This window comes from Rhodococcus sp. SJ-3, assembly GCF_051918125.1.
GTDB lineage: Bacteria > Actinomycetota > Actinomycetes > Mycobacteriales > Mycobacteriaceae > Rhodococcus.
This window is the reverse complement of the sequence record NZ_CM123306.1, coordinates 5613981-5671651: the sequence shown is the minus strand read 5'-3', so window position 1 is coordinate 5671651 and position 57671 is coordinate 5613981. Positions and strand designations below refer to the sequence as shown.

Annotated in this window: 55 protein-coding genes and 1 riboswitch (2 of these 56 cut by a window edge); of the genes, 31 read left to right on the top strand and 24 right to left on the bottom strand. The window is 66.0% G+C overall.

Annotated features, from left to right (window positions below):
- Positions 1–1044 carry the 5' portion of a type I glutamate--ammonia ligase gene (gene glnA, locus ACTDXD_RS26345; RefSeq protein ID WP_440125080.1) on the bottom strand. It extends 393 nt beyond the left edge of the window, so the window shows 1044 of its 1437 coding nt (coding positions 1–1044); its start codon is at positions 1042–1044; its stop codon lies beyond the left edge, outside the window.
- A gap of 213 nt (positions 1045–1257) precedes the next feature.
- On the opposite strand from glnA, the gene ACTDXD_RS26340 reads away from it, so the two are divergent.
- Positions 1258–1734 carry an RDD family protein gene (locus tag ACTDXD_RS26340; RefSeq protein ID WP_440125079.1) on the top strand — a complete coding sequence of 159 codons (477 nt, stop codon included), beginning with the start codon at positions 1258–1260 and terminating at the stop codon, positions 1732–1734.
- Positions 1735–1805: 71 nt separating this feature from the next.
- Here ACTDXD_RS26340 and ACTDXD_RS26335 read toward each other — a convergent pair whose 3' ends face one another.
- The 5 genes from ACTDXD_RS26335 to ACTDXD_RS26315 all read right to left on the bottom strand — a co-directional run bounded on the left by ACTDXD_RS26335 (position 1806) and on the right by ACTDXD_RS26315 (position 8476).
- Positions 1806–2546, bottom strand: coding sequence for a DUF4191 domain-containing protein (locus ACTDXD_RS26335; protein WP_169686327.1), 741 nt, complete (start codon positions 2544–2546; stop codon positions 1806–1808).
- 60 nt (positions 2547–2606) lie between these two features.
- Positions 2607–3617 (bottom strand): lipoyl synthase, encoded by a 1011-nt coding sequence (lipA, locus tag ACTDXD_RS26330; protein ID WP_440125078.1) that lies wholly within the window; start codon positions 3615–3617, stop codon positions 2607–2609.
- Positions 3618–3671: 54 nt separating this feature from the next.
- Positions 3672–4451 (bottom strand): lipoyl(octanoyl) transferase LipB, encoded by a 780-nt coding sequence (gene lipB, locus ACTDXD_RS26325; protein ID WP_440125077.1) that lies wholly within the window; start codon positions 4449–4451, stop codon positions 3672–3674.
- A gap of 125 nt (positions 4452–4576) precedes the next feature.
- On the bottom strand, positions 4577–6655 hold the full coding sequence (gene sucB / locus ACTDXD_RS26320; RefSeq protein WP_440125076.1) for a 2-oxoglutarate dehydrogenase, E2 component, dihydrolipoamide succinyltransferase: 2079 nt from the start codon (positions 6653–6655) through the stop codon (positions 4577–4579).
- Between the two features lie 309 nt (positions 6656–6964).
- The gene (locus ACTDXD_RS26315) at positions 6965–8476 is read right to left on the bottom strand and encodes a leucyl aminopeptidase (protein WP_440125075.1); all 1512 of its coding nucleotides are present in this window, start codon (positions 8474–8476) and stop codon (positions 6965–6967) included.
- 129 nt (positions 8477–8605) lie between these two features.
- Here ACTDXD_RS26315 and gcvT point away from each other — a divergent pair, with 129 nt between their 5' ends.
- Positions 8606–9706: a glycine cleavage system aminomethyltransferase GcvT gene (gene gcvT, locus ACTDXD_RS26310; protein WP_440125074.1), complete on the top strand. Its 1101-nt coding sequence runs from the start codon at positions 8606–8608 to the stop codon at positions 9704–9706.
- A 32-nt stretch (positions 9707–9738) separates the two neighbouring features.
- Positions 9739–10845, top strand: coding sequence for a branched-chain amino acid aminotransferase (locus ACTDXD_RS26305; RefSeq protein WP_440125073.1), 1107 nt, complete (start codon positions 9739–9741; stop codon positions 10843–10845).
- 72 nt (positions 10846–10917) lie between these two features.
- Here the strand turns inward: ACTDXD_RS26305 and ACTDXD_RS26300 are convergent, their stop codons facing one another.
- Both ACTDXD_RS26300 and cobT read right to left on the bottom strand, forming a co-directional pair.
- A complete protein-coding gene (locus ACTDXD_RS26300) occupies positions 10918–11679 on the bottom strand; it encodes an adenosylcobinamide-GDP ribazoletransferase (RefSeq protein WP_440125072.1) in 762 nt (253 codons plus the stop codon).
- Complete coding sequence (gene cobT / locus ACTDXD_RS26295) at positions 11679–12749, bottom strand: nicotinate-nucleotide--dimethylbenzimidazole phosphoribosyltransferase (RefSeq protein ID WP_440127811.1); 1071 nt, start codon at positions 12747–12749, stop codon at positions 11679–11681. The genes ACTDXD_RS26300 and cobT overlap by 1 nt, the downstream gene beginning before the upstream one ends.
- A gap of 210 nt (positions 12750–12959) precedes the next feature.
- Between cobT and ACTDXD_RS26290 the strand changes: the two genes are divergently transcribed.
- Positions 12960–13235, top strand: coding sequence for a hypothetical protein (locus ACTDXD_RS26290; protein WP_440125071.1), 276 nt, complete (start codon positions 12960–12962; stop codon positions 13233–13235).
- A gap of 17 nt (positions 13236–13252) precedes the next feature.
- On the opposite strand, the gene ACTDXD_RS26285 is transcribed toward ACTDXD_RS26290, so the two are convergent.
- Positions 13253–13948 carry a DUF3043 domain-containing protein gene (locus ACTDXD_RS26285; RefSeq protein ID WP_440125070.1) on the bottom strand — a complete coding sequence of 232 codons (696 nt, stop codon included), beginning with the start codon at positions 13946–13948 and terminating at the stop codon, positions 13253–13255.
- A 155-nt stretch (positions 13949–14103) separates the two neighbouring features.
- On the opposite strand from ACTDXD_RS26285, the gene ACTDXD_RS26280 reads away from it, so the two are divergent.
- Together ACTDXD_RS26280 and ACTDXD_RS26275 are read left to right on the top strand one after the other, a co-directional pair.
- Complete coding sequence (locus tag ACTDXD_RS26280; protein WP_169686347.1) at positions 14104–14454, top strand: HesB/IscA family protein; 351 nt, start codon at positions 14104–14106, stop codon at positions 14452–14454.
- A 145-nt stretch (positions 14455–14599) separates the two neighbouring features.
- Positions 14600–15568 (top strand): carbohydrate kinase family protein, encoded by a 969-nt coding sequence (locus tag ACTDXD_RS26275; RefSeq protein WP_440125069.1) that lies wholly within the window; start codon positions 14600–14602, stop codon positions 15566–15568.
- Between the two features lie 86 nt (positions 15569–15654).
- Here ACTDXD_RS26275 and asnB read toward each other — a convergent pair whose 3' ends face one another.
- The gene (gene asnB / locus ACTDXD_RS26270; RefSeq protein ID WP_440125068.1) at positions 15655–17610 is read right to left on the bottom strand and encodes an asparagine synthase (glutamine-hydrolyzing); all 1956 of its coding nucleotides are present in this window, start codon (positions 17608–17610) and stop codon (positions 15655–15657) included.
- Positions 17611–17920: 310 nt separating this feature from the next.
- On the opposite strand from asnB, the gene ctaC reads away from it, so the two are divergent.
- The 3 genes from ctaC (at position 17921) to ACTDXD_RS26255 (ending at position 19851) form a co-directional block, all read left to right on the top strand.
- The gene (gene ctaC / locus ACTDXD_RS26265) at positions 17921–18976 is read left to right on the top strand and encodes an aa3-type cytochrome oxidase subunit II (protein WP_440125067.1); all 1056 of its coding nucleotides are present in this window, start codon (positions 17921–17923) and stop codon (positions 18974–18976) included.
- A 30-nt stretch (positions 18977–19006) separates the two neighbouring features.
- Complete coding sequence (locus ACTDXD_RS26260; RefSeq protein WP_169686355.1) at positions 19007–19423, top strand: cytochrome c oxidase subunit 4; 417 nt, start codon at positions 19007–19009, stop codon at positions 19421–19423.
- A 212-nt stretch (positions 19424–19635) separates the two neighbouring features.
- Entirely contained in the window at positions 19636–19851 is a 216-nt protein-coding gene (locus ACTDXD_RS26255; protein ID WP_440125066.1) for a hypothetical protein, read from the top strand.
- 323 nt (positions 19852–20174) lie between these two features.
- On the opposite strand, the gene qcrB is transcribed toward ACTDXD_RS26255, so the two are convergent.
- From qcrB to ctaE, 4 genes are all read right to left on the bottom strand, one after another.
- Positions 20175–21854 (bottom strand): cytochrome bc1 complex cytochrome b subunit, encoded by a 1680-nt coding sequence (qcrB, locus tag ACTDXD_RS26250; protein ID WP_440125065.1) that lies wholly within the window; start codon positions 21852–21854, stop codon positions 20175–20177.
- On the bottom strand, positions 21851–22978 hold the full coding sequence (qcrA, locus tag ACTDXD_RS26245; RefSeq protein ID WP_440125064.1) for a cytochrome bc1 complex Rieske iron-sulfur subunit: 1128 nt from the start codon (positions 22976–22978) through the stop codon (positions 21851–21853). The genes qcrB and qcrA overlap by 4 nt, the downstream gene beginning before the upstream one ends.
- Positions 22975–23811, bottom strand: a complete 837-nt coding sequence (gene qcrC / locus ACTDXD_RS26240) for a cytochrome bc1 complex diheme cytochrome c subunit (RefSeq protein WP_440127810.1) — start codon at positions 23809–23811, stop codon at positions 22975–22977. The genes qcrA and qcrC overlap by 4 nt, the downstream gene beginning before the upstream one ends.
- Before the next feature lie 104 nt (positions 23812–23915).
- Positions 23916–24530 carry an aa3-type cytochrome oxidase subunit III gene (ctaE, locus tag ACTDXD_RS26235; protein WP_169686362.1) on the bottom strand — a complete coding sequence of 205 codons (615 nt, stop codon included), beginning with the start codon at positions 24528–24530 and terminating at the stop codon, positions 23916–23918.
- Positions 24531–24668: 138 nt separating this feature from the next.
- Between ctaE and ACTDXD_RS26230 the strand changes: the two genes are divergently transcribed.
- Complete coding sequence (locus ACTDXD_RS26230) at positions 24669–25115, top strand: hypothetical protein (protein ID WP_440125063.1); 447 nt, start codon at positions 24669–24671, stop codon at positions 25113–25115.
- A 167-nt stretch (positions 25116–25282) separates the two neighbouring features.
- Positions 25283–26359 carry an anthranilate phosphoribosyltransferase gene (trpD, locus tag ACTDXD_RS26225; protein ID WP_440125062.1) on the top strand — a complete coding sequence of 359 codons (1077 nt, stop codon included), beginning with the start codon at positions 25283–25285 and terminating at the stop codon, positions 26357–26359.
- 78 nt (positions 26360–26437) lie between these two features.
- Here the strand turns inward: trpD and ACTDXD_RS26220 are convergent, their stop codons facing one another.
- Both ACTDXD_RS26220 and ACTDXD_RS26215 read right to left on the bottom strand, forming a co-directional pair.
- A complete protein-coding gene (locus ACTDXD_RS26220) occupies positions 26438–26713 on the bottom strand; it encodes an Lrp/AsnC family transcriptional regulator (protein ID WP_440125061.1) in 276 nt (91 codons plus the stop codon).
- Between the two features lie 50 nt (positions 26714–26763).
- Positions 26764–28512, bottom strand: a complete 1749-nt coding sequence (locus ACTDXD_RS26215) for a DEDD exonuclease domain-containing protein (RefSeq protein ID WP_440125060.1) — start codon at positions 28510–28512, stop codon at positions 26764–26766.
- 450 nt (positions 28513–28962) lie between these two features.
- Positions 28963–29126, top strand: a riboswitch (cyclic di-AMP (ydaO/yuaA leader).
- 15 nt (positions 29127–29141) lie between these two features.
- Here ACTDXD_RS26215 and ACTDXD_RS26210 point away from each other — a divergent pair.
- The 12 genes from ACTDXD_RS26210 (at position 29142) to ACTDXD_RS26155 (ending at position 40052) form a co-directional block, all read left to right on the top strand.
- Entirely contained in the window at positions 29142–29714 is a 573-nt protein-coding gene (locus ACTDXD_RS26210) for an NlpC/P60 family protein (protein ID WP_169686372.1), read from the top strand.
- A gap of 183 nt (positions 29715–29897) precedes the next feature.
- On the top strand, positions 29898–30944 hold the full coding sequence (locus ACTDXD_RS26205; protein ID WP_440125059.1) for a C40 family peptidase: 1047 nt from the start codon (positions 29898–29900) through the stop codon (positions 30942–30944).
- 92 nt (positions 30945–31036) lie between these two features.
- Positions 31037–32365 (top strand): hypothetical protein, encoded by a 1329-nt coding sequence (locus ACTDXD_RS26200; protein WP_440125058.1) that lies wholly within the window; start codon positions 31037–31039, stop codon positions 32363–32365.
- Positions 32366–32429: 64 nt separating this feature from the next.
- Positions 32430–33599: a glycosyltransferase family 4 protein gene (locus tag ACTDXD_RS26195; RefSeq protein ID WP_440125057.1), complete on the top strand. Its 1170-nt coding sequence runs from the start codon at positions 32430–32432 to the stop codon at positions 33597–33599.
- Between the two features lie 37 nt (positions 33600–33636).
- Entirely contained in the window at positions 33637–34032 is a 396-nt protein-coding gene (locus ACTDXD_RS26190; RefSeq protein ID WP_440125056.1) for a polyketide cyclase / dehydrase and lipid transport, read from the top strand.
- A gap of 123 nt (positions 34033–34155) precedes the next feature.
- A complete protein-coding gene (locus ACTDXD_RS26185) occupies positions 34156–34593 on the top strand; it encodes an SRPBCC family protein (RefSeq protein ID WP_169686382.1) in 438 nt (145 codons plus the stop codon).
- Positions 34590–35813, top strand: a complete 1224-nt coding sequence (locus ACTDXD_RS26180; protein ID WP_440127809.1) for an ArsA-related P-loop ATPase — start codon at positions 34590–34592, stop codon at positions 35811–35813. Before ACTDXD_RS26185 ends, ACTDXD_RS26180 begins: the two co-directional genes overlap by 4 nt.
- The gene (locus ACTDXD_RS26175) at positions 35810–36220 is read left to right on the top strand and encodes a hypothetical protein (RefSeq protein ID WP_440125055.1); all 411 of its coding nucleotides are present in this window, start codon (positions 35810–35812) and stop codon (positions 36218–36220) included. The genes ACTDXD_RS26180 and ACTDXD_RS26175 overlap by 4 nt, the downstream gene beginning before the upstream one ends.
- Positions 36221–36237: 17 nt before the next feature.
- Complete coding sequence (locus ACTDXD_RS26170) at positions 36238–37218, top strand: ROK family protein (protein WP_440125054.1); 981 nt, start codon at positions 36238–36240, stop codon at positions 37216–37218.
- A gap of 130 nt (positions 37219–37348) precedes the next feature.
- Entirely contained in the window at positions 37349–38098 is a 750-nt protein-coding gene (locus ACTDXD_RS26165; RefSeq protein WP_440125053.1) for a lysophospholipid acyltransferase family protein, read from the top strand.
- 30 nt (positions 38099–38128) lie between these two features.
- Positions 38129–38620: a polyadenylate-specific 3'-exoribonuclease AS gene (locus ACTDXD_RS26160; RefSeq protein ID WP_440125052.1), complete on the top strand. Its 492-nt coding sequence runs from the start codon at positions 38129–38131 to the stop codon at positions 38618–38620.
- Positions 38621–38666: 46 nt separating this feature from the next.
- On the top strand, positions 38667–40052 hold the full coding sequence (locus ACTDXD_RS26155) for a class II 3-deoxy-7-phosphoheptulonate synthase (protein WP_440125051.1): 1386 nt from the start codon (positions 38667–38669) through the stop codon (positions 40050–40052).
- A gap of 52 nt (positions 40053–40104) precedes the next feature.
- On the opposite strand, the gene pknB is transcribed toward ACTDXD_RS26155, so the two are convergent.
- The gene (pknB, locus tag ACTDXD_RS26150) at positions 40105–42150 is read right to left on the bottom strand and encodes a Stk1 family PASTA domain-containing Ser/Thr kinase (protein WP_440125050.1); all 2046 of its coding nucleotides are present in this window, start codon (positions 42148–42150) and stop codon (positions 40105–40107) included.
- 111 nt (positions 42151–42261) lie between these two features.
- On the opposite strand from pknB, the gene ACTDXD_RS26145 reads away from it, so the two are divergent.
- Positions 42262–42633 carry an Rv2175c family DNA-binding protein gene (locus ACTDXD_RS26145; RefSeq protein ID WP_440125049.1) on the top strand — a complete coding sequence of 124 codons (372 nt, stop codon included), beginning with the start codon at positions 42262–42264 and terminating at the stop codon, positions 42631–42633.
- Here the strand turns inward: ACTDXD_RS26145 and ACTDXD_RS26140 are convergent.
- The 4 genes from ACTDXD_RS26140 to ACTDXD_RS26125 form a co-directional block, all read right to left on the bottom strand.
- On the bottom strand, positions 42630–43625 hold the full coding sequence (locus tag ACTDXD_RS26140) for a phytoene/squalene synthase family protein (RefSeq protein WP_440125048.1): 996 nt from the start codon (positions 43623–43625) through the stop codon (positions 42630–42632). The two genes, ACTDXD_RS26145 and ACTDXD_RS26140, sit on opposite strands and share 4 nt — an antisense overlap.
- An 8-nt stretch (positions 43626–43633) precedes the next feature.
- Positions 43634–45199 carry an alpha-(1->6)-mannopyranosyltransferase A gene (locus ACTDXD_RS26135; protein WP_440125047.1) on the bottom strand — a complete coding sequence of 522 codons (1566 nt, stop codon included), beginning with the start codon at positions 45197–45199 and terminating at the stop codon, positions 43634–43636.
- A gap of 127 nt (positions 45200–45326) precedes the next feature.
- Positions 45327–46862, bottom strand: coding sequence for a phytoene desaturase family protein (gene crtI, locus ACTDXD_RS26130; protein WP_440125046.1), 1536 nt, complete (start codon positions 46860–46862; stop codon positions 45327–45329).
- Entirely contained in the window at positions 46862–47935 is a 1074-nt protein-coding gene (locus ACTDXD_RS26125; RefSeq protein ID WP_440125045.1) for a polyprenyl synthetase family protein, read from the bottom strand. Before ACTDXD_RS26125 ends, crtI begins: the two co-directional genes overlap by 1 nt.
- 242 nt (positions 47936–48177) lie before the next feature.
- Between ACTDXD_RS26125 and ACTDXD_RS26120 the strand changes: the two genes are divergently transcribed.
- Positions 48178–49098, top strand: coding sequence for a methylenetetrahydrofolate reductase (locus ACTDXD_RS26120; protein WP_440127808.1), 921 nt, complete (start codon positions 48178–48180; stop codon positions 49096–49098).
- 28 nt (positions 49099–49126) lie between these two features.
- Here the strand turns inward: ACTDXD_RS26120 and ACTDXD_RS26115 are convergent, their stop codons facing one another.
- From ACTDXD_RS26115 to ACTDXD_RS26105, 3 genes are all read right to left on the bottom strand, one after another.
- Entirely contained in the window at positions 49127–49762 is a 636-nt protein-coding gene (locus ACTDXD_RS26115; RefSeq protein ID WP_440127807.1) for an LppM family (lipo)protein, read from the bottom strand.
- 179 nt (positions 49763–49941) lie between these two features.
- Positions 49942–51549 (bottom strand): phytoene desaturase family protein, encoded by a 1608-nt coding sequence (locus ACTDXD_RS26110; RefSeq protein ID WP_440125044.1) that lies wholly within the window; start codon positions 51547–51549, stop codon positions 49942–49944.
- Positions 51546–52163 (bottom strand): GNAT family N-acetyltransferase, encoded by a 618-nt coding sequence (locus ACTDXD_RS26105; RefSeq protein WP_440125043.1) that lies wholly within the window; start codon positions 52161–52163, stop codon positions 51546–51548. The genes ACTDXD_RS26110 and ACTDXD_RS26105 overlap by 4 nt, the downstream gene beginning before the upstream one ends.
- A 251-nt stretch (positions 52164–52414) precedes the next feature.
- On the opposite strand from ACTDXD_RS26105, the gene ACTDXD_RS26100 reads away from it, so the two are divergent.
- The 6 genes from ACTDXD_RS26100 to ACTDXD_RS26075 form a co-directional block, all read left to right on the top strand.
- Positions 52415–52816, top strand: coding sequence for an SAV_6107 family HEPN domain-containing protein (locus ACTDXD_RS26100; protein WP_440125042.1), 402 nt, complete (start codon positions 52415–52417; stop codon positions 52814–52816).
- A gap of 176 nt (positions 52817–52992) precedes the next feature.
- The gene (locus tag ACTDXD_RS26095; protein ID WP_440125041.1) at positions 52993–53412 is read left to right on the top strand and encodes a DUF3040 domain-containing protein; all 420 of its coding nucleotides are present in this window, start codon (positions 52993–52995) and stop codon (positions 53410–53412) included.
- A gap of 438 nt (positions 53413–53850) precedes the next feature.
- Positions 53851–54282, top strand: a complete 432-nt coding sequence (mraZ, locus tag ACTDXD_RS26090) for a division/cell wall cluster transcriptional repressor MraZ (protein WP_440125040.1) — start codon at positions 53851–53853, stop codon at positions 54280–54282.
- Positions 54283–54522: 240 nt separating this feature from the next.
- Positions 54523–55533, top strand: coding sequence for a 16S rRNA (cytosine(1402)-N(4))-methyltransferase RsmH (rsmH, locus tag ACTDXD_RS26085; protein WP_440125039.1), 1011 nt, complete (start codon positions 54523–54525; stop codon positions 55531–55533).
- Positions 55534–55536: 3 nt separating this feature from the next.
- The gene (locus tag ACTDXD_RS26080) at positions 55537–56418 is read left to right on the top strand and encodes a hypothetical protein (protein ID WP_440125038.1); all 882 of its coding nucleotides are present in this window, start codon (positions 55537–55539) and stop codon (positions 56416–56418) included.
- Positions 56415–57671, top strand: partial view of a peptidoglycan D,D-transpeptidase FtsI family protein gene (locus tag ACTDXD_RS26075; protein ID WP_440125037.1) — the 5' portion only. It continues 654 nt past the right edge of the window; only the first 1257 of its 1911 coding nucleotides appear in the window; it begins with the start codon at positions 56415–56417; its stop codon lies off the right edge, out of view. Before ACTDXD_RS26080 ends, ACTDXD_RS26075 begins: the two co-directional genes overlap by 4 nt.

Here is a 57671-nt window from a genome sequence, read left to right as displayed (position 1 = left end):
CGAACGGTTGCGCTGGCTGTACACGAGGTTGATGGGGGCTTCGTAGCCCGGCACGAGGCGGTGGTAGGAGTTGATCGTCGGGTTCGTGAAGGCGAGCAGCGACGGTGCATGGTGCAGGATGCCGCCGATGTACCAGCGCGCGAGATCCGACAGGCCTGCGTAACCCGCCTCGTCGTGGAACAGGGGCTTCCCGTCCTTCCACAGCGACTGGTGGACGTGCATGCCCGACCCGTTGTCGCCGAAGAGCGGCTTCGGCATGAAGGTCGCGGTCTTGCCGTGCTGCCACGCGGTGTTCTTGACGATGTACTTGAACAGCTGCAGGTCATCGGCAGCCGACAGCAGCGTGTTGAACTTGTAGTTGATCTCCGCCTGGCCTCCGGTGCCGACCTCGTGGTGGCCGCGCTCGAGCTCGAAGCCCGCATTGGTCAGGTTGGTGGAGATGGCGTCGCGGAGGTCGACGTAGTGGTCGTAAGGAGCGACGGGGAAGTAGCCACCCTTTGCACGGACCTTGTAGCCGCGATTGGCGGAACCATCGGCGTTGTACTCGGCGCCGGTGTTCCAGCCACCCGAGATGGAGTCCACCTCGTAGAACGAGCCGTTCATCGCGGAGTCGTAGCGGACCGAGTCGAAAATGTAGAACTCGGCCTCGGCCCCGAAGAATGCGGTGTCGGCGATGCCGGTGCTGGCCAGGTACTCCTCGGCCTTCCGGGCAACGTTACGCGGGTCGCGGCTGTAGGACTCGCGGGTGAACGGGTCGTGGACGAAGAAGCTGATGTTCAGCGTCTTGGCTGCGCGGAAGGGGTCCAGGCGTGCAGTGGTCACGTCGGGAAGGAGCAACATGTCGGACTCGTGGATCGACTGAAATCCGCGGACGGACGATCCGTCGAATGCCAATCCGTCTTCGAAAACATCCTGGTTGAATGCCTTCGCCGGAATGGAGAAGTGCTGTTCGATGCCGGGCAGGTCAGTGAAGCGGACATCGACATATTCGACGTTTTCGTCCGCGATGAACTTGATGACCTCTTCGGCCGTGGTGAACGCCACGCTTGTGCTCCTTCAGTCGGTGCGCGCCATTTGGTGCTGGGCGCCTGCGTCGGATCAGACCGTATTGACCCGGTGTTGCCCGGTCGTCAAACCTATGTTTCGCCGGTGTTACACATCAGGTTGCCCTGGTGTGAGGACCGTAGAACGTGGTAGAGGTCACCGACGGGTGCACGGGTCTGCCCTGGTCCGCACGTACCAGACTATCCTGGACCCATGGCGCGGATGACGGGTAGTTGGCTATCGGGCCCCTCGGCGGCCCTTCCTCCGGGACAGGCTGGGGAACAGAAGTATCCCGGGGAGGGGCTCGGACTTCCTGAACACGGTCCGGGTTCGCTCGTCTCCTCTGCGAAACGCGTCCTCGCGCTTGCCATCGACTGGTTCTCGTCGATGGCGATCGCGATGGTGCTGGTGGGCGACAACCCGCTCGAGAGCCCATCGCTGTCGGCGTACACGCTTCTCATCTGGTGTGGCGTAGGCATCGTCACAGTGACGTTGTTCTCGTTCACGCCGGGGCAATTCATCGCCGGACTCCAGGTGGTGCGCGTGGATGCGCCCGTCCGCGTCGGGTTGATTCGCGCCCTTGCGCGACAGGTCCTGCTCGTCTTCATTGCTCCCGCTCTGGTCACCGACATCGACGGCAGAGGCTTGCAGGACCGCGCGACCGGCACCGCGCTCGTGCGTTCGCGCTGACCTCTTCCTAGAACGGCTGAGGGCCGTCGTCCCGAACGGGACGACGGCCCTCAGCCGTTCGACACTGTGGTTCAGCGGCGGCGCATAGTGCGCTGGACGCTCCGCATCTTCGCGCCCGCAGGCAGCGGACCCTTCGGCATCGCGGGACCACTCTTCTTGGTACTCAGCGCCGACAAACGGCCTTCGATCGCATCCATCCGTTTGGTATCGATGTTGCGCGGAAGCTTGTTCAACTGCTTCTGCAGCTGTGCAAGCGGAACCTGGCCTTCCTCGTTGCCGACGGTGAACTCGTAGATCGGAGTGTCGCCGATGAGGCGCGCAACGCGCTTCTTCTCCTGCGCCATCAGGGGCTTGATCCGGCCCGGGTTGCCTTCACCGACGAGGATGACCCCCGGACGGCCGATCACCCGATGCAGTGCGTCGAGCTGAGTGGTACCTGCCACGGCCTGTGAGACACGCCATGCACCCTGGAGATTGTCGAGTGCCCACGCCGCTGCGCCTGCTTGCCCGTCGGCCTTCTTGTAGACGGACTTCTGAACGCGACGGCCGAAGATGATGAACGCTGCGAGCACACCGACGAGGATGCCGATCGGCAGCAGGAACCACTCGATGCCGAAGATCAGCCCGATCACGAAGAATACGACGATCGATGCAACGAGTGCGCCGATCATCCACGGCAGAAGCGCCTTGTCTTCCTTGCGCTGGATCTGGAAGGCCTGCCACAGCTGTGTGCGACGCTCCTTCGATGCCTGCTTGCGAGCGGCTTTCGCCGCTGCCTTCGCTTCCTTGTCGGTCTTGCTGCCCTTCGCCATGCCTACCAGGATACTTTCCTCGCGGTGGACCGCTTGCCACCGCGGGTACCGTCCCGGTTTCTAGCTGCCGAAGCGGGCAAGAACCGAGCTGGCCTCCTGGCTTGCCGAGCCCTCCTGAGCCAGATGCGCCTGACCGGCAGGAAGTTCGCGACCGTGGTGGGCCATCGCCTGTGCGTACAGGCGGCCCGCGCGATACGACGACCGCACGAGCGGCCCCGCCATCACACCGGCGAAACCGATCTTCTCGGCGGTCTCCGAGTGAGCAACGAACTCCTCGGGCTTGACCCAGCGCTCGACGGGATGATGCCGCGGCGACGGGCGCAGGTACTGCGTGATCGTGATGATGTCGCAGCCTGCGCCGTGCAGGTCGTGCAGGGCCTCGGTGACCTCTTCCGGCGTCTCACCCATACCGAGAATCAGGTTGGATTTGGTGACGAGTCCGAACTCGCGCGCCGCAGTGATCACGTCGAGGGACCGTTGATAGCGGAATGCGGGACGGATCCGCTTGAAGATGCGCGGCACGGTCTCGACGTTGTGTGCGAGAACCTCGGGCCGCGACTCGAAGACTTCCTGCAGCAGTTCGGGCTTGCCGTTGAAGTCCGGAATCAGGTTCTCGACGCCGGTTCCGGGGTTGAGCTCGTGAATCTTCCGAACGGTCTCCGCGTACAGCCACGCGCCGCCATCCGGGAGATCATCGCGCGCGACGCCGGTGATCGTCGAGTAGCGCAATCCCATCGACTGCACCGACTCGGCGACGCGACGCGGCTCGTCACGGTCGAGGGCGGCAGGCTTGCCCGTATCGATCTGGCAGAAGTCGCAGCGACGGGTGCACTGCTCGCCACCGATGAGGAAGGTAGCTTCGCGGTCTTCCCAGCATTCGTAGATGTTGGGACAGCCGGCCTCCTCGCAGACCGTGTGCAGGCCTTCACTCCGCACGAGGCCTTTCAGCTCGGTGTACTCCGGACCCATCTTGGCTCGGGTCTTGATCCAATTGGGCTTACGTTCGATGGGCGTCTGCGCGTTCCGGGTCTCGATCCGCAGCAGCTTGCGTCCTTCTGGGGCGACAGTCACGCCATCGATGGTACGCCCGAGCACCTGGTGAAACTTCTTCCGGGTGTGGGCATGTCAGAACCGGTGAGTAGTGAACTCCGGTGTCGTCCGATTCGGTGCAGTAGCCGATACGGCCTGCTCGAAAGTGACCCGCTGGATAGTGCACTCGGTGACCGGAAGCTGGCCGTCGAGCGCGGCGACGACAGCGTCGGTCACTGCCGGAACGACCTCGTGGACTGTCACATCGCGGCCCAGCTCGCAGGTGAGAGAGGTAACTCCGGCGTCGCGGATGCCGCACGGGACGATCGAGTCGAAGGCGTCGAGCGCCGAATCGCAATTGAGGGCGAACCCGTGCATCGCGACACCGCGTTGCACCCGGATGCCGATAGCCGCGACCTTTCGTTCGGCGAGCCACCGCCCGTCGCGCAGTTCGGCGGGCAGCCACACACCGGAACGCCCCTCGACGCGTCCACACACCAGGCCCATGTCGGTGCACACCGTGATCAGTGCCTGCTCGATCCGCCGGACATAGCCGACAACGTCGATCGGCTCGGCGAGCCGGACGATCGGGTAACCGACCAGCTGACCGGGTCCGTGCCAGGTGATCTTCCCGCCGCGGTCGACGTCGATGACCGGAGTGCCGTCGGAGGGACGGTCGGAATCCTCGGTCCGCCTCCCCGCGGTGTACACGGGTGGGTGCTCGAGGAGTAGCAACGTGTCCGAACCGATGCCGTCTGCACGGTCGGCAGCGAGCTCGCGCTGACGCTCCCATGCTTCGAGGTAGCCGATCGATCCCAGCCGAGCAACAACGACCGGGGTGGACTCGAGTCGTGCCGAAGATGTGGCCTTGCTCATAGGTGCCGACACTACGCCTCGACACAGCGAACGACGCGGGGGTGCCGCCGAAAGACGACACCCCCGCGCCCGGTCACGCCGGTCCTGTAGCTACCGCTGCACTACCGGTTCACAGTGCTACCGGTTCACAGTCCGAGATCGGCCTCGAACGCGCCCTCCTCGAGACGGTGCTTGATCGTCTTGAGGAAACGTCCCGCATCGGCGCCGTCGACCAGCCGGTGGTCGTACGTGAGCGGCAGATAGCACATCGACCGTACACCGATCGACTCGTTGCCGGTCTCGTCCTCGACGACAACCGGACGCTTGACGATCGCACCCGTACCGAGCATGGCCGCCTGCGGCGGAACCAGGATGGGCGTGTCGAACAAGGCGCCCTGGCTACCGATATTCGTGATCGTGAACGTGCCACCGGAGAGTTCGTCGGGCTTGAGCCCACCGTTGCGCGAACGATCGGCGATATCCGCGATCGCGCGGGCGAGAGCACCCATCGACATGTCGCCTGCGTTGTGGATCACCGGGGAGAGCAGGCCCTGCTCGGTGTCCACTGCGATACCGAGGTGCTCGGCCGCGTGGTAAGTGATCTGCTTGTTCGCCTCGTCGTACGACGCGTTGATGTTCGGGTGCAGCCGCAGCGCTTCGACAACGGCCTTCGCGAAGAACGGCAGGTATGTCAGATTGACGCCCTCGCGCTCAGCGAACGCCTTCTTCGCCTGGGCGCGCAGCTGCGCGATCCGGGTGACGTCGACCTCGAAGGTCTGCGTGAGCTGTGCGGTGGACTGCAGTGACTCGCGGGTCTTCGTCGCAGTGATCTGGCGGATGCGATTGGCCTTCTGCGTGGTTCCACGCAGCTTCGCGAGCTCGGGACGCACACCCGGAGCAACTCCGGAGGATGCTGCGGCCGCGGGCTTTGCCGCAGGAGCGGGCGCCTTCTCGGACTCGGCGGCTGCGAGCACATCCTGCTTACGGATTCGTCCGCCGACGCCGGTGCCCTTCACCTTCGCCAGGTCGACATTGTGCTGTGAGGCGAGCTTGCGCACGAGAGGAGTGACGTACGGCGTTGACTCACCCGACGGCGCAGCAGTCTGCTCGGCCTTCGGTGCCTCGGCGGGAGGAGCAGCCTTCGGTGCAGGCGTCGCCGCCGGTGCGGGTGCTGCTTCCTCGGAGGGCGTGGCAGCAGGCTTCTCGGCTGCGGGCTTCTCGGCTGCGGGGGCCGGGGCGGCCGGTGCTGCTGCGGTCTGCTGCGCGGGGGCCTCGGAGCCGATGACAGCGAGTTGGCCGCCGACCTCGACGGTGTCGTCTTCCTGCGCGGAGATCTCGGTGAGGATTCCGGCGACGGGGGACGGGATCTCGGTGTCGACCTTGTCGGTGGAGACCTCGAGGAGGGGTTCGTCGACGGCGACTTCGTCGCCGATGGCCTTGAGCCAGCGGGTGACGGTGCCTTCGGTGACGGATTCGCCGAGTGCGGGCATGGTGACGGGGGTGCCCGAGCCGTTGCTGCTCGACGGGGCGGGGGCCTCGGCGGCGGGAGCGGCCTCTTCGGCGGGCGCGGCCTCGGCGGGCTTCTCGGCTGCGGGGGCCGGGGCGGCCGGTGCTGCTGCGGTCTCCTGCGCGGGGGCCTCGGAGCCGATGACAGCGAGTTGGCCGCCGACCTCGACGGTGTCGTCTTCCTGCGCGGAGATCTCGGTGAGGATTCCGGCGACGGGGGACGGGATCTCGGTGTCGACCTTGTCGGTGGAGACCTCGAGGAGGGGTTCGTCGACGGCGACTTCGTCGCCGATGGCCTTGAGCCAGCGGGTGACGGTGCCTTCGGTGACGGATTCGCCGAGTGCGGGCATGGTGACGGGGGTGCCCGAGCCGTTGCTGCTCGACGGGGCGGGGGCCTCGGCGGCGGGAGCGGCCTCTTCGGCGGGCGCGGCCTCGGCAGGTTCCTCGGCAGCGGGAGCTGGAGCGCTGCCCCCGGACTCACCGGCTTCGCCGATCTGTGCGAGCTCGCCGCCGATCTCGACCGTGTCGTCTTCCTGAGCGACGATCTTGATCAGCACGCCGGCAGCGGGGGACGGGATCTCGGTGTCGACCTTGTCCGTGGAGACTTCGAGCAGCGGCTCATCGACTTCGACCGTGTCTCCTTCCTGCTTGAGCCATCGCGTGACAGTTCCCTCGGTGACGCTCTCACCAAGCGCTGGCATCTGGACGGAGAAGGCCATGTCTGTTGACTCCTCGACGGTTGTGTTCGGGTGTGTTGAGTTGTACCGACTCGTGGGGGTCGACCATTGTGTGGTCGCGCTCCATTGTGCTCGAGGCCGGGGACTCGTGCGGTTGCTTCAGGTGTTCTCGTGGGCCGATACCGGAGGAGGCATGCCCGGAACCATCCTTGCACTCGCCGCTGTCTCATGTTCGACGAGGGGCGGAACTGCTCACAGCGCTTTCGCGATGTGTGCGGCCCCACGCGGCCGTCCCTCCCCGTTCGGAGGGCACGGCCGCGTCGAACTCACGACGGTGATGGGCGGCGGTCGTCATCCTTGTTCTGCGACGTCCTCGATCACCGCGAGCATCGTGCGTACCGGCACACCGGTACCACCCTTGCCGACGTAGCCGAACGGGCCGCCGGTGTTGAACGCGGGGCCGGCCACATCGATGTGCACCCACTGGACGCCTTCGGAGACGAACTCCTTCAGGAACAGCCCTGCGGTGAGCATGCCGCCCCAGCGATTCGGGCTCACGTTGGCGAGGTCGGCGACTCGCGACTCGAGATCCGAGCGCATGTACTGCGGCAGCGGCATCGCCCAGCCGTTCTCACCGACCTCCTGTGACAGCGCAGCGACCCGGTCGCGGAACTCCTCGGTGCCCATGACTCCGGGAGTGCGTGTGCCGAGCGCCACCATCTGCGCCCCGGTCAGTGTCGCGGTGTCGATCAGGTAGTCGGGTTCGTCTTCGCACGCGCGCACGATGGCGTCGGCGAGAATCAGACGCCCCTCGGCATCGGTGTTGATCACCTCGACGGTGGTGCCGCCGTACTGGGTCAGGACATCCCCGGGGCGCTGCGCGGTCGAGGACGGCATGTTCTCGGCCATCGGCACTGTGGCGGTAACGTCGGCGGCAACCCCCAGCTTCGCGGCGAGTACCACGGTCGCGACGACGGCTGCGGCGCCTGCCATGTCCGAAGTCATCGCTTCCATGCCGGCGGCCGGCTTGATCGAGATGCCGCCTGTGTCGAACGTGACGCCTTTGCCGACGAGCGCGATCTTCGGAGCCGCGCGCTTCTTGGAGGAGTACGAGAGGCGGACGAGCCTCGGGGGCCGCGACGACCCCTTGCCGACTCCCACGATGCCGCCGAAGCCCTTCTTCTCGAGAGCCTTCTCGTCGAGCACCTCGACCTTCAGTCCCGCTGCCTCGCCCAGAGCCTTCGCGCGCTCGGCGAACGACGCCGGATACAGGTGGCTGGGCGGAGTGTTGACGAACTCGCGAGCTGTCGCGACGGCTTCCGCGATCGCTGTGGACCGCGCCAGCGCTGCCTTGGCGGCACGGTCACGGGTGGAGGTGACGAGCAGCTCGATTCGGGTGGGCGGCTTCTTGTCGGCGCCCGGCGCCGACTTCTCGGAGCGGAACTCGGTGTAGGTGTACGCGCCGAGAGCAAAGCCCTCTGCGGCGGCACCGAGGTCGACGGCCGACAGAGTGGTGGCCACCGTGGTCACACCGGCCAGTGCACGGGATGCGGCACCCGCCGCGCGGCGCACCTGCTCGGCGTCGATGCCGTCGGCGGCGCCGAGCCCGACAGCCACGACACTCGCCACAGCGAGCCCGGCGGGCGCAGGTACGCGGGTGATCTCCTCGGCGCGGCCGGTGGCTCCGACGGCCTGCACTGCGTCGAGAATGCTCCCGAGCACGTCTTCGTCGATCACGCCGTCACCGAGAAGGACCTCGGGGTTTCCGTCGGACGAGGTGAGTCCGACGACGAGTACGTCGGCTCGCTTCGATACCGAGCCGGCGAGAACGAGTTCGGGCAACTCCGGGGTCGGTGCACTCACAGGGCAACTCCTAGGCAGACGGGGATGACAGACACGGTGGTCCCGAACGATGCTAGTGATCGCGTAGGAATGCCGCCGGTGTGGCCGGACGGAACCCGTCGTGCAGCAGGTCGACTAGCCTCATGTGACATGAGCGACCAGGAATTGCAGCGGGGACCCATCCACGCCGTTCACGTCGAACTCGGCGCGACGTTCGCGCCGTTCGGCGGTTGGGAAATGCCTGTCTCCTACGCGGGCACAGTGGCCGAGCACACCGCGGTCCGCGAGAGCGTAGGCCTGTTCGACGTCAGCCATCTCGGCAAGGTGTCGATCGAGGGGGCCGGAGCCGCAGAGTTCGTGAACTCGGCTCTGACCAACGACCTGACGAAGATCGGGCCGGGCAAGGCGCAGTACACCTTGTGCTGCACCGAATCCGGCGGTGTCGTCGACGATCTCATCGTCTACTACGTCTCGGACGAGGAGCTCTTCCTCGTGCCGAACGCCGCGAATACCGCAGCGGTCGTCGCGGAGCTCGCCGCGAAAGCACCGGACGGAATCACCGTCACCGATCAGCATCGCGACTACGCGGTCCTGGCGGTACAGGGACCGCAGTCCGCCGATATCCTGACCGAACTCGGACTGCCCACGGACATCTCATACATGGGGTTCCTCGATGCGGAGTGGAACGGCACAGCCGTGCGCGTGTGCCGCAGCGGGTACACCGGTGAGCGCGGATTCGAGGTCCTGCCGGTGTGGGATGGCGCCGAGGCCTTGTTCCGTGCGCTGGAAACCGCGGTGAAGGCCGCTGGAGGGCAGGTCGCCGGCCTCGGTGCCCGCGACACCCTGCGAACCGAGATGGGGTACCCCCTGCACGGCCACGAACTGTCGCTTGCGATCTCGCCGGTGCAGGCCCGCACCGGCTGGGCCGTCGGCTGGAAGAAGCCGGAATTCTGGGGTCGCGAAGCGTTGCTCGAAGAGAAGGAGGCGGGTCCGAAACGCCGCCTGTGGGGTATCAAGGCACTCGATCGCGGAGTGCTCCGGCAAGGCCAGACGGTCCTGAAGGACGGTGTGGCAGTGGGTGAGACCACCTCGGGAACGTTCTCGCCGACCCTCAAGATCGGAATCGCACTTGCCTTGCTCGACACGGGCACCGAGTTGGCGGCAGGCGACGAGGTGAGCGTCGACGTGCGTGGTCGTGCGCTCCGTGCCGAGGTGGTCTCGCCGCCGTTCGTCGAGGACCACACCAAGTAGGCGTCGGAGGCGATTGGTTAACATTGTCCTTCATGACAGGTGTCCTCGAATTCGCGCGCGTCCCGCATCCCTCACCGACTTCCGCGGAGCGGCGCCAGGAGATCCTGGCCGATCCCGGTTTCGGCCGGTACTTCACCGACCACATGGTCTCGATCACCTATACCGAGGGCACCGGCTGGCACGACGCGAAGGTGGAGCCCTACGGGGCCATTTCGCTGGATCCCGCCGCCATGGTGCTGCACTATGGCCAGTCGATTTTCGAGGGGCTCAAGGCGTACCGGCAGAGTGACGGCAGCATCGCATCGTTCCGCCTCGATGCCAACGCTGCCCGGTTCAATCGGTCGGCCGACCGCATCGCGATGCCACACCTGCCCGAGGAACTGTTCGCCCGGTCGATCACCGAACTGCTCGACGTCGATCATGAATGGGTCCCCGAGGCCGGAGGTGAAGCGTCGCTGTACCTTCGCCCATATATGTTCGCGACCGAGCCGGCACTCGGGGTTCGTCCGGCAGCCGAGTACAAGTACCTGCTCATCGCGTCGCCCGCAGGCGCGTACTTCCCGCGCGGTGTCAAACCGGTGAGCGTGTGGCTCTCGCGTGAGTACGTTCGCGCAGCACCGGGCGGTACAGGAGCCGCCAAGTTCGGGGGAAATTACGCGGCCTCGCTGGTCGCGCAGGCGCATGCCGCAGAGCAGGGTTGCGATCAGGTCGTCTGGCTCGACGCCATCGAACGGAAGTACGTCGAAGAGATGGGCGGCATGAACCTGTACTTCGTGTACGGGTCGGGCCCGGACGCGCGCCTGGTCACCCCGGAGTTGTCGGGGTCGCTACTTCCGGGTATCACCCGCGATTCGTTGCTCACGCTTGCGATCGATTCGGGCCTGTCGGTCGAGGAACAGCGCATCAGTACCGAGGAATGGCGCGAGAAGGCGGCCTCCGGCGAAATCACCGAGGTGTTCGCGTGCGGTACGGCTGCCGTGATCACACCGGTCGGCAGCGTCAAGGACCGCGACGGTGAGTTCAGCATCTCCGGTGGAGAGCCCGGACCGATCACGATGGCGTTGCGCGACACGCTGACCGGAATCCAGCGCGGCACGTTTGCCGATACACACGGCTGGATGACCACCCTGCGCGCATGAGTCAGACACATGAGTCAGACATGGGAAGGGGCGTGCCCGCCGAAGACGGGCACGCCCCTTCCCATGACGAAATCAGACGGTGCATGCGGCGACGACCGCGAGCAGAGCCACGCATCCTTCGGTCGTCGCACCGAGAACATCCCCGTTCAGGCCGCCGAATCGGGTAGCGCAGTGCTTCACGAACCACCACGCGAGCGCCAGCGCCACGCCTACTGTCACCGGGCCGAGCCACAGTGACCCCGGCATGCACACGACCGAAGCGGCCATCGCGATGAGGCTCCACGCTCCGATCGCCACCGGCCCCTGGGTATCGGCGACGAGCGCACCGAATCGGCTGCCCTCGGCGGCATGGAGTCCTCGTCTACACGCGGGCACGACCGCCACGCGGCCGAACGCGACGGCGAACCCGATCGCTGCCCACGAGTCTGCCTCGGCGAGGATGCCGATCGCCACGGCTTGCAGGGCGAGCACGACGATCAACGCAGTCACACCGAACGGTCCTGCGCCGCCGGACTTCATCACCTCCCGGGCGCGTTCGGGAGAGCCGTAACAACCCAGGCCGTCCGCGGTGTCGGCAAGGCCGTCGATGTGCATGCCCCGGGTCGCGACGGCCAGGAATCCGATACAGACGAATCCGACTATCCCCTCGCTCGCCCCAGCAGTGGAGGCCACCCACGCCACCGCCGTTGTCGCAGCGCCGAGGAACACCCCTGCGACCGGCGCCGCACCGATCGCTCGACCCGCAACTGCCCGATCGACTTCGTGCGGACCCTTTACGGGTGCGACTGTCAGCCACGACAGTGCCAGGGCGACACCGCCGAGTACACGGCGCATCAGCTGTCTGCAGGTTCGGCGGGGGAGGCGACGGCGTCACGGGTTGTCACGCCTGCTTCGGCGAAGGTCGCCATGTTCGCGAGGACGGAGACAGCACCCCGCAGGATGGGCAGCGCGGTGACGGCGCCGGATCCTTCGCCGAGTCTCATGTCGAACTCGACGATGGGCTCGAGTCGGAGATGACGGAGCGCGACGCTGTGCGAAGGTTCCGACGATCGATGTCCCGCAACCCACCAGCGGCGCGCACCGGGTGCGAGTTCTTCTGCGACCATCGCTGCCGCGGTGACGACCACGCCGTCGAGGACAACGGGCGTGCGGCGTACCGCCGCCTGTGCGAGGTACCCGGCCATGGCCGCGAGATCAGCACCGCCTGCGGTACGGAGCAGCGCGATCGGATTCTTCACGAAGGGCCGTGCCCGCCGCATCGCGTCTCGGATGGCGGAGACCTTGCGCATCCACCCGGCATCGTCGATTCCGGTTCCACGTCCCACCGCTGCGACCGGTTCGGTGGAGGTCAGTGTGGCGATCAAGACGGTCGCCGGAGTGGTGTTGCCGATACCCATGTCGCCGGCGATCAAGAGATCCGCGCCTTCGTCCACTTCACGATCGGCGATCGCGCGACCCGCAGCGATCGCGCGCATCGTCTCTTCGTGGGTCATTGCATCCTCGCGGTCGATGCAGCCGCTCGACCTCCGGATCTTGTAGGCGGAAACCTCGGGGGACGTGTCGCAATCCACCGCGATATCCACCACCCGGACGTGTGCGCCGGCATTGGCGGCCAGCACGTTCACCGCGGCGCCGCCTGCGAAGAGATTTGCGACCATCTGTGCAGTCACCTCGGGCGGATACGCCGAGACCCCGGTACGTGCGACTCCGTGGTCACCGGCGAAGACCACCACTCGTGGCTGCCGGAACTGATGGGGCGGGACCTCGCCCTGGCACGAGGACACCCAGCAGCCGAATTCCTCGAGCCGGCCGAGTGATCCGGCCGGTTTGGTGAGATCACGGTGCCGTGCCTCTGCCTGCAGGTAGGTTTCGCGGTCGGGGGCGACGATCGCGGGAAAGTCGATGTCGACGGAATCGGCCGTCTCGTCCGGCCCCGTCGTCTTGTCCGGTCCCGTCGTCTTGTCCGGCACTGGTGTGGAACCGCTGCTCACAGGTCACCTCTCACGTGGGTCTTCACCGGCTAGACGCTATCAACTGTGGAAATGGCAGAAAAACGACGCAAAATGTCGTTTCTGCCACTGTCGATGCGCGGTGCGGGTGCGAAGGATCGAACCATGGTGGAATTGGTCCTGATAGCGGTCGTGATGACGGTACTTTCAGGCGGCCTCGAAATCGCCCGGCGCGTGCACATTGCAGCTCCGCGCTGGATAACCCGAGCGTCGCTGCGCTACAACTACTTCCGTCCTGCTGATGCGACACGGCCGCGGTCTCGTGCGTCGGGTGACGGTGACGCCGATCTCGCGGCCGAAGTCCTGCCTGCCGTGCTGCAGTCGCGCGTCGCGCCGCACCGCTGCCATGCCCGTGATCACCGGCAGTCCTGTGACCATTGACAGAGCCGGGGGTCCGGTCAGATCGCGTCGCCGGGCTTGACCCGGGGGAGTGGCGCCCGCAACTTCCGGATCTGCGATGCGCGCACGAACGCGTACCAACCCAGGCCGAATCCACCGTCGGTGGAATCCGGGAATCGCGCTCGGGACTTCTTGTTGACCATCCGGCCGAGGTAGATGCCTTCGATGACCATCAGCAGCATCATCACGAACATTGCGAGGGTGACGTACTGCTGGATGACCGGACCCAGGAACATGGTCATGATGAGCACCAGTGCGAGGGGCATGAACAGACCGACGAGATTGCGCCGGCTGTCGACGATGTCGCGGACGTAGGCGCGTACCGGACCGCGGTCACGCGGTAGAAGGAACTTCTCCTCACCGGCCAGCATTCGATTCCGACGCTCGGATGCGTCGGCACGCCGCTGCGCGGACTCCGCTTTACGCTCGCCCTTCGATTTGGACTTCCGCGCTGCCTTGCGTCGCGCGCGTGCCTCCTTGGCCGTAAGGGGTGCCGGAGCCACCGGACCGCGACGCTTGCCTTCGGCATCGCGTCGTTTGGGAGTCGGGCGCCCCTTGCCTTCGGTGACCTTCGATGACCCTTCGGTCACCTTCGGGGACGCTGCCTGCGGCGCGTCCGCTTCGGCGGGCGTCGCGGGTACGGACACCTCAGGCTTGTCGGAGTCGTCGGAACCACCACGGCGTAGCAACTTCACCCTTCCAGGCTATATGGCTACTCGCGAGAACCGGAACGCCGCCCATCGGAGCACGGTCGAGACGCACCGAATGTGAGCAACTCCTGCATGAGGAATAGATTCCCGCGCGGTACCGTTGACACATCCGGGTTGAATTCGAACGACAGGGAGCGCCCATGACTGTCCAGCAAGAGACCGCCGCTCACGGCGTCATCATGACCGAGGCTGCCTCCGCGAAGGCGAAGGCTCTTCTCGACCAGGAGGGTCGCGACGATCTCGCGCTGCGCATCGCTGTGCAGCCGGGTGGTTGCGCCGGCCTTCGTTACCAGTTGTTCTTCGACGATCGGTCTCTCGACGGCGACCTCACCGTCGACTTCGGCGGCGTTGCTCTGGCCGTCGACCGGATGAGCGCCCCCTATGTCGAGGGTGCGTCCATCGACTTCGTCGACACGATCGAGAAGCAGGGCTTCACGATCGACAATCCGCAAGCCACCGGATCCTGCGCCTGCGGCGATTCGTTCAACTGAGCTCGACCGTCAGGACCCCGGCACGCGACCGTGCCGGGGTCCTGACGTATCCGCCGGGTACCGTGGGAACGCTGCGGCCGCTGCTCGATGGGCCGTATCGAATCTCCACTCCCAGATTTTCGACAACGCGGAAAGGCTCTTCCACGTGACCATTGCCGTCACCGGCTCCATCGCCACCGACCACCTCATGCGGTTCCCCGGACGATTCGCGGAGCAGCTGCTCGCGGATCAACTCGCGCACATCTCGCTGAGTTTTCTCGTCGACGACCTTGTCGTTCGTCGCGGTGGTGTGGGAGGCAACATCGCTTTCGCCATGGGCGTCCTCGGCGGAGCGCCGGTGCTGGTGGGCGCCGTCGGTGCCGATTTCGCCGAGTATCGGGGCTGGCTCGAGCAGCACGGGGTCAACTGTGATGCGGTCCACACGTCGGCGACGGCACACACGGCCCGATTCGTGTGCACCACAGACGAGGACATGGCGCAGATCGCCTCGTTCTACCCGGGTGCCATGTCCGAAGCGCGTGAGATCTCCCTCGCTGATGTCGTCGAGAAGCACGGCGTCGATCTCGTGCTGATCGGCGCGAACGACCCGGACGCGATGATCCGCCACACCGAGGAGTGCCGCCGGCTCGGCGTTCCGTTCGTCGCCGACCCGTCGCAGCAGCTCGCGCGGCTCGATGGCAAGCAGGCAGAGGCGCTCATCGACGGCGCCGAGTACCTGTTCACGAACGAATACGAGTGGGGTCTGCTCAAGCAGAAGACCGGGCTGACGGACGACGAGATCCGCGCCAAGGTCGGAATGCGCGTCACCACTCTCGGCGGCGATGGGGCTCGTATCGTCGACGCCGACGGGAACTGGGTCGAGGTCGGTGTGGTGCCTGAGCGTGCCAAGGTCGACCCCACCGGTGTCGGTGACGCATTCCGTGCAGGCTTCCTCCTCGGCCACCGTGCCGGGCTCGGTGTCGAGCGTGCGGCACAGCTCGGGTCGCTTGTCGCCGTGCACGTTCTCGAAACCACCGGTACCCAGGAATGGGTCTTCGACCGGGCCGACGCGCTGAAGCGCCTCGCCGATGCGTACGGCTCCACGGCGGCCGACGAGATCGCCGCGATCCTCTGAGGGAGTGCTCACCGTATGAACCGATGAACACGATGGCGTCCCTCCACGCGGAGGGACGCCATCGGCGTCGGGGACGTCCGTGAGGCCTAGAGTTCGACCGGATAGGTCGGTTCCTGGATCTGCGGCACGATCCGCTTCTCCACGAAGATTCCGTGCCAGATCATGAAGACCAGCAGCGTCCACAACCGCCGACTGTGATCGATGGGGCCTTCGCGATGCGCGTGCAGCATCTTGGTGATCGCGGCCTTGTCCAGGATGTGCTCGGTCTGGGATTCGGTGATCACCTCGTGAGCCCAGTCGAACAGCTCCGTGCCTGCGAGCCAGTGGCGCATCGGAACCGGGAAGCCGAGCTTGGCCCGATGAAGCACGTGCGGCGGGACGATGCCTTCGAGAGCTTGTCGTAGCGCGTACTTCGTCGTGTGCTCTGAAATCCCGCGTCGCTTCGCTCGCCCCGTTGTGATCTTCTGATCGAGCGGCACCTGAGACGCGACCCGGAACACCTCGGAGTCGAGGAACGGAACCCGCAATTCCAGCGAGTTCGCCATCGTCATCTTGTCGGCCTTGACGAGGATGTCGCCGCGCAGCCAGGTGAACAGATCCAGGTGCTGCATCCGCGCGACCGGGTCCCACCCGGCAGACTGGGCGTAGATCGGAGCAGTCACGTCCTGGTGCGTCCACTCCGGACGGAACTCACGCAGAACCGAGCGCAGCTGCGCGTCGTTGAAGCTGCGTGCATTGCCGTAGTACCGCTCCTCGAGGGTCATCGAACCCCGGTTGAGCAGGCTCTTGCCGCGAGTCCCCTCGGGGATACGGTCGGACAGTTTCCCCGCGGCGCGACGCAGCGGCGATGGCAGATACTCGAACGGCTTCAGAGACAGCGGCTCGCGGTAGATGGTGTAGCCGCCGAACAGCTCGTCGGCGCCCTCGCCCGAGAGCACCACCTTCACGTGCTTGCGGGCTTCCCGCGCGATGAACCACAAGGGCACCAGGGCGGGGTCCGCGACGGGGTCGTCCAGGTACCAGACGATCTCGGGGATCGCCGCGGCGAACTCGGCGGGAGAGACGACACGAACGATGTGCCGGGCCCCGATGGCCTCCGCGGATTCCGCCGCGACGTCCACCTCGGAGTATCCCTCGCGCTCGAAACCCGCGGTGAACGTGATCAGGTTCGGGTTGTGTCGCTTGGCCAGGGCTGCGATGGCCGTCGAGTCGATTCCGCCGGAGAGGAACGAGCCGACCGTCACGTCAGCGCGCATGTGCTTGGCGACCGAGTCTTCGAGGACTTCGGCTATCTCGCGATAGCGGTCCTTCTCGCGTCCGACCGCGAACGGGCGTACCGGGAAGGTCGGGGAGAAGTAGCGGGTCGTCTGCGGCTCGGAACCCGGTCGCACGCGGGCGTACGAGCCGGATTCGAGACGCGTGATGCGGCGGTGCAGGGTCTCGGGTTCCGGCACGTACTGCAACACCGTGTAGTGCTCGATCGCGCGCTCGTCGAGTTCGGTGTCGATACCGATGATGTCGGCGAGTTCGAGCAGGCTCTTCTTCTCACTGCCGAACGCGGTGCCTGCCGGGCCCGTTGCAAGGAAGAGAGGTTTGATGCCGAACGGGTCGCGTGCGAGGAAAAGTTCGCGGGTCTCGGTATCCCAGATCGCGAACCCGAACATGCCCCGCAGGCGGCGTACCGCGTCGGCGCCCCAATAGTGGTATGCCGCGACGATCGTTTCGCTGTCACCCTCGGTTGCGAACTTCGCACCGTGCTCCTCGGACAGTTCCTTGCGCAGCTCGAGGTAGTTGTAGATCTCGCCGTTGAAAGTCAGCGCGTACCGATCGGGCTGCTCCGGGGGGCCCCACCGCAGTGGCTGGTGTGAATGGGCGATGTCGATGATCGACAGCCGATTGAAGCCGAGGACGAGGTCGGCGTCGTGCCAGGTGCCGTGTTCGTCCGGTCCGCGGTGACGCAGGCAGTGCAGTGCGTCGCCTACGCGCGAGACGGCGTCATCGCTGGTGCCGTCGTTGGTCAGAAACCCGAGCAATCCGCACACGGAGTTCGGTACCTCGATTCCAATCGGGATGGGGTCGATCCCATGACGTTCACTTCACGCATGGACGCGGGAACTCTGAATCGGGATCCGACGTTGGTCACTGTGGAGTATGCCGCAGATCGCCGGTCGGGTTCATCATCGGGATCGCGCAAAACACGTCGTCACCCGCGACTGCATCCGGCCTGCCCATCCGACGCGACACGATCTTCGTGCCCCGAGGATGGATTGCGGTCGCCTTTGGTCTACGCTGCGTAGTAATTGGGTCTGCCCTTCGGGTGTGCCCTAACGGAATTGCGGCGATCAGGAAGGCGTGAACGTGGCGCAAGGTCGGATCCTTCGGCGGTTCGGGCTCGCAGCATCACTCGGCATTGCAGCCTTGGTGTTGACGGGGTGCTCGAGCGAAGAAGTTCTTCGTTTCGGCTGGCCGGAGGGTGTTACTCCCCAGGCCGAGCGTATGCGCGAGTTGTGGACGTGGTCGGTTCTCGCCGCCCTCGTCATGGGCATTCTCATGTGGGCCCTGATGTTCTGGACGATCTTCTTCCATCGGAAGAAGAAGAACTCGCCGGAGTTCCCGCGGCAGACGGCCTACAACGTCCCGCTCGAACTGCTCTACACCGCAGCGCCCTTCGTGGCGGTCTGTGTCCTCTTCTACTTCACGGTCGTGGTCCAGAACTACGTGCTGGAGAAGGAAGAGAATCCCAATGTCGTTGTTGACGTCACCGGGTTCCAGTGGAACTGGAAGTTCGGTTACCGCACTGTCGACATGGGTGGCTCCGTCTACGACGGTACGGATTACGAAGCCGAAGAAGCCACGGCATCCGAGCCGTTCGATCCGGCCGAGGCCGGCCACGACGCGGAACCGGGTCCCATCCACGGCGCTGGCGTCACGGATCTGTCGTACCTGAACTACGACAAGATCGAGACTGTCGGCACCACCGAGGAAATCCCTGTTCTGGTGCTCCCGACCGGCAACCGGATCGAGTTCAACCTCGCCTCCTCCGATGTCATCCATGCGTTCTGGGTTCCCGAGTTCCTGTTCAAGCGCGATGTGAACCCCAATCCGCTGAACAACAACTCCGACCCGGTGTTCCAGATCTCCGAGATCGAACGAGAGGGTGCATTCGTCGGTCGCTGCGCCGAGATGTGTGGTACCTACCACGCGATGATGAACTTCGAGGTGCGCGCGGTGTCCCCGGAGAAGTTCGCGGACTACATCGAGTTGCGTAAGCCGGTCGAGGATGGTGGCGAAGGTCTGACCAACGCCCAGGCGCTCGAAGCAATCGGAGAGTCGCCTGTCGCGATCACGACCCACCCGTTCAAGACCGACCGCACGGACCGCTCGGCGAGCGTCGCTGCGGGCGAGTGACACCTCTCATCGACAAGGACAAGTGCTGAAATGAATCTCGAAGCCAAGATCTTCGAACTCGTCACGGTGTTCTTCGTGCTCGTCGCCATCGTGTACGGCACCTTCACTGGGTTGTCGGACAAGGGCATCGAGTGGGCAGGTCTCACCGCGCTCGTGCTGTCCGCAGGGCTGACGCTCATCATCGGAACCTACTTCCGATTCGTCGCTCGTCGTCTCGACACGCGTCCCGAGGACTTCGAGGATGCGGAGATCAGCGACGGTGCAGGCGACCTGGGCTTCTTCAGCGCCGGTAGCTACTGGCCGATCCTGTTGGCCGCTGCCGCTGCGTTCGCTGCGATCTCCCTGGCGTTCTTCCAGGGCTGGCTGATCGTGGTCGCGGTCGTGCTGGTCATCGGAGCGTCCGCAGGCCTGGTGTTCGAGTACCACCTGGGCCCCGAGAAGCACTGATCTCTTCCTGAGCCGACAACGGCGGGCGCCGCACCCACGACGGGTGCGGCGCCCGCCGTCGTTCGTGTTCGCCCACGACGCCGTAAGTGCGGGACGAATCCTCGTCCGATTCGTCCTGCGTTCGCCGACAACGGCAAAGGGCACCGGAAGCGCGCGACGAGTGTCGACGGGCAACGAGGGTCTGGCGCATATCGACTCGCTGCCGTCCGCGTATGAGCGACGGGACAGGGCGCGCGGTCAGCTCCCGCGGCCCGAGAGAGCTGCGGGATGTCCTCGAACAGTTGGACGACGGCCTACACGCGCAACTGAGCTGGGTCGCCGGTACTTGCACAGCCGCGATCCGGCCGGCCACCGACGACCCGGGCATCTTCCGAGGCGAGCAGGCCCTCTCGTGCCACCCCGGGGTCGGGTCGGCTGCTCTCTTGTGATCGCGGAGGGGGCAGCACATGTCCCAGTCTGTCTGTTCGGAATCGCTCGAACCAGGAGAACCTCGAACCAGGAGAACACTGATCGCAGACACGCGCTCGTGGGAAGCGCCAGGGGCGCGACCCCGAGCGGTCGCGTTATCGGGCAATGCGGGTCAGAACGCGTCCTCCACCCGCCGTCGAAAGCAAGTCTCCCACTTGGCGCGGTCGACTGAAGTCACTGTAGCGGCGCACGCGGAATCGATGTGGCAGGTCCGGCAGACAAGCCAGAGGGCCCCGAACCGATCCGGTTCGGGGCCCTCTGGGGGGGTAGAGCAGGTGAAGTGTCAGTGCACGTCGCCGTCGCCGTCCTTGTCGGACAGCGCCTTGGATCCACTGCCATCGGCCTCGCTGTGGATACGGTCCTGGTATTCCTTCAGGATAGTACGCAGCTCTGCCTCGCTCTCGTGATGAGCCGCTTCGAGTGCAGCCGACTCGTCGGCCGGATCTGCGCTCCACCAGCTGCCAGCACCGGGCTTACCGGCACTTCCGAGGCGGTTCATCCGCTTGGGCACCGTAGCGCCCTGGTATTCGAGCGGAATCGGGTGGCCATGGTCGTCCACCGGGCCGAGCGGCTGGTGGATCTCGATGTACTCACCGTGCGGGAGGCGACGGACGATACCCGTCTCGATGCCGTGCTCGAGCACCTGACGGTCGCTGCGCTGCAGACCCAGGCAGAACCGGTAGGCGATGTAGTACGCGAGCGGAGGCAGGATCACCAGCCCGATCCGGCCCATCCACGTGGTGGCGTTGATGGAGATATCGAACTTGTACGCGATGATGTCGTTGATGCACATGATCGTGGCGACGGTGTAGAAGGCGAGAGCCATCGCACCGAGGCCGGTGCGCACCGGCACGTCACGCGGACGCTGCAGCAGGTTGTGGTGCGCGTCGTCCTTCGAGAACTTCTTCTCGATCCACGGGTAGACGATGAGGATCGTGAAGACGAGACCCATGAGCAGTGCGATCCAGAACGGCTGGGGGATCGTGTACCGGTCGAACAGGTACAGCTCCCATGCCGGCCAGATACGAGCGAGACCGTCCGTCCACATCATGTAGAAGTCGGGCTGGGAACCAGCGGAGACCTGAGACGGGTTGTACGGGCCGATATTCCAGACGGGGTTGATCTGCAGCAGGCCGGACATCAGCGCCAGCACCGCGAAGGTCATCGCGAAGAACGCGCCGGACTTGACCGCGAACACGGGGAGGATGCGCACACCCACCACGTTCTGTTCGGTTCGGCCGGGGCCGGGGAACTGCGTGTGCTTCTGGTACCAGACCAACGCAAGGTGTGCGGCGATCAGCGCCAGGATGATGCCCGGGATGAGGAGCACGTGCAGCACGTAGAAGCGCGGGATGATCAGCTCGCCGGGGAAGTCTCCGCCGAAGATCATCCAGTGCAGCCAGGTGCCGACGATCGGAACCGACAGCGTGATGCCGGAGAATGCGGCGCGAAGACCGGTACCGGAGAGCAGGTCGTCGGGCAGCGAGTATCCGAAGAAGCCCTCGAACATCGCAAGGATCAGCAGGAGCGAGCCGATGACCCAGTTCGCCTCACGCGGGCGGCGGAACGCGCCGGTGAAGAAGATGCGAAGCAGGTGGACGATGATCGACGCCGCGAACATCAGCGCTGCCCAGTGGTGGATCTGCCGGACGAACAGTCCGCCGCGGACCTCGAACGAGAGATTCAGTGTCGTCTCGTATGCGCGGGACATGCCGACACCGCGGAGCGGTGTGTAGACACCGTCGTAGGTGACGTGGGCCAGTGACGGGTCGAAGAACAGCGTCAGGAAAACACCTGAGATCAACAGGATGATGAAGCTGTACAGAGCGACTTCGCCGAGCAGGAACGACCAGTGGGTGGGAAACACCTTGTTGATCTGGCGGCGGATGCCGGCAGAAAGATGATACCGCGAGTCGAGGTTCTCGCCTGCTTTTGCAGCGTGTGATTGAGTTGCAGTACTCACGGGCGACGCTCCCAAAATGCCGGGCCGAGAGCTTCGATGAAGTCGCCGTTGGCGACGAGGAAGCCCTCTTCATTCACTGTAATAGGAAGCTGCGGAAGAGCGCGAGCAGCGGGACCGAAGATCGGCTTGCCGTACTCGAGTGCATCGAACTGCGACTGGTGGCACGGGCACAGAATCCGGTTGGTCTGCTGCTCGTACAGCGAGGTCGGGCATCCGAGGTGGGTGCAGATCTTCGAGAAGGCGAAGTAGTCGCCGTAGTTGAAGCTCTCCTGGCCCTTGCGCTTGATTGCACGCTCCGCGTCATCCGTCCGCAGACGGATGAGCATCACGGCGTTGCGGATCCCGCGAAGACCGTCGAGCAGCGCGTGGTCATCGCCGCGGTCGGCCTCACGGAACGGGAAGACCGTCTCCATGCCGCCCGCATCGAGGTCCTCGGGCCGCACCAGGACGATGTCCTGCGGCCGGCCGGTGTCGCGGCGCAGGTAGATTGTTTCGCCCTGGTAGCGGGGAGTCCAGCCGGACACCCAGAGCGACGAGTCGTCGCCCTCGGCCCACGGATTCTTGATCAGTCCGCCGAGCGGCATGATCAGCCCGACTCCCAGCGCGCCGCCACCGAAGATCGCGGTCCGCTTGACGAGCTTCCGGCGGGTGAACGTCGACGTCTCGAGCGAATCGGTCAGCTCGGCGACGATCGTCTTGCGATCGACCTCGGCGGACGGGCCGTCGTGACGATCCTGGATCGACACCTCTTCGGGGATGAACTTCTTGGTGAACTGGACCGCGCCGACACCGACTCCGAGGATCGACAGACCGAGGGTCAGGCCGAGCAGCGGGGTGTAGAGGTTGTACCAGCCGTACTGCGGGTCGTCGATGCTCTGGTATTCCCACGGCCAGAACAGGTAGACGCCGATGAAGGCAAGACCGGCGATGCCTGCGAGGATGAACCATGCGGCCACGTTGCGCTCTGCGCGCTTCTCGGCGCGGGTGCCCTCGACGGGCCACCGGTCCTTGCGAAACACGACATCGACACCGTCGAGGTTCGTGCCGAGTTCGACGAGATCGTCGCGGCTCATCTGATCGAGATTCTCGATCGAATGCTTGTTCGGCGTGTCGCCGCTACTCATGACCTTGCTCCGATCCACAGTGCGGCACCGACGACCGCGACGATGCCAACGGCGAACATCGTGGGACCTTCAGCGCCTGGCCCGAAGCCTCCGAGGCCGTATCCGCCCGGATTCTGAGTCTCGCTGGCGGACTTGATGTACGCGATGATGTCTTGCTTCTCCTCGACCGTCAGCTGGCGATCGGAGAACTTCGGCATGTTCTGCGGCCCGGTGAGCATCGCAGTATAGATCTGCTGCTCGTTGGCAGGATCGAGGTTGGGGGCGAACTTGCCGGACGAGAGGGCTCCACCGCGACCGGTGAAGTTGTGGCACGAAGCGCAGTTCTGGCGGAACAGTTCGCTACCGCGTCCGATGTCGTTGCCGCGCAGGGAGGACTGGGCGATTTCCCCGTTCTCGTCGCGGATCACCGTCGGGCCACCACCGTTGGCCTGGATGTAGGCACCGAGAGCATCGATCTGGCCGGCATCGAACTTCGGGTCCTTGCGCTTTGCCTGGGCCTCGTTGCGAGCGGCAGGCATACGGCCGGACGACACCTGGAAGTAGACCGCTGCCTCGCCAACGCCGATCAGCGTGGGGCCGCGATCCTCGATGCCCTGCAGGTTGACACCGTGGCAGGTCACGCAGGAGGTCTCGTATAGCTGCTGGCCCTCGCGGATCAATGCGCTCTGGTCGTCCTGAGCAGTGGCCACCTGTGGGTCGGGTGTCAGCGCAGAAGCAAGGAAGCCTGCGCTGAGGAGGCCGAGTGCGAGTACCAGGGCGCCGGTGACGCGGCGCCTGAGCTTGCGCTGACGGCGGGACGTGGCAGCCGAAGCTGCCGAGGATCGACCGGGCATGTCGTCACCCTCGGGTGCGAGAGGTGGGGATGAACTCATCTGTATCCCTTATATGTAAGTCGGGACTGACTGGACGTCAGGGGGCTGCCTAAGCGTTCAGCTGGCTAACGGATGAAATAGATCGTGGCAAACAGCGCGATCCACACGATGTCGACGAAGTGCCAGTAGTAGGACACGACGATGGCTGCGGTGGCCTGCGCGGGGGTGAACTTGCTGACCTTGGTGCGGAACAGCAGGAACACGAATGCGATGAGTCCACCGATCACGTGCAGGCCGTGGAAGCCGGTGGTCATGTAGAACACCGAGCCGTACACGCTGCCAGCAATGGTGGTGCCGTGCTGGACCAGGGTGATGTATTCGTAGCCCTGGCCGAGTACGAAGAACGTGCCCATGCCGAGAGTGATGATGTACCACCGGCGGAGGCCGAATACGTCGCCGCGCTCTGCTGCGAACACACCGAGCTGGCAGGTGAAGGACGATGCGATCAGCACCGCCGTGATCGGCACTGCCAGCCACAGGTTCAAATGGGTGGGCGGCGGAGGCCACATGCCCTCCGGAGCCTGTGCCCGCGCCACGAAATACATGGCGAAGAGCCCTGCGAAAAACATGAGCTCACTGGACAACCACACGATGGTGCCGACGCTGACCAGGTTGGGCCGGTTCAACGAGTGCACGCGCTGTGTGATTGCAGATCCTGAAGTCCCTACTGCGCTCGTCACGCTGGCTAGTATGACCCGTCGTAGTACGTGTTGGGCAATCGGGGCCGAAATCGGCGCGTCTTTGCTGCTCTCGGGGGGAGAAATGCCGAGATCCGGGCCCGGATGGGTTGCAGGGGTGACGGATGTGAAGGTGGCGGCATGAGTGAACAACCGGGTGTGCTGGGAAGAATTCGACGACTCCTTGCGCGCCGTGTCCCCGAGCGTCTCGATATCACCCGACCGGATCTCGCGGTCGTCGTCGAGTCGTTCGACGACTCGGAGGCCTGCTCCACCGCACTGAATCGTGGCGCGCAGGACGCGCCGCGTTGGGCCGAATCCGACGACGCAGTGCTGCGGCATCATCTGGAACTGCCCGCGACGGCCGTCGAGGAGGCACTCGCACTGGCCGGCCAGGACGGCTACGTCGCCGCTGCGCCGCCCTCCGCGGTACCTTTCGAGGACGGAGTGACCCGAGTCTCCCTGATCCTGCAGCGGGTTCAGCTCCTCGACGCGATGCATTGCGCTCAAGAGAAGTCGCGGATGGCCTCGCTGGCGCAACGGCTCGGTGGCGATGCCCGCGGATGGGACGCTCTTCAGCCCGAATGACGCAGCCTTCGATCGCGTCAGCCCGAATGACGCAGCCTTCGATCGCGCGGGAAGCGCCGCGGTAGGAATCCCGGTTGTTCACGGCCGGGAGGACGTCAATAAGCTCTCCGAGCGGAGGGCACAACAGTGCTCCGGTAGCGAGTCGGATGTGGTGAAGGGTGGGTGCGATGAACGCGAGGCAGGCGGCGGACGAGGTGGTTGCCAGCTGGCCCGCAGTACTCGGATCTCTGACCGCAGGTCGTGATCTGACGCGACCCGAGGCCGTCTGGGCCATGGACGAGATCTTCTCCGACAACGCGACCCCCGCACAGATCGCGGCGTTCGGTGTCGCACTCAAGATGAAGGGCGAGACGTCCGACGAATTACGGGCGCTCGCCGACACGATGCTCGGTTACGCCAACCTGGTGCCGGTGGACGACGACACGGTTGACATCGTGGGAACGGGCGGCGACCGCGCCAACACAGTGAACATCTCGACGATGTCAGCGCTCGTGGTGGCAGGAGCGGGCGTCCGGGTGGTCAAGCACGGCAACCGCGCCGCCTCGTCCAAGAGCGGTGGCGCCGACGTACTCGAGGCACTCGGGGTCCATATCGATCTGGGTCCGGAACAGGTTGCGCGCTCGCTCGACGAAGCGGGCATCGGATTCTGCTTCGCGCCGGTGTACCACCCGGCGCTGCGGTTCGCGGCTGCACCACGCAAGCAGATCGGCATCCCGACTGTGTTCAACGTACTGGGCCCGCTCACCAACCCTGCGCGTCCCCGCGCTGGTCTGATCGGCTGCGCCTTCGAGTCGCTGGCTCCGACCATCGCGGGCGTGCTTGCACAGCGGGGCAATTCGGCGCTGGTCGTTCGCGGCGACGACGGTCTCGACGAGTTGACGACGTCGACGACGTCGACCGTGCACATTGTGCGCGACGGTGCCGTCGAGACCCAGACGCTCGATCCGACGCGGCTCGGGATCTCGCGGGTCCCGCTCGAAGCGCTCCGGGGCGGCGACGCCGCCGAGAATGCGGTGATCGCTCGGGCCTGCCTTGCCGGTGAGACCGGACCCGTGCGCGATGCGGTGCTTCTCAACGCCGCGGGCGCGATCGCTGCGTTCAGGGGCCTGGACGGTGGACTCGAGGATGCGCTCGCAGCAGGATTCGAGGTGGCTGCGACCTCGATCGACAGCGGTGCGGCTGCGCAGGTGCTCGAGAAATGGGCTGCCGTGACCACTCGGCTCGGGGTCGAGGGGGAGCGCTGACCGCGGCGACCTCGGTATGACGGTGGTGCCCGCGTGCTGACCGCGGGCACCGCTCGATCCGTCGCTGCTCGCGGACGGTCAGTTCCCGATGGAGAAGCCGGCCTCGATGTCGGCGCTCGAATAGGACTGGAACGCGATGTGTGTGACCGTCCTGCTCACGCCATCGACCTTGTTGATGCCCCGCGTGACCACCTCGGCGATCTGCTCGTGGTCGCGGACACGCACGATCGCTACGAGATCGACGTCCCCGGCGCACGAGTACACCGTGTCGACTCCGGCGAGGTCGGCTACCGCCCGAGCGGTCTCCGGTATGCGGTGGGCGTCGGCGTCGATCAGAACGATGGCGTTGATCATGGGGACTCCTTGTCTGTACTCCGGTGACGCAGGTCTTCTTCCGGTGACGATCAGCCTATGCGGTGCCCCGTCGGTTCCGGGACTGCCCCGGACGCCTCTCGTGCCAGCTCGGCCCATTCGCTCCACCGACCCGCACCCTCGACGGGTTCGGACCATCCGTGGGAGGTCCGCACGATGCGCACCCCGTCGGAATCCAGCCACCGCGCGACCAGGCCCAACTCTTCCGCGGCCGCACCGCGCAGCGGACCCGGACCGGGCAGTACCGTTTCCGCACCGGCTGCGATCGCTTCGACGACAGGCATGGGTCGTACGCCGCGTTCCGCGACGCCCGCCGACGCGAGCCGGCCGGAGCGCACCACTGCGAAATCCCAGCCGCCTTCGGCGCGCGGGCGGGCAGCGATCAGTTCGTCGATGGCTGCGAGTGCCGCGAGGCGCTGCGTGCGTCGTAGCGCACGGATCGCGTCGGCGGTGCGGTCGCGTAGCCGTGCCGCGTTCTCGAACAGTTCCTTGCCTGCCAACTCGTCGATGCGTTCGTGAGCTTGCGCGATCGAAGAGGCGTCATCGCCACGCAGGAGAGCACGTGCCCGCAGAACCTGAGCGGAGTACTCCTCGGGACTCTGCGGCCCGAAGGAGGCTGCCGAGCAGGCGCCTACGGCGTCGGGCCGGCAGCGGTCGCCGTGCCGCGCGGATCGGCCGATCCGGCGGGTGCATGTGCGCAGTCCGCTGAATTCGGCAAGGGTCGCCGCCACATCGGCGGCACCGTTCCGGACGGAGAACGGGCCGAGCGCGTCGGGCGAGGGCGTCCGCGAGATCGCCAGGCGTGGAAACGGTTCGTCGGTGAGTGTGATCCACCACCCACGGGTGGGGTATTTGGAACGTCGATTGTAGGGGGGCGTGTGGGCGGCGATGAGCCGGAGTTCGCGGACCCCGGCCTCTAGGCCGTGCGCACATTCGACGTGGTCGATGCGAGTCGTCAGTGCGACCATCTCGCGTAGACGCGGTCGGGTTTCCGAACCCGTGAAATAGCTGCGGACACGACGACGTAGATCCACGGCCGTGCCGATATAGAGTGCCTCGTCCGAGGGGCCACGGAACAGGTACACGCCCGGGCGGTGTGGCAGATGCGCGGCGAGGGTGCGTTTGGCACGCTGTTCCGCCGTGATGGCGGGGATGTAGTCGCGTAGTTCGGTGAGGCTGTGGACCCCCTGGTTGCCGACGCGCTCGATGAGGGCGTGAAGGACGTCGACGGTTGCGCGTGCGTCGTCCAGTGCGCGGTGTGTGGGCCGGGTCGAGACGCGGAACAGTTCGGCGAGTGCGGAGAGTTTCACCGAGGGTGCCTCGTCGCGCCCGAGGACCCGCCGGGCCAGTTTGACGGTGCAGACGACGGGGAACCGTGGCCAGGGCACATTGCACTGGGCGGCCGCGGCACGGAGGAAACCGGTGTCGAATCCGGCGTTGTGCGCTACGAGGACCGAACCGGCGGCGAATTCGAGGAACGCGGGAAGCACTTCCTCGATGCGCGGCGCCTGATAGACCATCGCGGTGGTGATACCGGTGAGGCGGACGATCTCGGGAGGGATCGACCGGCCTGGGTCGACGAGGGTCGCGAACTCGCCGAGGACCTCACCACTGCGCACCTTCACTGCGCCGATCTCGGTGATGGCGTCGTCGCCGGAGCGTCCACCGGTGGTCTCGAGATCGACCACTACGAAGGTGGTGTCGCGTAGGGGAGTGTCGAGTTCGTCGAAACTGAGTTGGACACCGTGGGCGGTGTCGGAGGCGGTAGGGGACGACGTCATGCGCATGAGGGTAGAAACCGCCTCCGACACCCGCGGAAACCCGACATTCCGGCACCGATGAGACGAGGATCACATGTCTCTCGGGAGGGTGGATCGGACCGGCGTCGGCGGGGTGCTGCCTTCGCGTCGGGAGGTCGCTGCCGCACTGCGTTCGCGTGGTCGCTTCGGGGACTGCGGGGAGGTTGGGCCGGCGCTCTGAGCTGGGATGAGTTACGGCGGTGTGCAGACTGCTCGCGTGGGCCGTCCGGATCGGACCGGCGCCTGAGGATAGTGACCCTCAGTGCCGTTATCGCGTTGTTATCAAAGCGGCCCAATCTATGTCCCAAACCGCTCGAACCGGACTTAATGCGCATTCTCGGCGAGTTCGGGTTGGCCTCGGTGATGCAGTTTCGTAACCTTCCTGAGACCAAGCGGAATAGTTCGTCCGGCCCACTCCCGAGGGCCGGAGCCGCTAGGTAACCGCCTAATCGGCCGCTCGAGCACGAGCGTCCGAGCCGGGGACCCACACGTGTTACTGGGGTGAATCCCCTCCGTCGCACTCGCGGCGAGGGGTAGGGCTGATCTTCCGGCCCGAATCCGTCAGCTAACTCGGTCGGCGGGTGAACGGAAGAATTGGAGAACAACCCCTCGTGGTCTCGCAGAACAACAAGCGTGCAGTGCGTCGCGCCCTCGTCGCCGGCGCCCTCGCGCTCGGTGCAATCACCGTCACCGCCGGTCCGGCGATGGCAGAGCCCGTCACCATTCCCGGTGTCGGCACTTTCGAACTTCCCGCAGGAGTGACCCTGCCGCCGGAGGTCACCAACCTCATTCCGCCTGCTCCCGAAGCCGCCCCCGCCGCACCCTTCACCGCGCCGTTCAGTTCGGTCGGTCAGCGGGCAGCCGACGCCGCGCTCAGCAAGGTCGGCTCTCCGTACGTCTACGGCGCCACCGGCCCGAACGCGTTCGACTGCTCGGGACTTGTGCAATGGGCGTACCAGCAGGTGGGGCTCAGCGTCCCGCGTACGAGCTACCAGCAGGCCACTGCCGGTCAAGCTGTGTCGGTCGGCGCGTTGCAGCCCGGCGACGTCGTCTCCTTCTACGGCGGCAGTCACACCGGTATCTACATCGGCAACGGCAACATCGTGCACGCCTCGACCTCGAGCCAGCCGGTGAAGGTCGCTCCGCTGGACTCGATGCCTGTGGACGGTGCTCGCCGTTTCTGATCGACGAGCAGTGCCTTGTGAGGGTGGATCGGTGGCTACCGGTCCACCCTCACTTCATCGACGGGTGCGGCCTCTGTGACGGGCACCGCGAATAACGAATTGCAATGCGCTACCCGCGGGTAGACACGAAGCTATACGGTTCCGTAACCTGATCGAGATCTTTGCGAAAGGAAGACAAGCGTCGTGTTCTCCGTTCCCGTCAGACGGGCCATTCGCACTGCCCTCGCCGCATGGGTACTTCTCCTCCTTGCTCTGACCTCCGCGCCTGCAGTGGCCGACCCCATCGGTGACAGTCCCACCGCCAAACTCGAGCATCTCGCCGACCTGTCACGTCGGTCCGAGCAGGCCACCGAAGCGCTGCACCACGCAGGGGTCGAATTGGATGGCCGGCTCGCGGAGCAGCGCGACCTCGATGCTCGTGCCGCCGCCGATCACGACGCACTCGCAGCAGCTCAGGCCGAAGTCGCCCGCTTCAAGCCCACTGTCGACAAGCTCGCCCAGGCCAACTATCGAGGTTCGCGTACCAATCGTCTCTTCGCCGTGATGGTCAGCGACTCGCCTCAGCAGTTGCTCGACCAGATGGTGATGCTCGACGTGCTCGGCGCGCAGACCGATCGCGAGATCGAAGGATTCCGCCGGGCCACCGACGCCGCAGTGGCCGCCGCGTCGGTCTCCCAGAAATCGGCCGAAGCTGCGCGTGTTGCGGCCGAACAGGCACAGACGTTGCGTGACGACCTCCAGCGCCAGGAAACCGAACTCGAGGTACAGATCGCCGCAGTTCTCGAGGCCTTCGACAACCTGAGCGACGAGGAGAAGTCGATCCTCGCAGGAACCCCGTTCCCGCCCGGTCTCGACGCCGACCGCATCATGCAGCACCTCATTCCCGGCAACGGCGCTGGAGCGCTTCGATCCGCACTCACCCGCATCGGCGACCCGTACGTGTGGGGAGCCACCGGACCCGACCAGTTCGACTGCTCCGGACTCGTGGTCTGGGCGTACCAGCAGGTCGGAAAGACCGTGCCGCGATCCAGTCAAGCTCAAGCTCAGGGCGGAACCCCGGTCTCGCGCGAGAACCTCCAGCCCGGCGACGTCATCATCTTCTACAACGACGCCTCCCACGTAGGCATTTATGCGGGAGACGGAAACATCGTGCATGCCTCCACGTTCGGGGTGCCGGTGAAGGTGCAGTCGATGGACAGCTTCCCGTTCCACAGCGCGCGGCGCTACTGACCGACTCCGGAGGATCCACCGACGGTCGGCACAGAGGATCCACCGACGGTCGGCACAGAGCGTGGCGGGAGACGCCGCATACACTTGCCGCCGTGCCCGCGCCGGAGACCCTGCCCCGAATCCGTCGTCGACTGCCGTGGGAGCGAATCGGGCTCGCCGCCCTCGCGGTCGCTGCCGTGACCGTCGGAGTGCTGTTCGTCGACCTCGAGTCACATGAGCAATCCGAGTACGGCGTCCGGGTGGAGTTGCAAGCGCTTCTCGATTCCTGGGCGGAAGCAGTACGTACCGGCGACCGCGCAGCACTCGCCGGGATCGTCGACACTGGTGCTGGTCCCGAATTGCTCGAGGCAGAGATCAGCCGCGCCCGGGCGCTTCGCGGTGTGCCCTTGGCCGAGTTCGGATACGAACTGGGTGCCGAGCCGACAGTTGAAGTTCCCGGCGAGGTGAGCAACCGGTTCGGAGACGACCCCGTACGGACGCTCACGGCATTGCTGCGCTACGAGATCGACGGCGTCGACGAGGCGCCGACTCGTAAGCCCGTCACACTGCTGGTGGTCTCTCGCGACGACGGATGGAAGATCGCATCCGACCGGCCGCTTCCCGATTCGGTGTCCACGACGTGGAGAGGCCCGTGGGATCACGGACCTCTCGACGTGACGACGACCGCGACGGCCGGTGGCAGGTCGATGATCCTCGCTCACCCCGACACGGCCGACCTCGCCGCTGACATCGCGGACGAACTGCCCTCCGCTGTGGACGCGGTCTCGAAGGTATGGGGGGCCGACTGGCCGAAACGATCGCTGATATGGGTTACCTCGAGTCGTGATGAGTTCACCGACCTGGTGGGCACTGCACACAACGGTGACGAGATCGCAGCGGTCGCGATCTCCGATGCTGTCGACACCCAGCACGACAGGGCAACCGGGCAACGCATCGTCTTCAGCCCGGCTGCAGGTAGTCGGCTCTCCCGACAGGGCCTGCGCGCGGTGCTCCGGCATGAGTTGACGCACATCGCGGCGCGGCCGCGAACTGTGGACGGATCACCGCTGTGGATCCTCGAGGGATACGCCGACTACATCGGCTACCGGTCCGACGACGGGGCGTCCGTGACCGGCGCAGATCTCCGCCGTATCGCCCCGAACCTCGCCGAGGATGTCGATCTCCATGGCGCACCGTCACAGATCCCCACGGACGACGACTTCGCTGATCCGGACCGATCCCGCACCGCCTACGAGACTGCGTGGAGTCTCGCGACATTCGTCGCCGAAGAGTACGGCCGAGATCAGCTGACCGCCCTGTACCGTGCACTCGCCGACGGCCCCGCAGGCGACGACCTGAGCCACGACTTCGCCGCCACTGTGGGAGCGAGTGTGGACGAGGTCGTCGACCGGTGGGGCGAGTGGCTCTCGGACCGACTCTGACACGCTCTCCCGTCGACCCGGCCCCCGTCCAGCAGGCGCAGGCTCCACGCCCTACGGTATAGACATGTCGCGAACGCTGCTGGTGACCAACGACTTTCCGCCCCGGCCTGGAGGCATCCAGTCGTATCTGCGGTTGTTCGCGGCGCAACTGCCCGCCGACGAGATCGTCGTGTATGCACCGCGTTGGCGCGGAGACAGTCACCTCCGCTACGACGCGGACCAGCCGTTCGAGGTCGTGCGGCATCCGACCACCCTGATGCTGCCGACTCCCGCGGTCGCGCGTCGCGCTTCTCGTCTGCTCGCCGACACAGGGTGCGACACGGTGTGGTTCGGCGCCGCCGCGCCGCTGGCATTGCTGGCTCCCGTGCTACGGCGCTCCGGCGCCGAACGGATCGTGGCGAGCACACACGGTCACGAAGTGGGTTGGTCGATGGTGCCCGGCGGCCGGCAGGCGCTGCGTCGGATCGGCAACGAGACCGACACCGTTACTTTCGTCAGCCGGTACACCCGAGGCCGGTTTGCGGCGGCGTTCGGTCCCCAGGCCGGCCTCGAACACCTGCCGTCGGGCGTCGACACCGAGGTGTTCCGGCCGGACCCCGCAGCGCGTGCCGAACTCCGCGACCGGTACGGACTCGGGGACAGGCCGACGGTGCTGTGCCTGTCGAGGCTGGTGCCGCGGAAAGGTCAGGACGTTCTGATTCGGGCACTGCCCGAAATCCGACGTCGCATCGACGGCGCCGTGCTTGTGATCGTCGGCGGAGGCCCGTACGAGAACACGCTGCGTGAGCTGGCGCGTAAGAACGGCGTCGAGGACCACGTCGTCATCACCGGCGGTGTGCCCGCCGCAGAGCTTGCAGCACATCACACGATCGCGGACGTGTTCGCGATGCCGTGTCGCACCCGCGGTGCCGGACTCGATGTGGAAGGTCTCGGGATCGTCTACCTCGAAGCTTCCGCCACAGGTGTCCCGGTGGTTGCGGGGAGGTCCGGCGGTGCTCCCGAGACGGTCCGGGACGGGGAGACCGGATTCGTCGTCGACGGCACCTCGGTGTCCGCTGTCGCGACCGCGATAACCGGTGTCCTTGCCGACCCCGACCGGGCAGCGGCGATGGGAGCTGCCGGTCGGCGGTGGGTGTCGACCCAGTGGCGCTGGGATGTTCTCGGTGCCAAGCTGCGGGAGCTGCTGAGCGGAGCGTCGCAACGACCGGGAATCACGCACCGAACCGCGGGGTGACGAACCGACCGGGTGCCGTGTATGTGAAGCTGTCCGCGTGAGCAGCATTCAGGTGTCGGATCAGAGCTTCATCGCGGCGGACCCCGTCCACATCGCTGCGGAGATCGCAGCGCCGGACCGCTGGCGGGTGTGGTGGCCGGACCTCGCGTTGACCGTCCGCGAGGACCGCGCCGAGCAGGGAATCCGATGGGCCGTGTCGGGTTCGCTGACCGGGACGATGGAAGTGTGGCTCGAGCCCTCACTCGACGGTGCGATCATCCACTACTTCCTGCACTGCGAACCGACCGGCATCGCCCCCGAACGGGTGACCGAACTCGACCTGCCGGCCATGAACCGGGAACGCAGGGTCGCGGGGAAGAAGATGACCTTCGAGGTCAAGGCTCGACTAGAAGCGGGACGCCCCGCCGGGGAGGCTCCCGGCGACCGGTCCTGAGCGGACCGATACCGTGTCGATACGGTATGTGGTAGACAACGGCGTCGGTATCGGCTCCTCCGAACATGGAGGCGGCCGCGCACCTTCAGTACACGGGACGGACTGAGAAGGAGTCTTCGTCGAATGGCCGAGAAGACCAAGAGGTCGATCACCATCGATGCACCGGCAGATCAGGTGATGGCTGTGATCGCGGACTTCGACGCCTACCCCACCTGGGTGGAGTCGGCCAAGACCGTCGAGGTCCTCGAGCGGAGGCCTGACGGTCGCGCGGAAACCGTCCGGTTCGTCCTCGACGCCGGGATCGTCAAGGACACCTATGTCCTGCGATACCGCTGGGCGCCGGACGGCCGCGCAGTCAGCTGGAAGCTCGAGAGCGGCGAGATCCAGAAGGCTCAATCGGGGAGCTACGTCCTCGGGGATGCCCCCGGCGGGGGCACAGTGGTCGACTACGAACTCACCGTCGACCTGACCATCCCGATGATCGGCCTGTTCAAGAGAAAGGCCGAGAAGGTGATCACGGATACCGCACTGAAAGAACTGAAGAAGCAGGTGGAAGGCTGAGCGCCGAGAGCGGGACGGCACCCGCCCGCGTACGGCTGTTCCTCGGTAAAGGAGGAGCGGGTAAGACCACTCTCGCAGCAGCAACGGCTCTGACCGATGCGCGCACCGACGGCTCCGTGCTCCTCGTCTCCATAGATCAGGCGCACTCGCTGGCCGATGTTCTCGCGGTCGATGCGGGGTCCGGTCTCACGTCCGTGACCGACGGTCTCGACATCCTCGAAATCGATTCACTCGGGTTGCTGGAGCAGCGCTACGCGACCCTGCATCGACTCGCATCCTTCACGGGGGGACACGAACACGCCGGACAGTTCGATCTACCGGCCCCCGAAGAACTCATCGGATTGCCCGCAGCGCAGGAGCTTCTCGCGCTCACCGAAGTGGCCCGCCTGGCCGCTGACGGACGATGGCGCACTGTGATCGTCGATGCACCCGCATCTGCCGACGCATTCCGCTTGATCGCATCGCCCCGCACGTTCGCCGACTACATGGATCGAATCTGGCCGCAACACAGTCGGATTGCCGCCGCGACCGGATCCGACCCCCGACTGATGCTGGTCGTGGCCCTCTACGACAGGATTCTGGGAGGACTCGGCGCACTACGCGACCTGCTCGACGATCGCACCCGAACAGGCGCGACACTTGTGACGACTCCCGACCGCGCAGGGTTCGCCGAATTGCGTCGGCTTCGTTCCTGGACTGCGATGGCCACCTTGCGGCTCGACGCCGTGATCGTCAACGGGCTCGTGCCTGACCTCGGCGACGACGGGCCCGCCGCCGAGTGGGTCGCAGCTGTGCGTGCGGCGCAGTCCGCCGTCGTGGACGAGATTCGTGCGCTGGTCACCGAGACTCCGGTCGTCGTGTACGAGCGACGGAGCGACGAACCGATAGGCTTGCGGGCGCTCGGCGAGATGACACAGCACCACCGCCACGACCGGGATCCGTCGCGGCTGGGGAGCGACGTCGAACCGGTCCGGATCGGTCACGACACGGGAACAGGGGTGGACGCGGTGTACACGATGCGAATGCACCTCCCGGTCGCCGACCCTTCGTCACTCACCCTCGGCCGGGTGGCCGACGACCTCGTCGTGGGTGCCGACGGAATTCGTCGCCGGCTGCGTCTGGCATCCGGTCTGCGTCGGTGCACCGTCTCCGAGGCAGAATTCGACGGGACCGATCTGCTGCTGCGATTCGTCCCTGATCCGGCGGTGTGGCCGAAGTGAGTTCGGATCACGACGACGTCCTGAGCGACCTGAGGATCCTCGCCGATACCGTCCTCGACCGTGTCGAGGCGCTGGTCGAGCAAGTGACTGCGCAAGACGGTGCGTCGCAGACGGACGCGGCGACGAACACCGATGCGGCCGAGGTGAGTGCACCCGCACCTTCTTCAGGAGGTTGTACTTGGTGCCCGCTTTGCGCGGTCGCCGCTCTCGTCCGGGGTGAGAACCACGAGTTGATCGCCAAGCTGGCATCGCAACTCGCTGCGCTGATCGCGATCATCCGCGAACTGGTAGCGCGTTTCCTGCCCCCTCCACCGACGGAGCCCGGCAGCGGTCCGGACGGTACACCGACTCCGGAGCCACCCGATCGAGGTGGTTTCGTACCCATCTCCGTCACTATCCGTCCCTGACAGCGGACACTGGCGATATGGCGCAACCCGAACGGCACACGGTCGGTATCGACGTGGGCGGCACAAGCATCCGTGCCGCCGTGGTCGATGCGTCCGGCGCGGTGATCGACTCTGCTCGGGCACCGACACCGGGTTCGGTGCCGGTGCTCGAGGACGCTCTGCACAGGGTCGTGCGGCTACTCGCCGACCGTAACGACGTCTCGGCCGTAGGGCTGGCAGTCGCCGGGTTCCTCAGCGCGGACTGCCGCACCGTACGATTCGCCCCACACCTCCCGTGGGTCGATGCCCCGATCGCAGAGAGGCTCACAGCACGCTTCGGTCTCCCGGTGATCCTCGAACACGACGGGAATGCGGCGGGCTGGGCCGAGTACAGGTTCGGTGCCGCCGCGGGCAGTCGCATCGCGGTGCTGGTAGCGCTGGGCACCGGTATCGGCGCCGCGTTGATGCTGGACGGCCGGATCTTCCGAGGCGCTCACGGGGTGGCTCCCGAACTCGGCCACCTGCAGGTGGTGCCGGGTGGCAGGCCCTGCCCCTGCGGTAAACGAGGGTGTTGGGAGCGATACTGCAGCGGCACCGCTCTGGTCGACATCGCAGTCGAGATGCTCGCCGCAGATCCGGGGCGTTCGCAACTGGTGGCCGGAACGACCGCGGATCCGGGGTCGCTGACCGGTCGCCGGATCGCCGGTGCTGCGCAGGACGGTGACCCCCTCGCACTGGCCGCCATGGCCGAGTTCGCCCGCTGGCTGGGGGTGGGGTTGTCGATCGTCGCCGATGTGTACGACCCGGAACTCATCGTTGTCGGCGGGGGAGTGTCGGGGTCGGCGTCGCTGTTCCTCGACGACGCGCGAGAGCACTACGCGGCGGCGTCTACCGGGGCCGGACACCGACCTCTCGCCCGGGTTCGCGCCGCGCAACTCGGGGACGCCGCAGGATTGATCGGTGCTGCTGACCTCGCGCGCCGAGCCATGGCGGACGGTCACGAAACCTCGCTGCTCTGAGATTCTCGTCACTTACTGCGCATTCGCGTGGAGCCGGGCACGTCCGCGGTGTGCGTGTGACCCTCGAATCGACGTAGAGTCGACCGGCGGGCTTGGTGAGCCCGCGTCGACGATCCCGGGAAGGTTTGCCATGTGGTACTGGCTGTTCAAGTACGTCCTGCTGGGCCCACTGCTTTGGCTTATGGGCAGGCCCAAGTTCGAAGGCGGCGAGAACATCCCGACGGGTGGTCCCGCCATTCTCGCCAGCAACCATCGCGCCGTGCTCGACTCGTTCTATCTGCCTTTACTGGCGAAACGACGTATCACCTTCCTTGCCAAGAGCGAGTACTTCACCGGAACGGGGCTCAAGGGACGATTCCAGCGCTGGTTCTTCTCCTCCGTCGGCCAGGTTCCGATCGACAGGACGGGTGCGGATGCCGCGCAGGACGCACTCAACGCCGGCGCCCGGGTTCTCGCGCAGGGCAAGCTACTCGGTATCTATCCGGAAGGCACTCGTTCGCCGGACGGACGTCTCTACAAGGGCAAGACCGGACTGGCGCGTCTCGCACTCGAGACAGGAGTACCTGTTATTCCCGTCGCGATGATCGGTACCGACAAGATGAACCCGATCGGCTCCAAGATGTGGAAGCCGGCCAAGATCACTGTCCGGGTCGGTGAGCCGATCGACTTCTCCCGGTTCGAGGGAATGGGCGGAAACCGTTTCGTCGAGCGCACTGTCACCGACGAAGTGATGTACTCCCTCATGCAGCTGTCCGGTCAGGAGTACGTCGACGTCTATGCCGCCTCGTTGAAGGACGTGTCTCCGAAGGCTACGGCGACACCGACCGACCCTGCCGTCACACCCGAGGCCGACCGCATGCCCGACACCCAGGCGGGGTGACGCACTGCGTCGCGGGCATAATGTGACGACGTGCGCTACTTCTACGACTGCGAGTTCATCGAGGATGGACGCACCATCGAACTCGTATCGATAGGTGTGGTCTGCGAGGACGGGCGCGAGTTCTACGCGGTGTCCACCGAGTTCGACCCGGAGCGTGCAGGCCCGTGGGTTCGTCGCAATGTTCTACCCAAGTTGCCGCCCGAGAACCACCCTGCCTGGAAGTCGCGGAGCCGCATCCGAGACGACCTCCTGAAATTCCTCGTGCCCCGTGTGGGTATTCGGCCCGAGTTGTGGGCGTGGATCGGTGCATACGACCATGTGGCGCTGGTCCAGCTGTGGGGGTCGATGCCGGAGCTGCCCGATGTACTGCCCCGTTTCACCCGTGAGCTGCGGCAGCATTGGGAACAACACGGGTCCCCGGTGCTCCCGCCGGTGCCCGACGACAACCACGATGCGCTGACGGATGCGCGTCACAATCTCGCGAAGTTCGACGCAATCGAGGTGGCCCGCCGGACGCGATGAGCCGGGTCTGTGTGACCGGCTGCGGTCGGGGCCATATCCTGGTGGAGTGAACTGGACCGTCGACGTACCGATCGACCGCTTGCCCGAACTTCCGCCGCTGCCGTCGGAACTGCGCGAAAAGCTCGATATCGCGTTGTCCAAGCCTGCGCTGCAGCAGCCGACATGGCCTGAAGACCAGGCCGCGGCAATGCGGACCGTCCTCGAGAGCGTCCCGCCGATCACCGTGCCCCGCGAGGTAGAGGAACTGCAGAATCAACTCGCGGCCGTCGCGAGGGGTGAGGCCTTCCTGCTGCAGGGCGGTGACTGCGCCGAGACGTTCATGGACAACACCGAACCGCACATCAAGGGCAACATCCGCACACTGCTGCAGATGGCTGTCGTCCTGACCTACGGTGCGTCGACCCCGGTCGTCAAGGTCGCGCGTATTGCCGGGCAGTACGCCAAGCCGCGCTCGTCCGACACCGACGCCCTCGGGTTGCCGTCGTACCGCGGCGACATGGTGAACTCCATCGTCGCCGACGCGGCTGTCCGCGGGCACGACCCGTCCCGTTTGGTCCGGGCGTACGCCAACGCAAGCGCCGCGATGAACCTGGTACGTGCAGTCACCTCCGGTGGCGAAGCAGACCTGCATCGCGTCCACGACTGGAATCGCGAGTTCGTCGCGTCGTCGCCGGCCGGAGCCCGCTACGAGGCACTGGCCTCCGAGATCGATCGTGGCCTGCGGTTCATGGACGCCTGCGGGGTCATCGACCCGAACCTGCGCGCCGCGACCATCTACGCGAGTCACGAAGCGCTCGTACTCGACTACGAGCGCGCGATGCTGCGCCTCGACACCACCGGAGACGAGCCCCGCCTGTACGACCTGTCGGCCCACTTCCTGTGGATCGGCGACCGGACCCGGCAACTCGACGGTGCCCACATCGCTTTCGCTGAGTTGCTTTCCAACCCGATCGGTCTGAAGGTCGGGCCCAGCACCACCCCCGAGATGGCCGCGGAGTACGTCGAACGCCTCGACCCCCACAACAAGCCCGGTCGCCTCACCTTGATCTCGCGGATGGGGCACTCGAAGGTCCGCGACCTGCTGCCCGGCATCATCGAGGCTGTCGAAGCCACCGGTCACAAGGTCATCTGGCAGTGCGACCCGATGCACGGCAACACCCACGAGTCGTCGACCGGGTACAAGACCCGCCATTTCGACCGGATCGTCGACGAGGTCCAAGGTTTCTTCGAAGTGCACCGTGCCCTCGGCAGTCACCCGGGCGGGATCCACATCGAACTGACCGGCGAAGACGTCACCGAATGCCTCGGCGGAGCACAGGACATCTCCGACGTCGACCTGCACGGACGGTACGAGACCGCGTGCGATCCGCGACTGAACACTCAGCAGTCCATCGAGTTGGCATTCCTCGTCGCCGAGATGCTGCGCGGTTGATCCGATAGGGGTCCGTCCGGCGGGCCCACAGAGGACCGTGGAGCAGAACGGATCAGGGCACGGCGGTCAGCACGACCGTAGTGCCCGGTTCGGTTCGGCTCCCGGCGCCGGGGCTCTGCCCGATCACCACGGATCGGTCTGAGTCGGCGAGCTGTCGCACTTCCACATCCAGTCCCAGCCGCGCCAGTTCGTCTCGTGAAGACCCGACCGAACGCCCCATCATCGACGGCACCTTCACCGCGTTCGACACGAGCAGTGTCACCGTGCCGCCCGCTCCGACCCGGTCACCCTCGGACGGATCGGTTCCGGATACCCGGCCCGCGTCGACATCGGGATCGAACACCTCTCGTTCGTCCTGGACTGTCAGGCCGACCTTCTCGAGTGCTGCGCGCGCGGCGTCGACCGTCCGGCCCTCCAGATCCGGAAGTTCCACTGGCGCGGCACCCTTGCTGATAATCACCTCGACCTTCGCGCCGACCGGGAGCACGGTGCCCGGGGCGGGATCGAGCGCCGCGACCGACCCCTCCGGGGCCGATGTGCTGAACGCCGTCCCGCCGTCGACCGGTTCGAACGTGCGCCGCCGCAGTTCGTCCTCGACCGTGTTCCGGTCGCCCCCTCCGGGGACTCCCGGTACCGTCGGTCGACCCAACGACACGAGCAGCGCGACGGTATCGCCGCGCGGAACCTGCGAACCCACCGCCGGATCGGTACCGAGCACCGTGTCGATCGGAACCGCGTCCGAGTACTCACCGCGGGTCACCACGGCCGCGCCTGCCGTCTCGACGGCTGCGGCGGCCGCGGCAGCATCCATGCCCTGTACCGCAGGAATGTCGATCATCCGCCCCGATCCGAGCCACCATCCGGCCAGGCCCATGAGCAGTGCGAGTACGACGATCCCGACGATCCAGCCGGTGGTGGTGCGTCGGGAGGCGCGTCGGTTTGCGCGGTAATCGACCTGCGTACCGTCGCCGGCTCCGGAGCCACCATCGTGACGTCCCTGGATTTCGTCTCGGGTGTGCTCTCGCGTGACGACCTTGGTGTGCTGCGGCTGGGCGTGGCCTTGCGGGATCGGCGAAGCCGCCGCCTGATGGACAACGGTCGGGGCCGCATCCGCGGTAGCCGCAGCCTGTGGCCTGATCGCGGTGGTCTCGGGAACCGCGTTCGGCGTGAGCGGCGACGGCGGCGCGGGGGCCGAGACAGCAGTCTTCGCGGTGATCGCGGATTTCCGGGGCGCCGGGACCCGGTAGCGAGGAAGATCGAGTGCGTCGCTGAGGTCGGTGAGGGCATCGGCCATCGCACCCGCATCGGCGTATCGTTCGTCCGGCTCACGCTCTGTCGCACGACGTACCAGCGTGTCGAATTCTTCCGGAACACCGTCGATCCATGTACCGGGATCGGGTACGTCCTTCTCGACACGCTGATACGCAACCGACAGTGACGTGTCGCCAGTGAAAGGGGTGCGTCCGGTCAGCATCTCGAAAATCAGTACACCGGTCGAGTACACGTCGCTGCGCGCGTCGGCATTACCGGTTGTGACCTGCTCCGGCGAGAGGTACGCGGCCGTACCCAAGATCACACTGCGCGATGTCGTATTCGCGGCCGCGACTGCACGGACAAGCCCGAAATCGGCGATCTTCACCTCGCCGTTCCGGGAGATGAGGATGTTCTCGGGCTTGACGTCGCGGTGCACGAGGCCGGCACGATGAGCCACCGCGAGCGCACCGAGCACGGGCGCTGCCACAGCAGCGGCGGCGTGCGGAGGCATGGGTCCGCGCTCGCGAAGTAGCTCGCGAAGTGTGCCTCCTTCGACGAGTTCCATGACGAGGAACACGTCGTCACCATCTTGTCCCTGGTCGTACACCGCGACGAGACCCGGATGGTTGAGTCGCGCCACCGACCGGGCCTCGAACTCGAACCGCGCGAGGAATTGGGGGTCGGCAGCGAACTGATGGTCCATGACCTTCACCGCGACCGGACGATCGAGACGTTGATCGGTCGCGCGGTACACGGTCGACATGCCACCGCGGGCAATCCGTGCTTCGATCAGATAGCGCCGGTCGAGGAGCTTGCCGACCACATGGTCGCCTCCAGCGGTCACCCGGTGTACCCCCGTGTCTCTGTGTCCCGATTTCGTCCCTGTCGATCGTAGTCATGGTGCCGGCAGGTGGTCGCGTACGTGCCCTCCATGCATCGGCGATACGGTGGAACGGTGAGCACTATTCCGTACTGCGACGACGTCCTCGACCGGACCGTTCCCGTCCTGCAGCTCGTCGACGTGGCCAAGCAACTCGACCTCGCCATTACACGCGTTCATCAGCTGTTGCGCGACCGCCAGCTGATCGCGTTCAAACGAGACCGCGTTCCGGTTGTCCCCGAGGTGTTCTTCGACGGCACCGGAGCGATCGCCAAGGGCCTTCCGGGACTCATCTCGGTGCTCCACGACGGGGGATTCACCGATACAGAGATTCTGGAATGGATGTTCCGGGAGGACGACACTCTCCCCGGCGGAAACGCCATCAACGCGTTGCACACCGATTCGATGAGGGAAGTGATCAGGCGGGCGCAGTCGTCGGCATTCTAGGACGATCGGCCTTCCTGCACACGGGGTGAGTGCTTCCAGGGTCGTCCCGCTATCGCGCCCGAAGCCGCCTGCATCACCGCGACGGACGTCCGCGTGCGGCGCGGGACCGCCACGCGTCGATCCAGGACCTGGTAACCGCTGTGCTCGACCTCGTCGAGGATTCGGCTGTACAGCACGAACGCGGTGCGGATTCCAGGCCGGACGCGGCGGGGAAGCAGGTCAAGGCCGGGTTCGGCCTCGCGGTAGCGGTCCCTGGTCAAGGCAACGGCGTGTGCGAGGGCGCGTCGTACCCGAGGATCGGGGCGACGGTGGCTTTTGCTCGCGCGGAGCAGGTCGTCGTCGACACCGAATGCCGCCCACAGATCGTTCGGCAGGTACACGCGATCGCGCTCGAGGTCCTCACCGACGTCACGGATGAAATTGGTGAGCTGGAACGCTTCGCCGAGCGCACTCGCATACGGCCCGGCCCTGTCGACGTCCTCGACGCCGAACACTGTGAGCAACTGCAGGCCGATCACCGCGGCCGACCCGTACATGTACTCGCGCAGCTCTGCCATGTCGCGATACCGGACACGGTGTTCGCTGGTACCTGGGATGTCCATGCGCATCGACCGGAGGAAGGCCTCGAAATACCTCACAGGGATGTCGTAGCGATCGATGGTGGCGGCGAGTGCCCGGACCACCAGGCCGGTCGGGTCGGGTATCCCAGGATTGCCCTCGAGGGCCTGATGTAGACGTGTGTCCGCGTCATCGACCCCGCGCACAGCCGCAGCCGGATCATCGACAGCGGTGACGTCGACTATGTCGTCGACGATGCGCGCGAAACCGTAGAGGGCGTGCACGGCTCGCCGCCGCTCCTTCGGCAGCAACCGCGCGGCGAGGTCGTAAGTGCGACCGTGCGCGGCGGTCAGCGACGCGCAGTACGCGAACGCTTCGTCGAGGTGGCCGGGTGCGAGCGGACCACGCTCGGTGCGCAGGCGTGGTGCAGGCACGCCCGTTCTCACCGCGTGGCCGTGCGCAGATGCAGTGGGTCGGGACTGCGCAACGAGAGCGCGGCGACGACTGCAGCGAACACAGCGAGTGCAACGTGTGCGATGTTGTACATCCCGATCGAGCCGTCCGGGTTGAAGATCAGCATCAGCCACGTCGACAATGCGACGAAGATCATCAGGGTGCGTGTCGACATCCTGAATGCTGCCGCCACGACAAGTGGCCACGAGTAGTACCAGGGCAACGCAGCCGGCGACAGAAGCGTCACGGCCGTGAGTGCGATGACGATGCCGAGGACGGCGTCGCGTTCGGAGCGGCGGAAGCGCCACCATGCGTAGACCAGGATGATGCCGAGAGCGATCATGCAGAGCATCCGGGTCACGTCGAGTACGGAACCCAGACGCCACGGTGTGAACCAGGTGATCGCATGGCCCATCATCGTCGGAAGCGAAAGCCAGTTGATGATCTTCGACGATCCGGACAGTGCTGTCAGCCACCCGATGCCGACTCCGGCGATCAGCGAGGTACCACCGAAGACGAAGACGAAGACCGCGACCCCGATGCCGACTGTCTTGACGAACGATTTGATGGGGGAGGGGGGTTCGCGGCCTTCTGCGAGCGCGCGGTCGCGTTCATGGATCATCCACACCCACACCAGGAAGGGCAGCGCGAGTCCAGCGGTGGCCTTGATGGCGGCGCCCAGCGATACCAGCGCGAAGCCACTGAGATGGCGTCCTTCGAGCACGAGCACGATCCCGGCAAGCATCAGTCCGACCATCAGCAACTCGTTGTGCACACCCCCGACGAGGTGTACGAGGACGAGCGGATTGAGGACCGCAAGCCACAACGCCACGGTGGGATTGCCGCCCATCCGGCGTGCGAGTCGGGGCACGCCCCAGGCCATCAGCACCAGACCGGGCAGCATGAGTAGACGCCACAGCCACGTGCCGGACACGACGTTGTCGCCGGTGATCGATGTGATGCCTGCTCCGAGCAGCAGATGGACCGGACCATACGGAGTGGTCGTCGTTGTCCAGACGTTACTGACGTTGTCGAGTAACAGGCCCGGGTTGACGACGGGGCCCTCCGAGTACGGATCGAAACCCTCGCGCAACATGGCGCCCTGGGCAAGATACGAGTAGGCGTCCCGGCTGAACATCGGGGTGGCGACCAGCAGTGGAACGGTCCACGTGGGCAGGACCTTCCAGAGGTCGCGGACCGATGCTCGGTCGGCAAGCACGGCACGCCCCAGCCGGACCCAAGCACCGATCATCAGCAGGACACCGATCCAGATGATGATCGTGGAGAGCAGATGACCGTGGCCGAATCGCAGCCACGAGAGGTACATGTCTTCGAGCAACGGATCGACACGGCGAACACTGCCCGCACCGAAGCTGCCGAAGGTCACGAAGGCCGCTCCGCAGGCTCCGAGGACCGCCGCATTGCCGGCGGGGCCACGAAGGAATTCGGCCGCACTACGACGACGTCCGGGCGGTTCCGGGGACGGGATTTCCGTTGCCGGTTCGATGGCCGACCGATCACCGGGATCGGCTTCGGAAGCGGCAGGGGACGACATGGGTACGATTCCTCCCCCGGAAGTCGCGTTGGTGCTGGGCGCAGCTGACAAGAACGATGACACAGTTTAGTGGAGCCGGAAACGGCGGCGCGTCCGCCTCGGTGACGGCGTGGCGCGGACCTCAGTGCTACTGCCGGCCGACACCGAGGCGCTCGGCAGCGAGCCGACCTGACAACAACACCGTAGGGACTCCCACACCCGGCACGGTTCCGGAACCCGCGAGAACGACATTGGGATGCCGCGGGTCCAGGTTGCGACGACGGAACGGGCCCGTCTGCCGGAACACGTGGGCACTTCCGAAGGGGCTACCCGCCGACATGCCCTTGGCTGCCCACGTCGCGGGTGTGTCGATGTGATCGACGTCGAATCCCGAGGTGATTCCCGCGTATCCGCGGGCGTCCAGGGTGGAGAGCAGTTCCTTGGAGTAAGGACCTGCGAGCGCGTCCCACGCCAACGGCGCGCTTTCGAGGTTGGGGCAGGGCGCGAGTACGGACAGTGGTTCGTGCTCGGCTCCGTTGCGGCGGAGCAACAAGTCCGGATCCGACAGTGCAGGCCGCGTGACGAGCAGCGATGGATCGGTCATCAGCCGTCCCCGCCCTCGGGGGGCGGTGATGTCGCGGAAGGTGCCGTCCCACCGCGCACCGAACTCGATGACGTGATGGTGCGCTGCCTGCCACGTCCTGCTGACGGCGGTGGGTACGGTGCCGTGCAGGACGACCGCTGACGGGGACGCGAGTGTCCTCCGGAACCGTGGGGGAGGCAGGAGCGCATCGACTACGGGCAGGTCGGGGGTCAGGACCGTAGCGTCACACGGATAGCAGCTGCCGTCCGCGGTATGCACGCTGCAGACGCGATCACCTGCGAACCGCAGTTCGGTGACGTCGGCTCCGAGATGCAATCTGCCCCCTGCGCGAACGAAGGCATCGGCCATCGCGCGGGCTACGGTACGCATCCCCCCGTCCACGGCGTAGACACCGAGTGAGGTGTCCATGTGCGGGATCGCGCCGTATATCGCCAGGGCGCGTGCCGGTGTCACTCCCGCATACAGTGCCTGGAAGGTGAACACCTTCCGCAACCGAGGATCGTGTATCCGGCGGTTCACCTGTTTACCGAGCCTGCCGAACCCGCCGAGCCGGACAAGTTTCACCAGGTCGTACAGGGCCCCCGGCGAGGAAACCAGGTCGAGCGGCGAATCGAAGTTCGCGTTCATGAACCGGTCGAATTCTGTGTCGAAGATGTCCGCGAGCCATCGCCGCAATGTCAGGTATCGGCGCGCCTCCTCAGCGCCGCACACCCTGGTGACCTCGGCGACCATCGAGTCCGGATCCGAGTGCACGTCGAGCGTGCTGCCATCGGCGAACCGGGCGTGATAGGCGGGGGAGAGCCGAGTGGTGTGCAGCGGCGGGTGCACGGTGGTCGGGTCGGCTCCGACGGCGGCGAGCGCGTCGTTGATCAGTTCGGGCATCGTCAGGACGGTCGCCCCGTTGTCGATCTCGTAGCCGGGGCCGGTGTGGACACCGACGCGGCCGCCCACCGCATCGCAGCGTTCGAGGACGGTCACATCGCGTCCGGCACCACGCAAGTGCAGGGCAGCGGACAGTCCCGCCAGGCCAGCGCCCACCACGACCACTCGCTGTGCGTCGGGAACGGTACGGACGGTCATCACGCCGCGCGCCGCGTCGCGGCCAAGGCCGCCTCCCGCAGGAGTGCTGCGCCCTCCTCGGTTGCCCCCGAGGACCCGAGGGTGGCGAACGCCCGCTCGGTGAGCGCGGTGATCTGCTGCTCTACCTTGTCGACAGCGCCGACCTCGACGAGCACGTTGCGTATGTGCTCGACCTGCTGATCGCTCAGATCGGTGCCGATCGACTCCCTCAGGGTCGCAGCGGCAATCGGATCGTCGGCGTCAGCGGCTTCCAGTGCCAGCGCATACAGCACGGTCCGTTTGCCCGAGCGCAGGTCGTCGCCGGACGGTTTTCCGGTGACCGCCGGGTCGCCGAAAACGCCGAGAAGGTCGTCGCGCAGCTGGAACGCAAGGCCGATATCGGTGCCGAAACGGCGGTACGCGTCGATCAACGACTCGTCGGCACCTGCCAGAACTGCGCCGAGATGCAGTGGGCGTTCGATCGTGTACGCGGCGGTCTTGAATCGGTTGACGCGGGCTGCGGCCTCGACCGACTCGTCCGCTGCGGCCTCACCCGCGATATCGAGGTACTGGCCACCGAGGACCTCGGTGCGCATGGCCGCCCAGACCGGGCCGAGCCGCGCTGCAGCCCCGCTGGGGAGTCCGGCCTCGCGGACCATGTCGTCCGCCCACACCAACGCCAGATCGCCGAGCAGGATCGCGACGGCCTGCCCGAACTCTGCCGGCGCCCCACGCCACGCGTTGTCGCGGTGCAGCCCGGCGAAGTCGACGTGCACGGTGGGAAAGCCGCGACGCGTGGTGGACGCATCGATGATGTCGTCGTGGACCAGCGCACCCGCCTGCACCAGCTCGAGTGCCGAGCACGCCCGTAACACCGCACCGGCGTGCGGTCCGGTCGGGTCCCCGCCTGCACCGAGCCACCCGGACCACGCGAACGACGGACGAATGCGCTTACCTCCGCGGAGAACGAACGACTCCAGCGCGGCGACCGCCTCTGGGTAACCTCCACCGACGGTCTCCACGATGGGGGCCTTGGAATCGAAGAACTGCCGCAGCGCGCCTTCGACGAGTTCGGGGAGCGGGACGGGGGGCACGGGTGCGGGTCCGGTGGACAGGGGATTCCTCCTGGTCGAATGCGTCGAGCGTCGCGCGACGGGTCACGCGACACCGACACCGAGCCTATCCGGCGCTCCTCGCCGTCGCCGGTGGCCGGTCGTTGGTCGGCGCACCCTATGCTGGACGCGTGGTAGTCGATTTCAGGGGGACCGGTGAGGGCGCGGTGGCCGACAGCGCCGAGCGAGTCGAGCAAGATGGTGATTCGCGTACGCCATCGATCGTGCATCGCCTCGGCGATCTGCGTGGCAGGCGGATTCCGTTCTCTGTCGAATTCTCCCCGCCGCGCGACGCGGACGCCGAGGCACGACTGTGGCGCGCCGTCCGGGTGTTCGAGCGGCTCGGCCCTGCGTTCGTCTCGATGACGTACGGTGCGGGAGGTTCCACGCGCGACCGAACAGTCCGCGTGACCGGCGAACTCGCGGAAGCGACGACGCTGCTGCCGGTGGCGCACCTGACCGCTGTCGGACACAGCGTCGACGAACTTCGGGCGATGGTCGGTGCGTATGCGGATCGCGGCATCACGAATATTCTGGCGCTGCGCGGCGACCCGCCCGGCAACCCGCTCGGTGAGTGGGAACAGCACCCCGAGGGGCTCGCACACGCCGACGAACTGGTGCGACTCGTACGCGACCTCGGTGACTTCCATGTCGGGGTGGCCTCGTTCCCCGAGGGGCATCATCGTTCACCCGACCTCGATCACGACACCCGGTTTCTGGTGAACAAGCTCCGCGCGGGTGCCGAATACTCCATTACCCAGATGTTCTTCGACGTGGAGCACTATCTGAGATTGCGCGACCGCGTCGCCGCGTTCGACACAGAGCAGGCCGCCAAGCCGATCATCCCCGAGATCATGCCGATCACCTCGCTGCGATCGGCGCGCCGTAGCTTGGAGTTGTCCGGATCGAAGCTCCCAGTGGCGCTCGAGGAGCGTCTCGTGCGGGCAGCCGGTGACGGGCCGGACGAGGACCGGGCAGCTGTGCGCGAGGTCGGCATCGATGTGGCCACCGAGATGTGCGAACGCCTCATCGCCGAGGGTGCTCCCTGTCTGCACTTCATCACGCTGAATTTCGCGCGGGCCACCAGTGAGGTGCTCACGCGCCTCGGCATCGAAATGCCTGCACCTGCGGCGCAACCGGCCTGACGGCCGTATCTTTGGGCGGTTGTGCTGGTCAGGACCGGCTTCGACCGTTCGATGACGGTCGTGTGGCAGAGGGATTGCGAGTGAACCAGGCCAATGCGCCGATCAGGAGCGTGACGGCCGTGGCGCCGCCGGCCACGATCCCGGCCCATCCCGCAAATCCGCGGGTGTTGGGGTCGGAGTAACGCACTTCTGCGCGCAGCGTGCTCACTTCACCTGCGGGGAGTTTCCACGAGACGATCGAATCGGACTCGCGGTCGCCGTTGGTGGTGGCCACACGCGCGGGAAAGGCGATGGTGAACTGGACGTCGGTGCCGCGTTCAGGGGCCGCTTCGAGATCGACCCGCCCGGTGAGCGACACGAGGTCGCCTGCACGCTGCAGGGAGAGTTGGAAGGATCCGGCGCTCTGATCCGACATGGTCGCGAGTTGCTGCACGTCGCCGAAGGTCAGGTCGCTGAAGAAGACCTGGCTGCCGACATATCCGTCCTGTGCGTACTCTTGAATGCGCACTTTTCCGGCCAGGGCCGAGGGAACGGTGAGTTCGGGGCCCTTGTCGTTCTCGTCGATCGGGATCGTCGCCGCGACGACCTGGCCGGAGACCCGATCATCGGACGAGATTCCCATGGACGTCTGGACACGAAGGCATCCGGTGAGAGCGGGAACCATCAGGATCAGAAGTGCGAAGGCGGCGATGACCCTGCGGGCGATGGCCTGGCGAGGGACGGCTGCGGGGCGAACGGATGTGGAGGACGGCGGCACAGGGATATGGTGCCAGGCCGACGTCGTGCGTTCTGACCATCGGGTCGGATCCGGCGCGTCGTCGGGTTCTCGCGTGGACCTCCGGATCACCGTGCGAGCCGGCCGAGTGTTCTGCGCAGCAGGCCGCCACCGCTGTCGGCGAGTGCGACGCGTGCGGCGCTGCGGCCGCTCGATCCCGACACGCCGCCTCCGGGATGCATCGATGCACCTGTGAGATACATCCCGGACGTACCCGGCACGCGGTAGCCGGACAGCTCGGGGACAGGACGCCAGAAGAACATCTGATCGAGTGCCATCTCCACGTGCATGACGTTGCCGCCGATCAGCCCCATTTCACGTTCGATGTCTTCGGGCGTCTGCGTGTGTATATGGCGGATACCCGCGGTGAAACCGGGGGCCCGGGTCTCCATCTCGGCGATGATCCGGTCGGTCTCGGCTGCGGCTTCCGACCGCCAGGTACGTCCATTGCCGAGCCGGTAGGCGTACCACTGTGACCACAGAGTGATCTGGTGTTCCCCGGACGGTGCGATCGACGGGTCGAGCGCGGAGAAGCTCATCGCCAGGACAGCGGGCGTCGGCGGCAACTCTCCTGCAAGCGCCGCGCCGTGCGCGAGACGAAGCTGAGCGCGGTCGTCGACGAGCAGTTGCAGACCGGTGGTGTCACCGCCGTCACCGGGTGCGCCGCGATAACGGGGAAGCGAATCGGTGCCGAGTCGGAGCACCATGCCTATGCCGGGACCGACGCGAATCCGTCGTCTCCACGCGCCGATCCGCGAGGCATCGAATCCACCCTGTTCGAGCATGTCGAGTGTGGTGAGAATGTGGCATCCGGCGATGACGGTTCGGGCGCTGATGATTCGCCCGGACTCTGTGCGGACCGTCCAGATCTCGCCGGACCGACGGATCTCTACCGCGGCGTCGCCGCACGTCACGGTGCCTCCGTCGGAGGCGAGCCTGGACGTCAGGGCCTGTGTGAGAGCACCACTGCCGCCGACAGGTCGTCCGGGCGGCAACGTGTGCATCAGTGCAGCGAATCCGACCATGGGTGCAGTGCCCGGCTCGGACATCGGTGGCCCGGACTGTGCACCGAACCAGGCAAGTGCGGCCTTGAGCGGTTCGTCGTCGAAGTATTCGTCGAGGAGGGCATCACCGGAGGTGAGGAATCGCCGTGACAGGTCGAGAGCACCCCCGCCGAGGTCGAGCCCACGGAACGACGGGACGAGATGACGGGCGGTCGGTGGCGCCGCGAACGATCTCATGACCGCAGCTGTGCGCGGACCCCACTCGCGCACGAAGCGGAGGTATGCCTCGGCGTCGCGTTCCCCGCAGGCCGCCTCGATCGATGCGCAGGTGTGATCGAGGTCGCGTCGGAAGACGATGCCGGGTCGGCCGCTCCCCGCCGGAGGCGGGGCGAATGCCCATGGATCGCAATCGATGTACCGCAGGCCGTGCGAAGCAAGATCGAGTTCCTCGAGAATGCCGGAGTGCCGGATCATGATGTGAGCCGACGACCCGCGGTCGACCGCGTATCCGGGGAATCGCTCCACGGTCGAGACTGCGCCGCCGATGACGGTGTCGCGCTCGACGACCTCGATCGACCAGCCTTCGCGTGCCAGGTAGCAGGCCGAGACGAGTGCGTTGTGCCCGGAACCGATGACGACGGCGTCGAGCACCGAACTACCTGTGACGGTCATCGCGGTGCCTTGGAGGGGGCCGCGTCGATCGGGAGCGCGCGACCGAGAACAGCGAAGGGGCGAGCGTCCCCGGTGAAGACGAACCGCCGGACCACATCGCGGAAGCCGAAACGCCGGTAGAGACGCCACGCGCGGTTGTCTTCTTCTGCGATCTCGGGTGTCGACAGCATGACCGCCTCCTCTGGGCGATCCAGGAGCAATCGTCGCAGGAGTGCCTCGCCGATGCGATGGCCCTGAGCGTCGGGCCGAACGTGCAGTTCGGTCAGTTCGAAGTAATCGCGGAGCAGCGCGTCGATCGAGTCCGGGGACATTCCCGAGTGCCGCATCCCGGCGCGTACCTGCTGGTGCCACCACTGATGGGGGTGCCCGTGGTAGCCGTAGGCGATCCCGACGAAAGTACTGGGGTCGCCCGGCATCATTGCGGCGACGGCGCGCCAGCCGTCGCGATCGGCGTGCTCCGACCACATCGGCGCGCGGTGGTGTTCGGTGCCTCGGGGATATCGCATGGCGGTGACGTAGACGGACAGGAGATCGGGCAGGTGGGTCCGGAACTCCGTGGGGGTGAGGTCGACGAGTACCGGCTTCGGGTCGTGCCGATTCGGGTCAGTGCTCATATGGGGACGGAGACCGCCTTCCCTTGACGACGTGTCGGTGGGTCCAGCTATATTGAATACGTCGAACCTATGTTCGATGCCGGTGATCCGAGGATGTTCGAGGGAAGCGAACATCCCCGGATCGTCCGGGCCGGAGCCGCACTGCGGCAGGGCAGGAAGGTGCACGAGCCATGGCAGCCCCGAACACCTCGAGATCAAGATCACATAGGTCCGCCGGGGGGCCTGCCCTCGCGGGTTGTGTGGGGCCGACCATGTCGGCCCGCGCTGCGTCGCTGTTGCGCAAGGCAGACGAACTCCTGTCCGGAGCTGCAGGTGCAGACGCGCCCGGCGAACGGTTCCGCTTGTCCTATCTCGCCGCATTGCGCGGCGCAGGCGCAGTGGTTGCAGCCGCGGAACTGAGGGCGGCTCAACGTCCCAAACGGAGGCCCGCGACCCGAAACGCCTGGGTGATGATGATGCGCGCTGATGAATCGTTCGCCGGCTGGGCAGATTTTTTCGCTGATCGATCAGCTGCGCGCGCCGCGGTCGAGGCCGGGGTGCAGCGGGTTGTCGATACGGAAGACGCATCGGCCTTCTTCGACGAGGTCGGACTTTTCCTGCACGACGTCGAGAGCTATTTGTCCGCTGAGAGCGGAACCGGGTCTCGCATGTGACCTCGGCCCCTGGCCGAACGGTACTTTTCGACCCGGGAGATCGAACCAACTTTCGTAGTTGGTGGTCCCGGAGGAAATGTGCTCGTATCATTGACTCAGGCGGCCGTGATGTCGGCGCCCCGCCGGATTCGTCCCACCGGGTCCGGCGGCCACCGTTTAGTGCCGGGGGAGGTACCGTGCCACTCTCCGAGCACGAGCAGCGCATGCTCGATCAGATCGAGAGCGCGCTCTATGCTGAGGATCCCAAGTTCGCCTCGACCGTTCGCGGAAAGCGACTGGGTATGGCGTCCAACAGGCGGCGGCTGCAGGCCGGCGCACTGTTCGTATTGGGTTTGTCGTTGCTTATCGCGGGAGTTGCCCTACCGGTCAAACCGGGTGGGTTCCCGATCATCAGCCTGCTCGGGTTTCTCGTGATGTTCGGTGCGGGAGTTCTCGTGCTGGTCGACGGACGGCATCGATCCGCATCGGGTGCCGCATCCAGCGGAGCGGATTCCGGAAAGCGCGGTAAGGCTTCCACTCGTGGTCGGAAGAAGTCTTCGGAGGGCTTCACCCACCGGATGGAGGAGCGGTTCCGGCGTCGCTTCGAACAAGAGTGATCTGACGCGCACACCGCGCACACATACAGGAAGGGCGCGACCCATGGGGGTCGCGCCCTTCCTGTATGTGTGGGGTGTTCCCTTGCCGGTGGGGCATACGAAACACCCGGCCGGTCTCATCAACCCCACTGCGCCCCACTGCAACGCAATCTGTCTGTTTCGGTGTCGCCCCCCACCAGGCGGACCTGCAATTTCCTGCGTTTCGATGTTCCCGGGCGCACGTCACAGGCGGGTGCGAGCGCGGTAACCGTCACAGGCGCGCACGGTGCCCCACCTCCGCCACGTCCGCTGACCAGGAATTTCAAGAACAACACGCCGATCGGACGCCTGTTAATCGGATATTCGTGGGGTGAAGTGGGGTACTGTGGGGCGCGGCGGGGAGCGAGAGAGTCCTCGTCGCACGACACAGAGTCCGTCCGGCAAGGCGGGAGGTTCCGGGTGTTTCTCGGCACCTACACGCCGAAGTTGGACGACAAGGGCAGGCTCACTCTGCCTGCGAAGTATCGAGATGAACTGGCGGGAGGGTTGATGATCACCAAAGGGCAGGATCACAGCCTGACCGTGTATCCACGCGATGAATTCACCGCGCTCGCGGAACGGGCGGCGGCAGCGTCTCGCAGCAACCCCAGCATGCGTGCCTACCTGCGAAACCTCGCGGCGAGCACGGATGAACAGCGTCCCGATTCGCAAGGCCGCATCACGTTGTCCATGTCGCATCGGACATACGCGGGGCTCACCAAGGACTGCGTTGTGATCGGTTCTGTCAACTATCTCGAGATCTGGAACGCCGAGTCGTGGGAGGCATACCTGGCCGAGCACGAGGAGGGTTTCTCCGAAGCAAGGGACGAGGTACTTCGCGACATATTGTGACGACTCTTCGGCTCTGCGCGGCGAGTGCCGTGAGGCCTCTGCCCGGGACCGACCCTGACGCACTTCCCCGGCGCCAGGTACGGAACGGAAGCCCTGACACACTTCCCCAGTGTCAGGTCTCCGGGATCGGACAGAGACCTCCTGGCATTCGCCGCCGCCGTATCCAGACCATCCGACCGACCACCAAAATCGAACGGCCCGCGTGGCCCGCATCGAACGAGCAGGATTTCGGAGGACCACATGGTGGACGGCGAGGATGACGCCGAAACGACCGACACTGATGGCTTCGGCCATGTTCCGGTACTGCTCGACCGCGCCATAGAGCTGCTGGGGCCGGCGATCGAGGCAGCAGGTCCCGGCGGGGCCGGGGCGGTGTACGTCGATGCGACTCTCGGGCTGGGTGGTCACTCCGCGCATTTCTTGCGCACCTTTCCCGGCCTGAGGCTGGTAGGGCTCGACCGGGATCCCGACGCCCTCGATATTGCGCGCGGACGTTTGGCCGAGTTCTCCGGCCGCACCGACTTCGTCCACACCCGCTACGACGGTATTGCCGACGCGCTCGAAGGGGTGGGCCTCGACCGAGTCGGGTCGGTGCACGCAATCCTGTTCGATCTCGGCGTGTCGTCGATGCAGCTCGATGAGGCCGAACGCGGATTTGCCTATTCGAAGGATGCGCCGCTGGACATGCGGATGGATCCCACCATCGGGATCACGGCCGCCGACGTGCTCAACACCTATGGCCACGGTGATCTCGCCCGAATCCTCAGTACCTACGGCGAGGAGCGATTCGCCGGGAAGATCGCGTCCGAGATCCTGCGATCTCGTGAGAAGTCGCCCTTCCGGAACAGTGGCGAGCTCGTCGAATTGCTGTACCGGACGATTCCCGCCGCATCGCGACGCACCGGCGGGCACCCCGCCAAGCGCACCTTCCAGGCCCTTCGAGTGGAGGTCAACGGCGAGCTCGATTCGTTGCGCAGCGCGATTCCGGAGGCACTCGATTCCCTCGCGATCGGGGGGCGAGTGGTGTTCATGTCCTACCAGTCCCTCGAAGACCGTGTCGTCAAGCAGGAGCTCGCACCGCGCTCGAAATCCCGCAGTCCTGAGGGGCTTCCGGTGGAGCTGCCCGGAATGGGCCCGGAACTTCGCATCCTCACACGGGGCGCAGAGCGCGCGTCCGACGACGAGATCGACAAGAATCCACGCTCGGCGCCCGTCCGGCTGCGTGCCGCGGAACGAATTGCCAGGAGGTAGAAGATGACCCTGCAGGTGCCATCCCCGCCCCGACCTCGGCAGGCTCGATCGACGGCAGCGCAGCGTGCCTACCAGCGCCGCAATCAGCGGGCTGCACAGCTGGTCTCCCCGGCCGAGACTCGCGGGCGCACCACCGGTGCGCGCCGTGTCGCGACACGCATTCCGTTCGTCGCGAGCATCATTGCGCTGCTCGCGGTCGGGATGATGGTGACCCTGCTTCTGACGACACGGGCTGCGGAGGACTCCTACGAGCTCGGTGCTGCCCGCGCGTACAACGAGAGTCTCCTTCAGCAGCGAGCAGTGCTGCAGCGTGACGTGGAAGCGGGTCTGACAGCTCCGGTACTCGCGCAGCATGCCGCAGAACTCGGCATGATCCCCGCGGGGCAGGCAACGAGGCTCGTTGTGGGCGAGGACGGCTCGGTGCAAGTCGTCGGTGAACCGGTGGCCGCGCAGGGTGCACCGCCGGCGCCGCTGAATGCCCCGGAGCCGCGGGGCGATGTGCAACCTCCGCTTGCAGGCAGCGCCGGGCGTGAGAATCCCCGTCCGTTGTCGCCGTCGGGCGAGCAGCCTGCACCTCGAGACGCTGTGGAATCGCCTGAAGCGGTGGACCCCGAAAGCCGGGCCGCGGCGGCAGCAGAGGCGCCGCGCGCCTCCGTGCCGGCAGCGCAGACCCCTGTCGGTGAGCCTGCGCCCGGCGCTCCCGCCGGTCCTGGGCCTGAGGCCGCCGCGGGCGCGGGAGGCCGGGAAGGTGGCGCCGCGCCGCAGCCCGAGAATGTCACGGTTCTTCCCGAAGAAGCGGAACAATCGGTGCCTGTGAGTGAACTGCCGCAACCCGAGGCTTCCCGGATTGGTGAGCCGTTGGGATCGGAGGCCGGACAACGGTGAGGAACGGCGCCACCCCTCGCCGTGCGGCTCGGCCGCGCGGTAGTGCTCCCAGGCGTCGGCCCGCATCGAGGGGTGCAGGATGGCGCCCGAGCCGCCGTCGCACCGACACCACGGCGTTCCAGTTCCGAAACAAACTCGGTCTCTGGGCGGTTTTCGCAATCCTCGGTCTCGCGGGCGCTCAACTGTTGTCGATCCAACTGTTCCAAGCGCCGACATTGTCTGCAGAGGCAGCAAGTCAGCGCACGACCCGACTCGTCGAACCCGCAACGCGCGGAACGATCAGCGACCGCAACGGTAATCCGCTCGCCTACACGATGGAAGCCAAAGCGATCACGTTCCAGCCTGTGCGCGTCCGGAAAGAACTGAGCGAGGCCCGGGCGAAGGACCCGTCACAGCCCGAGGTCGCCGAGTATCTCGAGGGAGTGGCCGACGCATTGCACGATGCGCTCGGAGCCGCTGCACCCAAGAAGGAGGTGCTCGAGAAACTCGAGAGTGACGAGACATTCGTCTATCTCGCTCGCGGGGTGGATCCCGGTGTGGCGGCAGCCATCGTCGACGAATACAGCATGGTGGGGCTGGAACGGCAGGACATCCGGCTGTATCCCGGCGGATCGCTCGCGGCGAACATCGTGGGTGCGACCGGGTGGGACGGGTACGGACTGATCGGCCTCGAGGCCTCCATGGACTCGGTCCTCGCCGGTACCGACGGATCGTCCACCTACGACCGCGGTTCGGACGGTGTGGTTATTCCGGGAAGTTGGCGCGACCAGCACCCCGCTGTGAACGGTTCGTCCGTCGAGCTCACGATCGACAACGACATCCAGTACCACGTGCAGCAGCAGGTGCAACGAGCGAAAGATCTGTCCGGTGCCGACAACGCGTCGGCGGTGGTGCTCGATGCGCACACCGGCGAGGTACTCGCGATGTCCAACGACAGCACGTTCGACCCCTCCATCGGTGTCGCCAACAATCCGCCTTCGGCAGAGCAAGGCAACCCGGCGGTCGCCTCACCGTTCGAACCCGGATCGGTGAACAAGATCATCACTGCTGCTGCGGCGATCGAGGACGGACTCACGACACCCGACGAGGTCCTGCAGGTCCCCGGCAGCATCGATATGTCGGGTGTCACGGTCAAGGACGCTTGGGACCACGGCGTCGTGCCGTACACCACCACGGGAATCTTCGGGAAGTCCTCCAATGTGGGCACACTCATGCTCGCAGAACGCATCGGTGAAGACAGGTTCGCCGAGATG

Bases quoted from the DNA above. Each gene is read 5' to 3' on its own strand.
- ACTDXD_RS26280 (WP_169686347.1), top strand. From the start codon at position 14,104: ATGACTGTCCAGCAAGAGACCGCCGCTCACGGCGTCATCATGACCGAG.
- ACTDXD_RS26110 (WP_440125044.1), bottom strand. From the start codon at position 51,549: ATGACCGTCACAGGTAGTTCGGTGCTCGACGCCGTCGTCATCGGTTCC.
- ACTDXD_RS26215 (WP_440125060.1), bottom strand. From the start codon at position 28,512: ATGACGTCGTCCCCTACCGCCTCCGACACCGCCCACGGTGTCCAACTC.
- sucB (WP_440125076.1), bottom strand. From the start codon at position 6,655: ATGGCCTTCTCCGTCCAGATGCCAGCGCTTGGTGAGAGCGTCACCGAG.
- crtI (WP_440125046.1), bottom strand. From the start codon at position 46,862: ATGACCGTCCGTACCGTTCCCGACGCACAGCGAGTGGTCGTGGTGGGC.
- ACTDXD_RS26105 (WP_440125043.1), bottom strand. From the start codon at position 52,163: ATGAGCACTGACCCGAATCGGCACGACCCGAAGCCGGTACTCGTCGAC.
- qcrC (WP_440127810.1), bottom strand. From the start codon at position 23,811: ATGCCCGGTCGATCCTCGGCAGCTTCGGCTGCCACGTCCCGCCGTCAG.
- ACTDXD_RS26135 (WP_440125047.1), bottom strand. From the start codon at position 45,199: ATGTCGTCCCCTGCCGCTTCCGAAGCCGATCCCGGTGATCGGTCGGCC.
- gcvT (WP_440125074.1), top strand. From the start codon at position 8,606: ATGAGCGACCAGGAATTGCAGCGGGGACCCATCCACGCCGTTCACGTC.
- ACTDXD_RS26255 (WP_440125066.1), top strand. From the start codon at position 19,636: ATGAGCGACGGGACAGGGCGCGCGGTCAGCTCCCGCGGCCCGAGAGAG.
- lipB (WP_440125077.1), bottom strand. From the start codon at position 4,451: ATGAGCAAGGCCACATCTTCGGCACGACTCGAGTCCACCCCGGTCGTT.
- ACTDXD_RS26195 (WP_440125057.1), top strand. From the start codon at position 32,430: ATGTCGCGAACGCTGCTGGTGACCAACGACTTTCCGCCCCGGCCTGGA.
- ACTDXD_RS26340 (WP_440125079.1), top strand. From the start codon at position 1,258: ATGGCGCGGATGACGGGTAGTTGGCTATCGGGCCCCTCGGCGGCCCTT.
- ACTDXD_RS26220 (WP_440125061.1), bottom strand. From the start codon at position 26,713: ATGATCAACGCCATCGTTCTGATCGACGCCGACGCCCACCGCATACCG.
- ACTDXD_RS26305 (WP_440125073.1), top strand. From the start codon at position 9,739: ATGACAGGTGTCCTCGAATTCGCGCGCGTCCCGCATCCCTCACCGACT.
- ACTDXD_RS26165 (WP_440125053.1), top strand. From the start codon at position 37,349: ATGTGGTACTGGCTGTTCAAGTACGTCCTGCTGGGCCCACTGCTTTGG.
- trpD (WP_440125062.1), top strand. From the start codon at position 25,283: ATGAACGCGAGGCAGGCGGCGGACGAGGTGGTTGCCAGCTGGCCCGCA.
- ACTDXD_RS26300 (WP_440125072.1), bottom strand. From the start codon at position 11,679: ATGCGCCGTGTACTCGGCGGTGTCGCCCTGGCACTGTCGTGGCTGACA.
- ACTDXD_RS26335 (WP_169686327.1), bottom strand. From the start codon at position 2,546: ATGGCGAAGGGCAGCAAGACCGACAAGGAAGCGAAGGCAGCGGCGAAA.
- ACTDXD_RS26185 (WP_169686382.1), top strand. From the start codon at position 34,156: ATGGCCGAGAAGACCAAGAGGTCGATCACCATCGATGCACCGGCAGAT.
- ACTDXD_RS26080 (WP_440125038.1), top strand. From the start codon at position 55,537: ATGACCCTGCAGGTGCCATCCCCGCCCCGACCTCGGCAGGCTCGATCG.
- ACTDXD_RS26100 (WP_440125042.1), top strand. From the start codon at position 52,415: ATGTCGGCCCGCGCTGCGTCGCTGTTGCGCAAGGCAGACGAACTCCTG.
- ACTDXD_RS26260 (WP_169686355.1), top strand. From the start codon at position 19,007: ATGAATCTCGAAGCCAAGATCTTCGAACTCGTCACGGTGTTCTTCGTG.
- ACTDXD_RS26290 (WP_440125071.1), top strand. From the start codon at position 12,960: ATGGTGGAATTGGTCCTGATAGCGGTCGTGATGACGGTACTTTCAGGC.
- ACTDXD_RS26230 (WP_440125063.1), top strand. From the start codon at position 24,669: ATGAGTGAACAACCGGGTGTGCTGGGAAGAATTCGACGACTCCTTGCG.
- ACTDXD_RS26170 (WP_440125054.1), top strand. From the start codon at position 36,238: ATGGCGCAACCCGAACGGCACACGGTCGGTATCGACGTGGGCGGCACA.
- ACTDXD_RS26115 (WP_440127807.1), bottom strand. From the start codon at position 49,762: ATGGTTCCCGCTCTCACCGGATGCCTTCGTGTCCAGACGTCCATGGGA.
- rsmH (WP_440125039.1), top strand. From the start codon at position 54,523: ATGGTGGACGGCGAGGATGACGCCGAAACGACCGACACTGATGGCTTC.
- qcrA (WP_440125064.1), bottom strand. From the start codon at position 22,978: ATGAGTAGCGGCGACACGCCGAACAAGCATTCGATCGAGAATCTCGAT.